Origin of the sequence: Microbacterium sp. CJ77, from assembly GCF_002911615.1 — a bacterium.
Lineage (GTDB): Bacteria > Actinomycetota > Actinomycetes > Actinomycetales > Microbacteriaceae > Microbacterium.
On record NZ_PQBR01000001.1, the window covers coordinates 1 to 54,743 of the forward strand.

At 67.2% G+C, this 54,743-nt stretch carries 49 protein-coding genes; 31 read left to right on the top strand and 18 right to left on the bottom strand.

The window, feature by feature from the left end; all coding sequences use genetic code 11:
• Nucleotides 1-389 precede the first annotated feature (389 nt).
• From C2868_RS00005 to leuC, 7 genes are all read left to right on the top strand, one after another.
• Entirely contained in the window at nucleotides 390-1,622 is a 1,233-nt protein-coding gene (locus C2868_RS00005) for an ABC transporter substrate-binding protein (RefSeq protein WP_181003300.1), read from the top strand.
• Between the two features lie 51 nt (nucleotides 1,623-1,673).
• Nucleotides 1,674-2,369 carry an ABC transporter ATP-binding protein gene (locus tag C2868_RS00010; protein ID WP_036298210.1) on the top strand — a complete coding sequence of 232 codons (696 nt, stop codon included), beginning with the start codon at nucleotides 1,674-1,676 and terminating at the stop codon, nucleotides 2,367-2,369.
• Nucleotides 2,356-3,081, top strand: a complete 726-nt coding sequence (locus tag C2868_RS00015) for an ABC transporter ATP-binding protein (protein WP_036298212.1) — start codon at nucleotides 2,356-2,358, stop codon at nucleotides 3,079-3,081. The genes C2868_RS00010 and C2868_RS00015 overlap by 14 nt, the downstream gene beginning before the upstream one ends.
• Nucleotides 3,078-3,962, top strand: coding sequence for a branched-chain amino acid ABC transporter permease (locus C2868_RS00020; protein WP_103662726.1), 885 nt, complete (start codon nucleotides 3,078-3,080; stop codon nucleotides 3,960-3,962). Before C2868_RS00015 ends, C2868_RS00020 begins: the two co-directional genes overlap by 4 nt.
• Complete coding sequence (locus C2868_RS00025) at nucleotides 3,959-5,086, top strand: branched-chain amino acid ABC transporter permease (RefSeq protein ID WP_081766287.1); 1,128 nt, start codon at nucleotides 3,959-3,961, stop codon at nucleotides 5,084-5,086. Before C2868_RS00020 ends, C2868_RS00025 begins: the two co-directional genes overlap by 4 nt.
• A gap of 81 nt (nucleotides 5,087-5,167) precedes the next feature.
• The gene (locus C2868_RS00030; protein WP_100810107.1) at nucleotides 5,168-6,199 is read left to right on the top strand and encodes a Gfo/Idh/MocA family oxidoreductase; all 1,032 of its coding nucleotides are present in this window, start codon (nucleotides 5,168-5,170) and stop codon (nucleotides 6,197-6,199) included.
• Nucleotides 6,200-6,237: 38 nt separating this feature from the next.
• Nucleotides 6,238-7,710, top strand: a complete 1,473-nt coding sequence (leuC, locus tag C2868_RS00035) for a 3-isopropylmalate dehydratase large subunit (RefSeq protein ID WP_103662727.1) — start codon at nucleotides 6,238-6,240, stop codon at nucleotides 7,708-7,710.
• Nucleotides 7,711-7,768: 58 nt separating this feature from the next.
• Here leuC and mftD read toward each other — a convergent pair whose 3' ends face one another.
• The 7 genes from mftD to C2868_RS00070 form a co-directional block, all read right to left on the bottom strand.
• Nucleotides 7,769-9,004: a pre-mycofactocin synthase MftD gene (gene mftD, locus C2868_RS00040; protein WP_219811442.1), complete on the bottom strand. Its 1,236-nt coding sequence runs from the start codon at nucleotides 9,002-9,004 to the stop codon at nucleotides 7,769-7,771.
• Nucleotides 9,005-9,102: 98 nt separating this feature from the next.
• Nucleotides 9,103-9,900 carry a cyclase family protein gene (locus C2868_RS00045; RefSeq protein ID WP_100810109.1) on the bottom strand — a complete coding sequence of 266 codons (798 nt, stop codon included), beginning with the start codon at nucleotides 9,898-9,900 and terminating at the stop codon, nucleotides 9,103-9,105.
• Nucleotides 9,897-10,988: a branched-chain amino acid ABC transporter permease gene (locus C2868_RS00050; protein WP_100810110.1), complete on the bottom strand. Its 1,092-nt coding sequence runs from the start codon at nucleotides 10,986-10,988 to the stop codon at nucleotides 9,897-9,899. Before C2868_RS00050 ends, C2868_RS00045 begins: the two co-directional genes overlap by 4 nt.
• The gene (locus C2868_RS00055; protein WP_157811297.1) at nucleotides 10,985-11,866 is read right to left on the bottom strand and encodes a branched-chain amino acid ABC transporter permease; all 882 of its coding nucleotides are present in this window, start codon (nucleotides 11,864-11,866) and stop codon (nucleotides 10,985-10,987) included. The genes C2868_RS00050 and C2868_RS00055 overlap by 4 nt, the downstream gene beginning before the upstream one ends.
• Entirely contained in the window at nucleotides 11,866-12,594 is a 729-nt protein-coding gene (locus C2868_RS00060) for an ABC transporter ATP-binding protein (protein WP_036298223.1), read from the bottom strand. Before C2868_RS00060 ends, C2868_RS00055 begins: the two co-directional genes overlap by 1 nt.
• The gene (locus C2868_RS00065; protein WP_181003301.1) at nucleotides 12,581-13,288 is read right to left on the bottom strand and encodes an ABC transporter ATP-binding protein; all 708 of its coding nucleotides are present in this window, start codon (nucleotides 13,286-13,288) and stop codon (nucleotides 12,581-12,583) included. The genes C2868_RS00060 and C2868_RS00065 overlap by 14 nt, the downstream gene beginning before the upstream one ends.
• 73 nt (nucleotides 13,289-13,361) lie before the next feature.
• Entirely contained in the window at nucleotides 13,362-14,618 is a 1,257-nt protein-coding gene (locus C2868_RS00070) for an ABC transporter substrate-binding protein (RefSeq protein ID WP_103662729.1), read from the bottom strand.
• A gap of 158 nt (nucleotides 14,619-14,776) precedes the next feature.
• Here C2868_RS00070 and C2868_RS00075 point away from each other — a divergent pair, with 158 nt between their 5' ends.
• From C2868_RS00075 to C2868_RS00085, 3 genes are all read left to right on the top strand, one after another.
• Complete coding sequence (locus C2868_RS00075) at nucleotides 14,777-15,442, top strand: GntR family transcriptional regulator (RefSeq protein ID WP_181003302.1); 666 nt, start codon at nucleotides 14,777-14,779, stop codon at nucleotides 15,440-15,442.
• A 103-nt stretch (nucleotides 15,443-15,545) separates the two neighbouring features.
• Nucleotides 15,546-17,318, top strand: coding sequence for a gamma-glutamyltransferase family protein (locus C2868_RS00080; protein ID WP_103662731.1), 1,773 nt, complete (start codon nucleotides 15,546-15,548; stop codon nucleotides 17,316-17,318).
• 39 nt (nucleotides 17,319-17,357) lie between these two features.
• Nucleotides 17,358-18,077: a YoaK family protein gene (locus C2868_RS00085; RefSeq protein WP_243419933.1), complete on the top strand. Its 720-nt coding sequence runs from the start codon at nucleotides 17,358-17,360 to the stop codon at nucleotides 18,075-18,077.
• A gap of 104 nt (nucleotides 18,078-18,181) precedes the next feature.
• Here the strand turns inward: C2868_RS00085 and C2868_RS00090 are convergent, their stop codons facing one another.
• From C2868_RS00090 to C2868_RS00105, 4 genes are all read right to left on the bottom strand, one after another.
• Nucleotides 18,182-19,204: an isopenicillin N synthase family oxygenase gene (locus C2868_RS00090; protein WP_036298230.1), complete on the bottom strand. Its 1,023-nt coding sequence runs from the start codon at nucleotides 19,202-19,204 to the stop codon at nucleotides 18,182-18,184.
• 50 nt (nucleotides 19,205-19,254) lie between these two features.
• Nucleotides 19,255-20,442, bottom strand: a complete 1,188-nt coding sequence (locus C2868_RS00095; protein WP_036298232.1) for a MalY/PatB family protein — start codon at nucleotides 20,440-20,442, stop codon at nucleotides 19,255-19,257.
• 74 nt (nucleotides 20,443-20,516) lie between these two features.
• Nucleotides 20,517-21,833, bottom strand: coding sequence for an LLM class flavin-dependent oxidoreductase (locus C2868_RS00100; protein ID WP_100814174.1), 1,317 nt, complete (start codon nucleotides 21,831-21,833; stop codon nucleotides 20,517-20,519).
• Between the two features lies 1 nt (nucleotide 21,834).
• Complete coding sequence (locus C2868_RS00105; RefSeq protein WP_100814173.1) at nucleotides 21,835-23,172, bottom strand: O-acetylhomoserine aminocarboxypropyltransferase/cysteine synthase family protein; 1,338 nt, start codon at nucleotides 23,170-23,172, stop codon at nucleotides 21,835-21,837.
• A 677-nt stretch (nucleotides 23,173-23,849) separates the two neighbouring features.
• On the opposite strand from C2868_RS00105, the gene C2868_RS00110 reads away from it, so the two are divergent.
• The 9 genes from C2868_RS00110 to C2868_RS00155 are packed head-to-tail and all read left to right on the top strand — an operon-like array spanning nucleotide 23,850 to nucleotide 34,555.
• On the top strand, nucleotides 23,850-24,725 hold the full coding sequence (locus tag C2868_RS00110) for a sulfurtransferase (protein ID WP_036298236.1): 876 nt from the start codon (nucleotides 23,850-23,852) through the stop codon (nucleotides 24,723-24,725).
• Complete coding sequence (locus tag C2868_RS00115; RefSeq protein ID WP_051513433.1) at nucleotides 24,722-25,867, top strand: LLM class flavin-dependent oxidoreductase; 1,146 nt, start codon at nucleotides 24,722-24,724, stop codon at nucleotides 25,865-25,867. Before C2868_RS00110 ends, C2868_RS00115 begins: the two co-directional genes overlap by 4 nt.
• The gene (locus C2868_RS00120) at nucleotides 25,864-27,027 is read left to right on the top strand and encodes an acyl-CoA dehydrogenase family protein (protein WP_051513435.1); all 1,164 of its coding nucleotides are present in this window, start codon (nucleotides 25,864-25,866) and stop codon (nucleotides 27,025-27,027) included. Before C2868_RS00115 ends, C2868_RS00120 begins: the two co-directional genes overlap by 4 nt.
• A gap of 25 nt (nucleotides 27,028-27,052) precedes the next feature.
• Entirely contained in the window at nucleotides 27,053-28,711 is a 1,659-nt protein-coding gene (locus C2868_RS00125) for an ABC transporter substrate-binding protein (protein WP_100814172.1), read from the top strand.
• 1 nt (nucleotide 28,712) lies between these two features.
• Nucleotides 28,713-29,669: an ABC transporter permease gene (locus C2868_RS00130; RefSeq protein ID WP_100814171.1), complete on the top strand. Its 957-nt coding sequence runs from the start codon at nucleotides 28,713-28,715 to the stop codon at nucleotides 29,667-29,669.
• The gene (locus tag C2868_RS00135) at nucleotides 29,666-30,577 is read left to right on the top strand and encodes an ABC transporter permease (RefSeq protein ID WP_100814170.1); all 912 of its coding nucleotides are present in this window, start codon (nucleotides 29,666-29,668) and stop codon (nucleotides 30,575-30,577) included. The genes C2868_RS00130 and C2868_RS00135 overlap by 4 nt, the downstream gene beginning before the upstream one ends.
• Nucleotides 30,574-32,211, top strand: a complete 1,638-nt coding sequence (locus C2868_RS00140) for an ABC transporter ATP-binding protein (protein ID WP_100814169.1) — start codon at nucleotides 30,574-30,576, stop codon at nucleotides 32,209-32,211. The genes C2868_RS00135 and C2868_RS00140 overlap by 4 nt, the downstream gene beginning before the upstream one ends.
• The gene (locus tag C2868_RS00150) at nucleotides 32,208-33,215 is read left to right on the top strand and encodes a ketopantoate reductase family protein (protein ID WP_051513699.1); all 1,008 of its coding nucleotides are present in this window, start codon (nucleotides 32,208-32,210) and stop codon (nucleotides 33,213-33,215) included. The genes C2868_RS00140 and C2868_RS00150 overlap by 4 nt, the downstream gene beginning before the upstream one ends.
• On the top strand, nucleotides 33,212-34,555 hold the full coding sequence (locus tag C2868_RS00155) for an FAD-binding oxidoreductase (protein ID WP_219811443.1): 1,344 nt from the start codon (nucleotides 33,212-33,214) through the stop codon (nucleotides 34,553-34,555). The genes C2868_RS00150 and C2868_RS00155 overlap by 4 nt, the downstream gene beginning before the upstream one ends.
• A gap of 11 nt (nucleotides 34,556-34,566) precedes the next feature.
• Here C2868_RS00155 and C2868_RS00160 read toward each other — a convergent pair whose 3' ends face one another.
• From C2868_RS00160 to C2868_RS00170, 3 genes are all read right to left on the bottom strand, one after another.
• Nucleotides 34,567-34,920 carry a carboxymuconolactone decarboxylase family protein gene (locus C2868_RS00160; protein ID WP_036299892.1) on the bottom strand — a complete coding sequence of 118 codons (354 nt, stop codon included), beginning with the start codon at nucleotides 34,918-34,920 and terminating at the stop codon, nucleotides 34,567-34,569.
• Between the two features lie 103 nt (nucleotides 34,921-35,023).
• Nucleotides 35,024-36,061 (bottom strand): methionine synthase, encoded by a 1,038-nt coding sequence (locus C2868_RS00165; protein ID WP_103662747.1) that lies wholly within the window; start codon nucleotides 36,059-36,061, stop codon nucleotides 35,024-35,026.
• A 20-nt stretch (nucleotides 36,062-36,081) separates the two neighbouring features.
• Nucleotides 36,082-37,074, bottom strand: coding sequence for a putative oxygenase MesX (locus C2868_RS00170; protein WP_103662732.1), 993 nt, complete (start codon nucleotides 37,072-37,074; stop codon nucleotides 36,082-36,084).
• 125 nt (nucleotides 37,075-37,199) lie between these two features.
• Between C2868_RS00170 and C2868_RS00175 the strand changes: the two genes are divergently transcribed.
• On the top strand, nucleotides 37,200-38,141 hold the full coding sequence (locus tag C2868_RS00175; RefSeq protein ID WP_103662733.1) for a LysR family transcriptional regulator: 942 nt from the start codon (nucleotides 37,200-37,202) through the stop codon (nucleotides 38,139-38,141).
• Nucleotides 38,142-38,398: 257 nt separating this feature from the next.
• On the opposite strand, the gene C2868_RS00180 is transcribed toward C2868_RS00175, so the two are convergent.
• The gene (locus C2868_RS00180) at nucleotides 38,399-38,602 is read right to left on the bottom strand and encodes a hypothetical protein (RefSeq protein WP_103662734.1); all 204 of its coding nucleotides are present in this window, start codon (nucleotides 38,600-38,602) and stop codon (nucleotides 38,399-38,401) included.
• Between the two features lie 183 nt (nucleotides 38,603-38,785).
• Here C2868_RS00180 and C2868_RS00185 point away from each other — a divergent pair, with 183 nt between their 5' ends.
• The 3 genes from C2868_RS00185 (at nucleotide 38,786) to C2868_RS00195 (ending at nucleotide 42,257) form a co-directional block, all read left to right on the top strand.
• Entirely contained in the window at nucleotides 38,786-39,847 is a 1,062-nt protein-coding gene (locus tag C2868_RS00185) for a zinc-dependent alcohol dehydrogenase (protein WP_103662735.1), read from the top strand.
• Nucleotides 39,848-39,859: 12 nt separating this feature from the next.
• Complete coding sequence (locus C2868_RS00190) at nucleotides 39,860-40,297, top strand: hypothetical protein (protein ID WP_103662736.1); 438 nt, start codon at nucleotides 39,860-39,862, stop codon at nucleotides 40,295-40,297.
• Between the two features lie 94 nt (nucleotides 40,298-40,391).
• Entirely contained in the window at nucleotides 40,392-42,257 is a 1,866-nt protein-coding gene (locus C2868_RS00195; RefSeq protein ID WP_181003303.1) for a heavy metal translocating P-type ATPase, read from the top strand.
• Here C2868_RS00195 and C2868_RS00200 read toward each other — a convergent pair.
• The gene (locus C2868_RS00200; protein WP_258034362.1) at nucleotides 42,230-42,676 is read right to left on the bottom strand and encodes a pyridoxamine 5'-phosphate oxidase family protein; all 447 of its coding nucleotides are present in this window, start codon (nucleotides 42,674-42,676) and stop codon (nucleotides 42,230-42,232) included. The two genes, C2868_RS00195 and C2868_RS00200, sit on opposite strands and share 28 nt — an antisense overlap.
• Before the next feature lie 194 nt (nucleotides 42,677-42,870).
• Here C2868_RS00200 and C2868_RS00205 point away from each other — a divergent pair, with 194 nt between their 5' ends.
• The 8 genes from C2868_RS00205 to C2868_RS00240 all read left to right on the top strand — a co-directional run bounded on the left by C2868_RS00205 (nucleotide 42,871) and on the right by C2868_RS00240 (nucleotide 52,087).
• A complete protein-coding gene (locus C2868_RS00205; RefSeq protein WP_103662738.1) occupies nucleotides 42,871-43,377 on the top strand; it encodes a flavodoxin domain-containing protein in 507 nt (168 codons plus the stop codon).
• The gene (locus tag C2868_RS00210; protein ID WP_258034363.1) at nucleotides 43,374-44,825 is read left to right on the top strand and encodes an MBL fold metallo-hydrolase RNA specificity domain-containing protein; all 1,452 of its coding nucleotides are present in this window, start codon (nucleotides 43,374-43,376) and stop codon (nucleotides 44,823-44,825) included. The genes C2868_RS00205 and C2868_RS00210 overlap by 4 nt, the downstream gene beginning before the upstream one ends.
• Complete coding sequence (locus tag C2868_RS00215; RefSeq protein ID WP_103662740.1) at nucleotides 44,815-45,474, top strand: phosphoribosyltransferase; 660 nt, start codon at nucleotides 44,815-44,817, stop codon at nucleotides 45,472-45,474. The genes C2868_RS00210 and C2868_RS00215 overlap by 11 nt, the downstream gene beginning before the upstream one ends.
• Nucleotides 45,475-45,494: 20 nt before the next feature.
• Nucleotides 45,495-46,769 carry an erythromycin esterase family protein gene (locus C2868_RS00220; RefSeq protein ID WP_103662749.1) on the top strand — a complete coding sequence of 425 codons (1,275 nt, stop codon included), beginning with the start codon at nucleotides 45,495-45,497 and terminating at the stop codon, nucleotides 46,767-46,769.
• A 48-nt stretch (nucleotides 46,770-46,817) separates the two neighbouring features.
• Nucleotides 46,818-47,822, top strand: a complete 1,005-nt coding sequence (locus C2868_RS00225; protein WP_103662741.1) for a zinc-dependent alcohol dehydrogenase family protein — start codon at nucleotides 46,818-46,820, stop codon at nucleotides 47,820-47,822.
• A gap of 148 nt (nucleotides 47,823-47,970) precedes the next feature.
• The gene (locus tag C2868_RS00230; RefSeq protein ID WP_103662742.1) at nucleotides 47,971-48,633 is read left to right on the top strand and encodes a pyridoxamine 5'-phosphate oxidase family protein; all 663 of its coding nucleotides are present in this window, start codon (nucleotides 47,971-47,973) and stop codon (nucleotides 48,631-48,633) included.
• Nucleotides 48,634-48,708: 75 nt separating this feature from the next.
• Entirely contained in the window at nucleotides 48,709-51,090 is a 2,382-nt protein-coding gene (ppsA, locus tag C2868_RS00235) for a phosphoenolpyruvate synthase (RefSeq protein ID WP_103662743.1), read from the top strand.
• Nucleotides 51,091-51,127: 37 nt separating this feature from the next.
• A complete protein-coding gene (locus C2868_RS00240) occupies nucleotides 51,128-52,087 on the top strand; it encodes a 1-phosphofructokinase family hexose kinase (protein ID WP_258034364.1) in 960 nt (319 codons plus the stop codon).
• A 91-nt stretch (nucleotides 52,088-52,178) separates the two neighbouring features.
• On the opposite strand, the gene C2868_RS00245 is transcribed toward C2868_RS00240, so the two are convergent.
• Together C2868_RS00245 and C2868_RS00250 are read right to left on the bottom strand one after the other, a co-directional pair.
• The gene (locus C2868_RS00245; protein WP_103662744.1) at nucleotides 52,179-53,219 is read right to left on the bottom strand and encodes a beta-propeller fold lactonase family protein; all 1,041 of its coding nucleotides are present in this window, start codon (nucleotides 53,217-53,219) and stop codon (nucleotides 52,179-52,181) included.
• A 40-nt stretch (nucleotides 53,220-53,259) separates the two neighbouring features.
• A complete protein-coding gene (locus C2868_RS00250; RefSeq protein WP_103662745.1) occupies nucleotides 53,260-54,681 on the bottom strand; it encodes a DUF2254 domain-containing protein in 1,422 nt (473 codons plus the stop codon).
• Between the last annotated feature and the right edge of the window lie 62 nt (nucleotides 54,682-54,743).

Consider the following 54,743-nt stretch of genomic DNA (forward strand, 5'->3'; position numbering starts at 1 on the left):
AAACTCCCCGATCGACTGCTCACGAGGCATCGAGCACGGAGGGCGGCCTCCGGGGCTATCGCTCCTCGATCGATCCGAGATCGGGTTGGTGGCAGAGCGCGGAGTCGTTGATGGCGCCGTGCCCGATAGTCCGAGCCTGCTTTCGCCAGACCGCACCACCCGGCTACACCCGGCGACACATCGCCGGTGACGTACACGCAGCAATCGACTGTCCCTCGCCCGAGGCGGCGTCGAGCCCGTCCATCCGTCGGTTCTCATCAGCCAGGCAGAACACAGCGTCGATCGTCGTCCGCACAGCGGGGGACGCGATCGCCGGCTCCTGCTCTTCGAGGCCGCCGGGATTTCACAATGCACACCACGACAGTGGCAAACAAGAACGAGGTCGACACATGAACACTCAACACTCACAGATCGCGTCCTGGAGCAAGAAGGCCACCCTCGCCGGCGTGGTTGGCTTCAGCCTCGTCCTCGCCGGCTGCAGCGGAGGTTCCGGCGGCAACAACGCCGCGCCCGACGCCTCGGGCGAACTGTGCGCAGACGGCACGATCACGCTCGGCTCTGCCAAGGCGCTCAGCGGGGGGTTCGCGTTCTACGACACGGCTGGCTCGAACGCCGAAGAGCTCGCCGTCGAACAGATCAACGCCGAGGGCGGAATCAACGGCTGCGAAATCGAGCTCGTCACACAGGACACCAAATCCGACCCCGCCGTCGGCAGGCAGGTCGCCAGCGAGTTGATCGCCGCAGGCGCCGAGGTGCTCCTTCCGCCCAACAGCGAGGGCCTCGGCACGCCGGCTGCGTTGGTCGCCCAGAAAGAGGGAATCTTCAGCATGGCGGGGTCGTCCGAAGATGACTACGCGCCGGGCGTCGGAGCGCTCTTCGCCACCGGCGGGAGCATGGCGAGCCTCAACGGCAAGACCGCGGCGGCATTCGCGAAGGAGCAGGGGTACGACTCGGTCTACTACGTCACCAACGACGCCTATTCGTACTTCACCATCGTCGAGCGTCTCTTCCGCGAAGATGCGGGGGACGATATGGACGACCTGGGCAGCTCGGTCCTCAAGCCGGGTCAGACCGACTTCTCGGCGGTCATCAGCGATATCAAGCGCTCGGTCGGCGAAGCCGACAACCCGATGATCCTGCTCGCCACCCAGTACCCCGACGCACCAACGATGATCGCCCAGCTTCGAAAGGCTGGAGTCGAGACCCCCGTGGTGGGTAACGCGACGTGGGCGACGCGCAACATCGTCGACGCGCTGGACGGTCACACGGACAATGTCTTCTACACCGCCGGCGCCTACACCGAAGGCGAGGACGTCAGCGAAGCTGCTCAGGCGTACGTCGAGAAGTACAAGGAGAAGACGGGCACCTACCCGGAGATCCACCAGGCCGTCGAGTCGTACTGGTCGATGTGGGCACTGTTCGACGCGATCAAGACCGCGAACTCCACGGACGGAGCGGCCATCGAGAAGGCCCTGTTCGCTCAGAAAGACGTCGAACTGCCGATGCGCACGGTCTACGAGTGGAAGGACGGCCACATCCTCGGCAGCAACGTCGTCGTGGGATTCACGCCGGAGGGTGCTTTCGAGCAGGTTGGCTCGTACAACCTCACTGACGGGGAGTGATCGACGTTGTCCGCTGACGCCCACGCGGTCGTCTCGGCGCGGGGAGTGGGGATGTCGTTCGGGCGGCTCAAGGCCCTGTCGGGCGTCTCGATCGATCTCGCGCAGGGCGTCTGCACCGGCCTGATCGGTCCCAACGGGTCCGGCAAGAGCACCTTCGTGAACTGCCTGTCCGGCTTGCTACACGCCACAGAAGGATCGATCGCCTTTGAGGGCAAGGACGTCACGAGGTTCTCGATGCGGGCGCGGGCGCAAGCGGGGCTGGCCCGGAACTTTCAGAACCTCCGGTTGTTCGAGGATCTGACCGTTCGCGAGAACATCGCCATGTCTGCCCGGCTGGCCGGTGGCTGGCGCCGAGGCTCGGAAGCGATCGTCCAGGACATCGCCCGCACTTTCGGCCTCGAGCACGACGTGGACGCCCGCGTCGGTGACCTCTCTTGGGGTCACCGACGTCGGGTCGAACTCGCCAGGGTCCTCAACGGCGAGCCTCGGTACGTCCTGCTGGATGAGCCCGGGGCCGGTCTTGACCTGTCCGAACGGCAGCGACTGCCCGGGATCATCGCGGATCTGACGTCGCGCGGGGTCGGAACTCTGGTGGTCGACCACGACATGGCCCTCATCGCGCGGGTCTGCTCGCGGGTGCTCGTTCTTCGCCAGGGCCAATTGATTTTCGACGGAACCCCGGCCGCAGCGTTCAAGGACGCGCAAGTGCTGGAGTGCTATCTGGGAGAGCGACATGCCAGTGCTTGAAGCAACGGATCTGATTGCCGGCTACGGATCGGGAGACACCGTTCTCCACGGCGTGAGCCTGACTCTCGGCGCCGGACAGGTCACCGCGCTGACGGGCGTGAACGGCGCGGGAAAAACGACACTCGCATCCGCTGTGGCGGGGAGAGTCATCCCGTCTTCGGGAAAAGTTACCTTCCAGGGGGCGGACATCACGAAGATGCCCGTCCAGGAACGCTGTCGGCTCGGAATCGTGCTCTGCCCGCAGGGACGCGAGGTGTTCCCGAGCCTTTCGGCCGCCGAGAACGTCCGCATGGGCGCGCTCACGCGTCCCGCTTCGGCTCGCAAGGCTGCCGTGGAGGACGTATTCGAGCTGATCCCTGCGCTCGCGGCGTTTCGTAACAGCCGGGCGGGTTCGCTTTCGGGCGGCCAACAGCAGATCGTCGCGATCGGGCGCGCTCTCGCGGCCGCGCCGCAGGTGTTGATTGTGGACGAGCCGTCGATGGGTCTTGCGCCAGCAATCGTGGATTCGGTGTACGAGATCCTCGGCGCGCTCACAGAGAACGGTGTGTCGCTCCTGGTCATCGAGGAGTCACCTCTGCGGCTCGTGGACTTGGCCGACCACGTCGTTGTCATGCGCGGCGGTGAGATCGTCATGTCTGGGGGAGCGGAGATGCTCCAGGACGAACGGGTTCTCACCGCCGCGCTCCTTGGCGAGGAGGCGATGGCAGAGTGATTCAGTTCTTACAGGCCGTGTTCGACGGTCTCTCCCAGGGCGGGGTGTATGCCGTCCTCGCGGTCGGTGTTGCCGTCGTGAGCGCGGTCATGTCCTTCCCGAACTTCGCGCATGGCTGGCTCGTCATGTGGGCCGCATCGATCACGGTAAGCCTCACGGCAGCCATACCCCTCCTGCCGGCGCTCCTGATCGCGACGGCCATCGTCGTCGTGATCGCGGTGGTTGGAGGGCGGCTGACGTTCCTCGTTGGCAGTCCGGCCGGAAGCGAGGTCCTCATGCTGAAGTCGCTCGCTTTCGGACTCGTGCTGCAGGCGGCCGCGGTCCTGTTCTTCGGTGACGCACCGCGGCTTTACCCTGCCCCGGATTGGTCCGGCGGAGTGATAGTCCTCGGCGATCTGAGAATCAGCGCCGCGAGCCTGACGAGCCTGAGCGTCGCGCTGGTTGCACTTGGCGGGGTTCTCATCCTCCTGCGCGCGACAGATCTGGGCCTGAAGATGCGCGCGACGGCACAGAGTATGTCGACCGCCGCCCTGGTCGGCGTGCGCACCCGACGTGTCGTCACCACGGCTCTCGTGATCGCGGGCGTACTGGCCTGCATCGCATCCTTCCTCTGGTACGCAAAGGCTGGCAGCGTCACCCCCCGGTCTGGCCTCGAGATCACGATGGTTGCATTCGTTGCGCTCGTCCTCGGGGGGCTGCGCAACATCGGCGGCGCCGTGCTGGGCGGGCTGCTGCTCGGACTCGTGGACTCGTTCATGGCCGCATATCTGCCCAGTGACGTTCAGGGCCTCACGCGCGCCCTCACGTACACCCTGCTGATCGCGGTTTTGCTGCTGCGACCGGACGGACTCCTTCAACGCAAGGTGGTGCCCACGAAATGAGCAGATCACGAATGTTCTTCCCCGACAGGGTGCAGACCTCGCGGGGATACGCCAGCGCGGTCGGCGGGCCGACGGCAATCTCACTCGTCGTGGTGGCAATCGCGTTTGCGATCGACGCCGCCACCGGCGGCACTTTCGAGGCCATCGTGGTCTCGGGTCTGGTCTTCGTCTGCCTGACGGTCTCGTTGCAGGTGATCATGGGCAACACGGGCCTGATCTTCTTCGGCCAGTTCGCTTTCGTCGCCGTCGGCGCCTATGTCTCCGGGGTTCTGACCGTCCCCGTGGCGTCGCGGACAAGTCTTCTGCCCGATCTGCCCGAGTGGCTCGCGGGTGTCGAGGTGAGCTTCGGGGTCAGCGTGCTCATGGGTGGACTCGCGGGCGCCGTGGTCGCGGCGATCGCGGGGCCGGTGCTCGTGCGGGTATCGGGACTTGCCGCCGCGGTCGTCAGCCTGGGGCTCATGTTCATCGTTTCCGATCTCTTGCGCGAGACGCCGGCGATCACGCGCGGGGCAATGGTCTTTCCGGGGGTGCCTTACGACACGACGATCCCGGTCGCCGGGCTCACCGTGGTCGCGATCACCCTCATCGGCACGGCATTCAAGTTCTCGCGGTGGGGCCTGGAGGCTCGCGGAGGGCGCGACGACGCCGTTGCCGCGGAGTCCTCCGGACTCTCGCCTACTCGGGTGCGTATGCCGGCTCTCCTGTTGGGAGGCCTCCTCTCCGGAGCCTCGGGGGCGGTGTGGGCGCACTACCTGACGGCATTCTCGCCGACGACTTTCAGCATCGACCCGGCGATCGTCGTCGTGATCATGGCCGTGATCGGCGGGGTGCGCAGCATCAGTGGAGCGATCGTCGGTGCGGCTATCGTCGCGATCTGGCAGGAGCTGGCGCGTCAGGTAGAGAGCGGGCTGTTCCTGTTCGGGTTGCAGCTGCCGCGCATGCCGGAGTTCGGGGCGCTGACGCTCGGAATCGGTCTGATCGTGGTCCTTGCGCTCCGACCGCAGGGGCTGTTCGGGTCGAACGAGTTCCAGGTATTGCGGCCGCGGGCGCGCGCGACGGGGGACGGTGACGGGCCGGAGGCGTCCAGCCCACCTGCGGCGGCGGCACCGCCGACCGTGGGCTGAGACACCCGGCGTCGAGTAGTTCGACAACAGCCGCCCGGAAGGGTGGTCCACATTGTGACAGGTCACGGAAACGAGGAACACATGAACAGACTCCGCATCGGTGTAATCGGCCTCGGTATGGTGGGGTCCGAACAGGTGGCGACGATCGCCCGTTCGGTCGCCCTGGGGGAGCTGGTAGCCGTCTCCGACTTTGACCTCGACCGGGCTCACGCGATCGCCGAAGGCCTACCCGGAGATGTACGGGTCGCGCGGAGCGCGGAAGAGCTGATCGCATCCGACGATGTGGATGCCGTCGCCATTGCCTCGAGCGCCGCGTCGCATCTGTCGTTGGTGCTGGCCTGTATCGAACATCGCAAACCGGTCTTCTGCGAGAAGCCGCTCGCGCTCACGGGTGCGGACTGCGAGCTGATCATCGATGCGGAGATCGCGGCGGGCCGGCGGTTCGTGCAGGTCGGGTTCATGCGCCGCTTCGATACGGCCTTCGTCGAGTTGAAAGCCGCTGTAGAGACAGGCGACCTCGGCGAAATCGTCGCGCTGCAGTACGTCCACCGCGCGGCGGACGTTCCGGAGTACTTCACCTCGGCGATGCACACGACCGAAGCCGTCGTGCACGAAGTAGATACGACCCGCTGGCTCGCTGACGACGAGATCGCCGAGGTCAGCGTCACGGGAACGGGAGGTCGTTCCGGTCTCGATGAGTGGCTGGACCCGCAGTTCTTCTCCTTCCGCACGGAGCGCGGCGCCATGGTGTACGCCGAGGTCTTCTTGCGCGCCGGTTACGGATACGAGATCGGCTGCGATGTCGTGGGACGTCAGGGCGTGGCGCGTTTGACCAACGCACCGGTGACCGCGGTCAGTCTGGACTTCCGGACGAGCGGGGTCCGTGAGAAGGACTTCACGGTGCGGTTCGGGGATGCGTATCGTCGCGAACTTACCGCCTGGGCAGAGGATGCACTGCACGGTGTCGTCACGGGACCGAACGCCTGGGATGGGTACGCCGCCGCCGCCGCGACGGATGCGTGCATCGAGGCTTTGCGGACCGGCTCGCCGACGGTGGTGAAGATGCGTGAGCGCCCGGCCTTGTACGGACAAGGCCCTTCGCGAGCCACATAACCGAGAGGATTCCTGTGTCCGAAGATCTCTCTGGAGCGATGTCGCGCGGACCGCGCACCCTGGCCGAGAAGGTCTGGGATGACCATGTCGTGGTCAAGGGTGATGACGGTGAGCCGGACCTGATCTACATCGACCTGCACCTGGTGCATGAGGTGACGAGCCCTCAGGCGTTCGATGGTCTGCGTGCTGAGGGGCGGCCGTTGCGGCGCTTGGATCTGACGATTGCGACGGAGGATCACAACACCCCGACGTTGGCGATCGACAAGCCGATCGCGGACCTGACGAGCCGGACCCAGATCGAGACCCTACGCCGCAACGCGGAGGAGTTCGGTGTGCGGCTGCACTCGCTCGGCGACAAAGAGCAGGGGATCGTGCACGTCGTGGGCCCGCAGCTGGGTCTGACGATGCCGGGTATCACCGTCGTCTGCGGTGACTCGCACACGAGCACCCACGGGGCGTTCGGTGCCATGGCATTCGGCATCGGCACCAGCGAGATCGAGCACGTCATGGCGACCCAGACACTGCCCCTCAAGCCCTTCAAGACCATGGCGATCACGGTCGAGGGCGAGTTGAAGCCCGGCGTGACGGCAAAAGACATCATCCTGGCGATCATCGCGAAGATCGGTGCGAACGGCGGGCAGGGCTACGCGCTCGAATACCGCGGCAGCGCCATCCGCTCCCTCTCGATGGAGGGCCGCATGACGATGTGCAACATGTCGATCGAGGCCGGGGCCCGCGCCGGCATGATCGCCCCGGACGAGACGACCTTCGCCTACGTCAAAGACAAGCCGCACGCCCCCCAGGGTCAGGATTGGGAGGATGCGGTGGCCTACTGGCGCACGCTCCCGTCCGACGAGGGCGCGGTGTACGACGCCGAGGTGTTCCTCGATGCGAACGAGCTCGAACCGTTCGTGACGTGGGGGACGAACCCGGGTCAGGGTGTGTCGCTCAGTGACGTCGTGCCGGACCCGGCCGATATTGCCGACTCCAATGAGCGTGTGGCGGCCGAGCGGGCGCTGGAGTACATGGACTTGAAGGCGGGGACGCCGATGAAGGATGTCGCGGTCGATGCCGTTTTCATGGGCTCCTGCACGAACAGTCGCATAGAAGACCTGCGCGCCTTCGCCTCGATCATCCGGGGGCGCAAGAAGGCCGACGGCGTCCGCGTCATGGTGGTGCCGGGCTCGGCGCGGGTGCGGCTCGAGGCCGAGGCCGAGGGGCTCGACAAGATCATCACGGACTTCGGCGCCGAGTGGCGGTTCGCGGGCTGCTCCATGTGCCTGGGCATGAACCCGGACCAGCTCGCTCCGGGGGAGCGGTGCGCCTCGACCAGCAACCGCAACTTCGAAGGACGTCAGGGCGCGGGCGGACGCACGCACCTGGTCTCGCCTCTCGTCGCCGCGGCCACCGCCATCCGCGGCACGCTCTCGAGCCCGAGCGACCTCGAGGGCGACAGGAATCGCCGACCCCGACCTCGGCCCAACGCTACGACGCGCGAACCAGATCGCTGATTGCGAAGTCGGACGCGAAGCTCGGCATCCGCGGACGACCGCGCTGCCGCGAGCGCCGCTACTTCTCCTGCGCGACAGCGCGGCTCGCGCGTGCGGACTCCGGTGCCGGGTCGAGGATGAACCCGTTTGGAATCACCAGATCGTCGACGGTGACATCGCGGATCGAGGACTTGCCCAACCCGACGAGCGCTCGCTCGATCGTGCCGCGGAACGTTTCGAGGACCTCATATACACCGCGTTCCCCGTCGGCGGCGAGGCCGTAGAACCACGGCCGTCCGATCATCACGCTTGATGCACCGAGCGCGAGCGCCTTCAGCACATCGGTGCCCCGACGGACGCCGCTGTCCAATGTGACCTCCACCTGATCGCCGACCGCGCGGACGACCGAGGGAAGGAACCGCAGAGGCGAAGGAGTCGTGTCGAGGTTGTTGCCGCCGTGGTTGGAGACCCCGACGGCCGTCGCGCCCGCATCGACCGCTCGTCGCGCATCGTCGGCCGCCACCAGACCCTTCACCATGAACGGGCCGCCCCACAGCTCACGGAGCCAGGCGACGTCCTCCCACGTGGGGATGGCCGTGTCCATCCATTCGTAGAGGCCGCCGACCAGGGTCGGAACCGGACCTCCGCGTCGGCTCATGTTCGGAGCATTCAATCCCGGGATGACGCGACGCTTCGCGTAGCGCAGGAACCAGGACGGGTTGCCGATCGCCATCGGCGCGTATCTGAGGAGAGCGGCGAAGTTCAGGCGGTCCGGGTAGACCGGCGAGCCCCAGTCGCGAGGCTGGTAGGCGACACGTCCGCCGGACAGATCGAGCGTGAAGATCAGGCCCTTGACCCCGGCCTGCCGGAAGCGTTCTATGCGGTCCGCGACGACGTCGCGACCGCCCGACCAGTACACGTGTGCGAACGACTTCGAATTCTCACGCGTCACGTCCTCTATCGCGACGGACGCGAAGTTGCTCAGACCGATCGCGGTGCCGGCGCGCTGCGCTGCCCGTGCGACGCCGATCTCGGCGTCGGGGTGCATCGCCTGCGCCGCGGCGGGCGCGATCACCACCGGCAGGTCGATCGGCTGCCCCATGAATGTCGCCGACAGGTCGAGGCGCGTCGGGATCGCGGCGCCGATGCGGGGGATCATGCCGATCTCTTCGAAAGCGCGCAGATTCTCTTTCATCGTCGCGCCGCCGTCACTGCCGGCCTCGAGCGCGGTGTAGACATCGTGGGGCAACAACTTCTTGGCCCTGCGCTGAGCTTCGTCGACCGTCTCGATCGCCCTATGTGCGAACATGCCCATGACTTCTCCTCAATATCGTTATCCGCGAGCTCGTAGGGATGCTGGAGTGTGCGAGCCGGCTGTGTGGTGGGCGGGGAGCTGAATCGGTCGGGAACCGACTACGCCGAGTCGGCCGGGGTGAGCGCGATCACGCGTGCGGGGCTGCCGCTGCCGCCTTCGATACGCAATGGTGCGACGATCAACAGTGCCCCGGTCTCGGGCAGCCTGCTCAGGTTCTGAAGCGAGGTGATCCCGTACTTGTCGTGGCCGAGCAGGTGGTTGTGCATGGGAAACGGCGGGTCGAACTCACCGGCGCGACCGGCGTCGATACCGAGAGTGTCGGCACCGAAACCCGAGATGGGGCGTTCTTCTGCGAGCCACAGCGCGCACTCGCCCGAGACGCCGGGGCTGTGCGGTCCGTTCTCGTCGGCGTTCACGAAAGCCTCCTGGTCGTCGGAGTATCGGTCCCATCCGGTACGCAACAGCAGCCAGCTGCCGGGTTGCAACTGCCCGTGCCGTGCCTCCCACTCTTCGACATGATGCCGCTGGAGCAGGAAGTCGGGATCGGCGTCGACCTGTTCTCGCACGTCGATCACACAGGCCGGACCGATCAGGCGATCGAGGGGGATGCTCGCGACATCCCGGCCCTCTTTGCCGCTGAGCCAGTGGATCGGAGCATCAAGATGTGTCCCGGAGTGCTCGCCGGTGTGGATGTTGTTGTGATACCAGCCGGGCCCGTGCTCGTCGTACCGGCTCAGCTGCTCAAGGACGAAGCCGCTCTGACTCGCAAACGGGTCGGGCAGCGTCATGATCGGCGTGGATCCGCGGAGGGTGCTCGTCAGGTCGACGAGTTCCAGCCGGCTCGAGGCGATGCTCCTGAGCAGTTCGGCGATCAGGATGGGCGGGTCGACAGTCATTTCACTCCTGGGAGAGACGATGCGAAGGGGTTTTGAGGCCGGAGCGGCCAGCGAGCTTCCCGGCCGCCGGTGATGCCGGACGGGCGCAGGATCAGCACGACGACCAGGACGGCGGCCACCACGATGAGGCGGCTGCCGGCGGGCAGCGACACGATGACGCCCCCCATGTGCAGACCGCCCTCGAGCAGGCCGAGAACGTGATCGAGGGTGGAGATCAGAAGTGTTCCGACCACGGCTCCCCAGAGTGAGAGCATGCCTCCGATCACCAGCATCGCCATCGTGGTGAACGTGAAATCCAATGAGAACTGGGATGCCTGAACGACCCGGTTCGTCTGTGCCCACACGGCTCCGCCGATGGCTGCCAGTGCGCCCGAGAGGGCAAACGCGACAACGCGATGCAGGGTGATGCGGATGCCGGACCCGGGTGCGGCCACCACGCTCTCGCGAGATGCGCGAAGCATCCGTGCGCTCCGTGATCTTCCGTACGTCCAGGCGATCGTGATGACGACGAGGGTGATCAACAGCGTCGTCTGCAGGTCGAAGCTCTGGGGGATGCCTGTCATGGACTGACCTGACTTCGGCCCCACACTGCTCCAGTACGTGAGCACCTGGACGACGAGGCCGAGGAGGGCGAACGTGGCGATGCCCGCCTCCAGCCCGTGCAGTCGCATGAGAGCGAGACCGCTCACGAGGGCCAGCAGTCCGCCGACCGCTGCCGCGATCACCAGGGCGATGAGCGGCGCTACCGCAGCACCCGAGAGCCAGGGGAAGAGCTCGGGCATGACGGACGCCTTGACCACGGGGCTGATCGTCAGGAGCGACATCGTCCAGGCGCCGACGGCGACGAAAGCGATGTGGCCGAAGGAGAGAACGCCGCTGTTGCCGATGAACGTCCACATTCCCACGACGATCATCAGGTTTGCCAGGGCGTAGCTCAGGTCGATCGCGGCCGACTGCGAGACGGAGCTCGCGAACGCGGAGAACAACCAGACGACGACGAGGGGCACGACGAGTGTCCACAGATCCACGGCGGGGGACGGCACGACCCAGCGGGGCATCCAGCTACGAGCAGGTTGGGCGATGGTCATGCGCGCTCCTTGAGAGTACGGCCGGCGAAGACGCCGTTCGGGACGATCACGAGCACGACGATGACGAGCAGATATACGAACGCCGTCCGGAAATCGTTGAGCCCGCCCGGGAGCCAGGCGGTGAAGAGTGAGAGAACGAAGCCCACGGCGAACCCACCGACGACCGCGCCACCGAGGCGGTTCAGGCCGCCGATGACGGCGCCGATGAGACCGAACAGCGTGGCCTGGACGCCGAAAGTCGGGTCGACGGCACCGGATCGCGCGGTCAGGACGAAGGCAACGGCGGCGGCGAGTACCCCGCTGATGACGAAGGTGAGGGAGATGACGACCCCGGATCGGATGCCGAGGATGCGCGCGATCCGGAAATCGGCTGCTGCGGCCTGCACCTGCAGCCCGACGCGCGTCTGCGACAGGAAGAGCCCCACCCCCACCAGCAGGCAGACGGCCAGAACGACGGCGACGACCGCCAGCAGGTTGATCCGCAGACCGCCGATCGTCACCGAGGTGGTCAGGGCTGGAGCGACGGATGCCGTTCGGACGTTCGTGCCGAAGATGCCGTCATATGTCCGCTGCAGCAGGATGCTCAGGCCGAAACTCGCGATGAGGAGAGTCGCCGGCGACTGTGAGCGCATCCACCGGAAAACAGCAGCATCCATCAGGAGAGATAGTGCGACGGCGACGACCACCGAGGCGACCAGCGCCAGCGGCCACGAGAAGGGCCAGATGAGGATCAGAGCGTAGGCCGACCCGGTGATGATCTCGCCGATGGCGAAGTTCGCCAGTCGCAGCACGCCGAAGACCAAACCGATGGCGAGGGCCGCGAGCGCGTAGACGGCTCCCGCGGAGACGGCGTCGAAAAGTGATTGCAGGAGGGGCATCATGATCCCAGGTAGGCCTTCATCAGGAGGGCGGAGTCGGCCGCGTCGGCGGGAGCCAGGTCCATCACGATCCGCCCGTCGTTCAACACATACGTGCGATCGGCGGCCGCGACCGTTTGCTGTGCTCGCTGTTCGACGAGGAGCACCGCCGTGCCGCGCTCGCGGATGCGCGCGATGGCTGCGAAGACTGTGTCGACGACGGTCGGTGACAGTCCGAGAGAGGGTTCGTCGAGTGCGAGGAGAATCGGGTTCGCCAACAGGGCACGGCCGATCGCGAGCTGCTGCTGTTGACCGCCGGAGAGGAGCCCCGCGGGGCGATTCGCGAACTCATCGAGGATGGGAAACAGCTCGATCACCCATTTCAGGTCTTCTTCCAGGCCGCGGGGATCGCGCCGGGCCGTGGAGCCGAGACGCAGATTGTCGCGCACCGAGAGTCGCCCGAAGATGTGGTGTCCCTCGGGCACGAGGGCCAGTCCTGTTCGCGCCACGCGCTCGGGTGGCATGCGACGTAGGTCGACGCCGCCGAGGCTGGTCTCGGAGGAATCCGAGCGCACGGCGTTGACGATGCCGAGCAGGGTCGAGGACTTTCCGGCGCCGTTGGGTCCGATGATCCCGACGAGCTCGCCGGCATCGATGTGGAAGCTCACGCCCGACACGGCGGGCACGCCGCGATACGAGACCCGAAGGTCTGAGACGGTAAGGATCCGCGGCGATTCAGTCGACACCATGCTCGGCTCCTTCGGCGATCTGCTGTGCGGCGTTGCCCAGGTACGACGCTGCGAGGCGGGGGTCGGTGCGCACCGAGTCGGGTGAACCGTCCATGACGTTCAGTCCGGCGCCGAGGACGAAGATGTGGTCACAGCTTCCGAAGATGAGTGGCATGTTGTGGTCGATCAGCAGCACGCCGAGTCCGCGAGTCGCGAGGGCGCGCATCGTGTCCCTGAAGTGCTCGGCCTCGCCATCGTTCAGTCCGGCCGCGGGTTCGTCGAAAAGCACCCAGTTCGGTCGTGTCGCCAGCGCCCTGGCCACGCCGAGACGTCGTTCCACCCCGTGCGGCAGGTGGTCGGCGTCATGCATCGCCCATTCTTCGAGCTGCAGTTCCGCGAGGAGTGCCAGCGCGAGTGAGCGTCCCTCTCGTCGCGAGAGTCCACAGGCCAGGGCGGCGACCGTCACGTTCTCGAGGACGGTCAGCCGCGGGTAGAGGTGACCGTGTTGGAACGTGCGCGCGATCCCTCGGCGAGTGCGCCGCTCGGCGCTCTCCCGGGGCAGCTCGCCGCCGTCGATGAAGACCCCGCCGCCGTTCGGACGGTCGTACCCGCTCAGGATGTTGACCAGAGTCGACTTGCCGGCACCGTTGGCCCCGATCAGGCCCGTGACTCGCCCGCGTGGGACATCGATCGTGACGTTCTGGAGCGCCTTCACCCCGCGGTATGAGCGTGTGATCCCATGCCCCTGGAGCAGGCCGCCTCCGCGGCCTGCTCCAGGGGCGAGACGATCAGTCACCGAGGATGACCTTCTCGGGTGCGCGTCGCTCGACGAACTTCAGGGCGCCGTCTTCGACCACCAGGACGCGCTGGGGGCGGTCGACGTTCACGTGGAGTTCCGGCGTGAAGGTCGTCGGGCCAGCCAGCAACTCGAGGCCGTCGAAAGTCAGGAACGCGTCCGCGAGCGCTTTTCCGTCCCAGCTCTGAGCGACCTCGTGCGCCGTGACGATGGCGTCGAGCGTGGAGGGACCGGTCACGAAGCTCCCCACGGTGGGGCGCGCGCCGTAGGTCTGCTCGTAGACCGTCGCGAGATCGTTGACCGCGGGGTCGGGGTCGTCTCCGGCGGTGGAAGCGAAGGTCACCACGTAGTAGTCCGTCAGGCCCGGGATGGAGTCGAGCCAGAACGTTCCGTCCATGCCGAAGCCCGAGACGATCGGGGCCGCGATGCCGCCGTCGCGCAGGTCTTTCGCGACCTGTGCGCCGCCCGGGCTATAGCCGCAGTTGAAGATCACGTCGGGGGCCGGGCCGGCGGCGATGCTCGAGACGGCCTCGCTGATGTTCTCGCCCTGTACGTAGTCGTAGCCCGCGATCTCGGTGCCGCCCAGCTCGAGGAACCGCTCGCGCGCGATGGCGCACTGGCTCTGGGTGTACTTCAGCGATGTGTCGGTCAGGAAGACGGCGTTCGTCCAGCTCTTGCTGTCAGCGAACTCCGCCATCACGCTGGCCTCTCCGGGTGTGGCGTTGCCCAACGAGAACCCGATGTCCAGTCCGCCCCGGGGGCCGTAGATCGTGTCGCCGACACAGGGGGAGACGTTCAGAACTCCGGCCTGCTCCGCCACGAGCGCCGCCGGGCTTGAGATGTCGTAGTCGCAGGTCACGATGATCGCCTTCGCGCCGGCATCGATGAGCGTCTGTGCAGACGGCGCGTACTTCTCGAGATCCGAACCCGTGTCGATCACCCGCAGCTCGACGGGGGTGCCGTCGATTCCGCCGGCTCCGTTGAGCTCATCGATCGCGATGCGGAGTGAGTTCAACGCCGGGGTGTCGAAGGGGGACATGAAGCCTGTCTCGGCCATCACGGCGCCGAGGAGGATGGTGTCCGAGGCCGCCGTGCTGTTGTCGGTGGATGGCGCAGCCGTACTGACGCAGCCGGTCAGCGCGATGGCGCTGACCGCTACGAGTGCGGCCGCTCTGAGTGACGTGCTCTTGGTGTCGTCCTTGCTGTTGGTGTGTGTGAAGGGCAGGCGGCGACGCGATGTGATTCTCACGAGCGACTCTGCAGGTGCAATATTCGGGTCACTTCGTATACGAAGTTGCGTCACTGTATCGCCGGCACCGACCGCCAGGCAAGATGTTTTTTCGGCGGTGCGTCGATGAATGGCTCGGGCTGGATACGATCGGGGTCGATCGATCGAGGAGGGGGCCGATGCCTGAAGAGACGATTCTGCGGGGCCCCGCCCTGGTGGATGCCGTTCGCGACATGATCATCAGGGGCGAGCTCGCCCCGGGATCGCGGGTGACAGAACCCGCGCTGGCATCGGCGTTCAACGTGTCTCGTGTGCCCATTCGCGAGGCTGTGCGAGCGCTGGCCGCGGAGGGATTCGTCGAGCTGCGCCATTTCGGTTCCCCGACCGTCATGAATCTGACCGAACGGGTCGTGCACGAGGTTCGAACCGCGCGGGCGGTGCTCGAGCCGCACACCACCCGGCTCGCCGCCACCCAGCGCTCCGATGCCGATCTTGCAGCGATCAGGGAGATCCTGGACGAGGGTGACCGCGCCATCGATCTCGGGCAGATGGACAGGCTTCACCGACTGAACTCGCGCTTCCACGATGCCGTCGCATCGGCGAGCGGCAACAGCGTGCTCGGTGGGTTCGTGCACCAGCTGTCTGCGCGTTCGGAATGGATCAACACGGCTTCCATCCCGGTCGACAACCGGTTCTTCTGGCGTGACCATCGCGACATCTACGACGCGATCGAGGCGCGTGATGCCGATCGCGCGGAGAGTCTCATGGCCGAGCACGTGCGGCGTGCCGCGACGCAGCCTGGTGCGCACGACACGGGTGGTGACGACGGCTTCACGACCCACTGATCGCCGAGGCGTGCACGGAGCACGTTTCGTATACGATACGGTCTCGGGATAGTTCCCGCTTTCAGCCGGTGGCCGCCTGTCGGCACTCCAGAAGGACCGTGTCATGCAATTCACCACTCGCCCCGAGATCGTGGGCTCGTTCGGCGCGGTCGCGTCCACGCACTGGCTCGCGTCCAATTCGGGGATGGCTGTCCTCGAAGAGGGCGGCAACGCGTTTGATGCCGCCGTCGCCGCGGGACTCGTGCTCCACGTCGTCGAACCGCACCTGAACGGCCTCGGCGGCGACACACCCATCATGGGTTTTGATGTCGCCGGCGGAGAGCCCTGGGTCTTGTGCGGGCAGGGACCGGCGCCCGCCGCCGCCACCGCAGCGGCCTATGCCGATCTGGGGCTGGGCGCCATTCCCGGAACGGGTCATCTCGCTGCCGTCGTGCCCGGATCGTTCGGCGCCTGGATGAGCATGCTCGAGCGCCACGGCACGCTGTCGCTGGAGAGGGTGACCCGCTTCGCGATCGAGTACGCGCGCCACGGGTACCCCCTGGTCCCCGACGCGACCGTCGCGATTGCTTCGGTGGCTTCGCTCTTGTCGGAGCACTGGACCACGTCGGCCGAGATCTATTTGCCGGGCGGCACGCAACCGGTGCCGCGGGCTCGTTTCCGCAATCCGCTCCTGGCCGACACCCTGGAGCGGATCGTGGTGAATGCGAACGCCGGCGGAGGCAGTCGAGAGGCCGTGATCGCGCGCGCACGGGACGAGTTCTACCGCGGCTTCGTCGCCGACGCGATCGACGCGTGGATGCGCCAACCCGTCCGCGATTCGACCGGCTCCGACCACGCGGGGTTGCTCACCGGCGCAGACATGGCGGAATGGGAGCCCACCTGGGAGCGCCCGACGACGATCGAGTTCGGCGGTGTGACCGTGGCGAAGACGGGGCCGTGGGGCCAGGGGCCCGTCCTGTTGCAGCAACTTGCGATGCTCGCCCATCAAGACATCGGCGCACCCGGTTCGGCGCAGATGATCCATGCCGTGACCGAGACCGCCAAGCTCGCGTTCGCCGATCGCGAGGCCTTCTACGGCGATCCGAACTTCGTCGACGTCCCGCTCGACGCGCTCCTCGCCGACGACTACGCCCGCAGCCGCGCACAGCTCGTGACCGAGGAGTCATCGGGCGAATTGCGCCCCGGGTCGCCGGGCGGGCACGAACCGCACCTGTCCAGATCCATCTTCGACGCGCCGATCGATGCGGCCGCGGGTACGGGTGAGCCGACGCTCGCGAGCATGGGGGTGGTCCGCGGCGACACCTGCCACCTCGACGTCGTCGATCGTTGGGGAAACATGGTGGCCGCGACTCCGAGCGGGGGGTGGCTGCAGAGCTCACCGGCCATTCCGGGGCTCGGCTTCTCGTTGCCGACCCGAGCGCAGATGTTCTGGCTCGAGCAGGGACTGCCGAACTCGATCGCGCCGCGCAAGCGACCGCGCACGACCCTGAGTCCCGGCATGTTGCTGCGTGACGGTGCCCCCTATCTGGCATTCGGGACGCCGGGCGGCGATCAGCAGGACCAGTGGACCGTAACCTTCCTCCTGAACCTGCTCTCGCACGGCATGAATCTGCAGGAATCGATCGACGCGGCTACATGGCACTCCACGCATATGCCCTCGTCCTTCTTCCCGCGCAGTTTCCAACCGCGGGGCGTCGTCGTCGAACAGACTGTGGGAGACGCGGCGCTCGACGAGCTGCGCGATCGCGGTCATGATGTCGTCGTGGCTCCCGCGTGGAGTCTCGGCAGACTGAGCGCCGCGGGATTCCGCGACGACGGGATGGTCATTGCGGCAGCCAACGCGCGCGGTATGCAGGGCTACGCCGTCGGGCGCTGAGCTGACCCCGCCCGCAGAGCAATCGACAGGATGTATCCCGTGCTCAACCAACTTCGATCCGCTCCCGAGCGCCTGCATCTGGCGCTCATGCTGGCTCTCACATTCTCGACCGGCATCGTCGACGCGGTCGGTTATCTCGGCCTCGACAAAGTCTTCGCGGGCAACATGACGGGGAACGTCGTCATCCTCGGCATGGCGCTCGCGGGCGCCGATGACCTGCCCTGGATCGGCCCCCTGCTCGCTCTGTTCGCCTTCATGTTCGGCGCCGTGGTCGGGGGACGGGTGCTCCGTCCGGTCGCGGCGGGTTGGACGACGCGCACCACGTGGCTCTTTGCGGTCGTCGGGCTGGTTCAGGCCGCGCTCGCGGTGAGCCTCTTCGTCACGGACGGAGCGCCACCCCAGCCGTGGGAGTACCTCATCACGTTCTTCCTGGCCGCGAGCATGGGCATCCAGGCGGCGACGGCTCGGCATATCGCCGTCAAGGACGTCACCACGGTCGTGGTGACGTCGACCATCACCGGTTTCGCGGCCGACTCGCGGCTCGCGGGGGGCACCGGTCAACCGTGGTTCCGTCGGCTCGCCGCGATCGTGCTGATCGCCGCCGGTGCCGCTATCGGTGCTCTGCTGCTTCAGGTGCACATCGGCTGGGGCGTTGGTGCCGCGGCGTTGGTGACTGTGTTGGCGGCCCTTCTCGGGCACGCCGCCGCCCACGCAAAACACGCGGCACGTCTCACGCGGTTGGGTGCGGACTCGCGGTAGGCAGCACGGCGCGCGGTGACTTTCGTCGCGGACGTCACCGTCCAGCCGTACGCGAAGCCTCGAGCCGTGACATCCGAGTCAGTTCGGCGAATCCTCGACCACGCCTAGCGGGCCGCTGCCGCCCGCTCCGCAACCAGATCCGCGTGCCAGCGCTCCGCGACATCCGGATGCGCGCGCAGGCGTGACTTGAGCGCATTCTCGCCGTACAGCGCGTGAATGGGATTTGCGGGATCCTGTGTGACTCCGGATGCCTCGGCGGCGAGCTCGTCCGGCAGCTCGATGAGCGGCAGCCGTCGATCCAGCGCCGGGTTGAAGAAGAACGGCACCGAGATGCGCTCGTCGGGGTACTTCGGCGAGATCACGCGGTGATTCGTCGCCTTGAGGTAGCCCTGCGTGGCGTACTCGAGCAGCTCGCCGATGTTGACGACAAAGGCACCCGGGACGGGCGGCGCGTCGACCCACGCACCGTCGCGCTCGACCTGAAGTCCGCCCTTGCCCGGCTCGATCCACAGGAGCGTCAAGACGCCGGAGTCCTTGTGCGCGCCGACTCCCTGTTGCGGTTCGGGGTCGTCCTTGCCGGGATAACGGACGATCTTGATCAGGGTCGACGGCTCACCGAAGTGCTCGTCGAAGTAGGTCTCGGGTGCGCCGAGCGCCACGGCCCAGGCGCGGAGCAGTTTGCGGGCGATTCCCGTGAGGTGCTCGTGCCATTCGTCGATGACCTCGCGCAGCTCGGGTTGTGCGGCGGGCCACAGGTTCGGTCCGATCAGGCGCGCGAAGTCGGGCGCCTCGGGGTCGGTGATCGCCTCGCGCTCGGGCCCGATGTCGATCTGCTCACGCCAGTCCACGTGTCCCTGGGTGCGCTCGCCGCCGACGCGCGTGTAACCACGGAAGTGGGGGCTCGTCACGTTCTCGATCGCGAGCTTGTCGGCCTCGGGCAGCGCGAAGAACCCGCGAGAGACTTCCAGCAGTCGCTGCTCGAGCTCGGGGCTCACGCCCGTACCGGTCAGGTAGAAGAACCCGACGTCGTGGGTTGCGGCACGCAATTCGTCGCGGAATCGCGCCGCGGCAGCGTCCCCCTGATCGAGGAGCGAGAGGTCGAGGATCGGCAGGCTGGCTTCTGACATTTCTCGAGGCTAAGTCCCTCCGGCGAGCCGTCGCGTTTTGTTGCCGAGCATTACCGGTGCAAGCCACGCCAGGCGTCGCCCATCGCGCCGACCGCTTCCGCGAGGATCGGGCGGGGCGTGGCGAAGACGAGGCGAACGTATCTCTCGTACCCGGCTCCCAGCAGCGCTCCGTCCGTCAGCACGACGTTGGCGTGGTCGCGGAAGAACGCGACTGGAGAATCGGGGATGTCCAGGGCGGCGGTGTCGATCCACGCGATGTACGTCGCCTCGGGCGGACGATAGCGCGCGCCGGGCAGGTGTGTCGCGAGCAGCTCGGCGAGCAGGAGGCGGCTGTCCGAGAGATATGCCCGCGTCTCGTCGAGCCAGGATTTGCCCTCCCGGTAGGCGGCGGTCGAAGCGACAACCCCCAGGGTCGACGCCCCGTGCTGCACGGCGAAGCCGAAGCGGCGGTAGGCCTGCTGGTCTGCGTCGTTGGAGGTGATCAGCTGAGCGGCCTTGAGTCCCGGGATGTTCCACGCTTTCGACGCGCTCGTGCCGGTAACCGTGTGTGCCGCGGTCTCGGGTGAGAGCGACGCGTACGGGATGTGCGGGCGTCCGTCGAAGCGGAGCGGTGCGTGGATCTCGTCGGCGAACACGCGGCCGCCGTGACGCTCGACGATCGCGGCAATCGCGAGGAGCTCATCGCGGGTGAGGACGGTCCCGGTCGGGTTGTGCGGATTGCAGAGCACCAGGGTGCGGGCGCCCGCCGCGAACGCGGCATCGATGCGCTCGAGATCGTGCTGCCATCGGCCGTCGATCAGGGCCCCCGGCACCTCGATCACCGGGTGCCCGATCGTCGGCAGGTAGGTCAGGAACGGCATGTACGCCGGCGTCGGAACGATGACCGCAGATCCGGCGGGGGAGTACTCGGTGATCGCCACGCCGAGCGCCGCCATGACGTCCGAGACCGAGTGCACGCGGGCGGGATCCACAGCCCAGCCGTACTCGGCAGACATCCATTCCGCCGTGGCGTCGGCCACGGCGGCAGCGAGCGGAGGGGACAGGTACCCCAATGTGCCGTCGGTGATCGCGCGCGCGAGGGCCTCCGCGATCGCGGGGGCGGTTCCGAAGTCCATCTCGGCCACCCAGGCACCGATCTTGCCCGCGTGCAGGCTCCACTTGCGACTCTCGGGACGATCGAGCCGCGCGCGCGTCAGCGCGTCGAACGGATGCGCGGGCGGATGCGCGGGGGAAGTCATGATCCCATTCTCACCAGTCCTCTCGCGGGCGCGAGCGCGCCCGAAACACGACGGCACATTCGTGCCGACGCGGGTCAGAAATCGAAGAGGTTGGCCCGTGCACCGCCGGTCGCATACTCGCGGCGCAGGATGCCGCGGCGCCGGAGCACCGGCACGAGTTCGTCGAGGTAGCGGTGGATCGTCGTGGGGTGGAAGTCGCCCGAGAAGATGAAGCCGTCGTTGCCCGCATCGTCCCCCAACTCCTCGATGAAGTCAGCGATCTCTTCGGCCGTACCGACATAGCCCCGCCGATCGGTGATGCGGCCCTTGCGGGCGTGCTGGGTGAGGATCTCTCGGAGCGGAACGTCGTCGAAGGACTCGAACCCGCCGCGCAGCCACGAGATCGAGCCGCGGGACACATGCTCACCGAAGATTGCAGGATCGAGGGGGCTGTCGAGGTCGAGCCGTGTCAGGTCGGTCTCGAGGTCGGACGAATGCCCGAGGGCGATCTGGCGCAACTCCGCCTCGGATGGGTGGAGCGACGCCGTGACGATCCGCTCTGCCTCCTCGACGCTGGACACCACCTGCGGTTTGAACACGAACAGCGTCCGGATGCGTCCCTCGCGGCCCTGTCGGGCGGCTGCCGCCCCGACCTTCTCGCGGTAGCTGCGCACCGGGTTGATGTCGAGACTCGCGAGCGCGAGCTGCACGTCGGAGTGTGTCGCCGCGAACTCGATTCCGCGCGGCGAGCCACCGGGCGAGACGATGATCGGGTCACCGCCCGCGAAGGGGATCGCGTTGAGGGGCCCGTCGAATGCGAAGTACTCGCCGCGGTGCTGGACGGTGTTGATGTGGGCGGCGTCGGCAAAGCGCCCGGTCGACGCGTCGGCGACGAGTGCCCCCTCGCCCCAACTGCGCCACAACTCGCGCAGGCCGGAGGTCCATTCATCCGCGCGGTCGTAGGCGGCGTCGTGCGCTATCGGGTGGAGGCCGAGATGACGGGCGCTCCCGACATCCGTCACGACATTGATGCCGACGCGGTGATCGCTCAGGTGGTGCAGCGAGGCGAACTGCCGTGCCGCAACGTATGGCAGGTAGGACGCGACGTTCACGGTCGGCACGATCCCGATGTGCTCTGTCGTGCTGAGCAGGTACGGGGTCAGCGCGACGGGGTCGTGCTTGGGTCCGCCGTAGGCTCCGCGAACGCGGAGATCAAGGGTGTCGGGCAGACCCGCCGAGATAGCATCCTCGATGATCACGAGGTCGAGGCCCGCCTGTTCGAGCTCGCGCACGGACTGCTGATACAGGGCGGGACGCTGCCACTCGTAGCCCCAGTCCCAGGCCGGGCTGCCCCATCCCTGCGGTCCGAAACCGCGCGAGAGGAACCATCCGAAGTGCTGCGGACGGGGCATGTCAGGCCACTCTCGAAACGGCGGGGACAGAAGCATCGGCGGAGACGTCCCGCGTGGCTGCGAAGGCCCCGGCGAGGTCTCGGATCAGATCGTCGACGTCCTCGATGCCGACAGAGAGGCGGATGAGGCACGGGGAGATGCCCGCGCGTCGCTGCTCCTCTTCGGTCCGCAGATTGTGGGTCGTTGTGCTCGGGTGGATGACGAGCGAACGGACGTCGCCCAGGTGGGTCATCTTGGTGAACAGGCGCAGCGAATCGTAGAAGCGCCGGGCCGTTGTCTCGCCGCCCCGGAGCGTGAAAGCGAAGACCGATCCGAATCCTCGGGACAGGTAGCGTGATGCGGTGGCGTGGTTGGGGTTGGATTCCAGTCCGGCGTAGTCGACGGACTCGACCTCGGGCTGCGCTTCGAGAAAACGCGCGATCTGCGCCGCGCTGCCCGACTGTCGGTCGACGCGCAGCGAGAGGGTTTCGATGCCCTGCTCGATCAGGAACGCGTTGATGGGCGACGGCGCCGCACCGAAGCGGGGAACCGCGAGATCGCGGAGGAATCCCGCGAAGGCACGCCTGCCGTAGCGCTCGACGTGAGTGAGGCCGTCGATCGCCCGCGTTTCGGATAGGTGCGGGTACGCGCCCGAACCCCAGTCGAACGTGCCGGCGTCGACGATGAACCCGCCCAGCACACTGCCGTGCCCGGCGAGAAACTTGCTCGCGGAGTGCACGACGATGTCGGCGCCGTGCTCGATCGGGCGCAAGAGGTACGGGGTGGCGAGGGTGTTGTCGATGATCAGCGGAGCGCCGACCGAATGGGCGATCTCGGCCACGGCGGCGATATCGAGGACATTGTTCTTGGGATTCGAGATGGACTCCGCAAAGAAGGCGCGTGTGGTTGGAGTGACAGCCGCGCGCCAGGCATCCAGGTCTGTGGGATCGTCCACGAAGTCGATCGTGATCCCGAACCGCGAGAGGTGCTCGAGGAACAGGCCGCGCGTGCCCTCGTAGATCGTGCCGGACGAGACGAGATGGTCACCCGCGTGCAGGATCGCCAGCAGCGCGTTCGCGGTCGCGGCCTGCCCGCTCGCAACGAGCATCGCCTCGCTCCCGCGCTCGAGCGCCGCCAGGCGACGTTCGACGGATTCGCCGGTCGGATTGCCGTGACGCGAGTAGATGAAGTCCGGCTCGTCGCCCGAAAAAGCTCCCTGCGCGTGGTCGAAGTCGTCGAAGGCGAAACCGGCGGTCAGGTAGATCGGGGTGGCGCGTGCCTGGTGGGGGTCTCCAGGTTCACGACCTGCGTGCAGCTGCTGGGTTGCGAAGCCCGCGGCGGGATCGAGGGATGTTGTCATGGCGGCGTTCCGTGTCGGGTATTTCGGGTGACACTACGCGGGCATCCCGCGCGCGACGAGAGCTGTGAAACGCGCCGTCATACAACACTGCGGTGTTCCCCAAGAAACCTGCATGCCAGATCTCTAACGGTGGGTTCATCGGGGGACACAGCCTTCCTTGTCGTCGCCGTTCCGTGAATGCGGGAGCGGGTGGGACCCGACAGTACTGTTTCGGCGTCGGTCAACGCGAGCACGGGCGCTCCGATCGCAGAATCGCTGTCATCTTTCGTCGCAATCGGTGACAGAGCGATATCCAGGAGTAGCGAGCAGCTCATTCCGAGCTCGAACTTTTATCCCAGGTGGAAAGGCGGAAATCGAACCGCGGCAGGTGCTGGAGAGTCCGGGATGGCTCGCGGCGTGAAACGTGCCGAAACAATCGGGACGTCGCGGCAACGCTCGGTCGACGGCGTCCCTAACCTGACCACACGACGTATCCAGCGCATCACCGCGAGAGGCATGACATGGAAAGCACGGGCATCTTCGCCGCCGCTTCGTCCGTGCGCTTCGTGCGTGTCGGGAGCTCGCTGGTCCGTCGAATGCGCATGATGCGCGGGTGTTGAGCACCTCCACCCGCTAGCCGTCCTGATCCGCCTCATCGGCGCTCGCCTGTCTGCTCTGCGCCCGTTCTTAGGAGAACCATGTCCGACATTCTCATCTCCGCTATTGAGCTCGCTGAGCTCCTCGCCTCCGGAGCCCCCCTGCGTGTGCTCGACGTCCGCTGGCGGCTCGATCGTCCGGACGGTCGCCCGGAATATCTCGCCGGGCACATCCCGGGCGCCGTGTATGTCGATCTCGACTCCGAGCTCGCGGAGCACGGCACGCCGCGCGATGGGCGGCACCCCCTCCCTGCGCTGGACCGGCTCGAGACCGCCGCCCGCGGTTGGGGACTGCGAACCGGCGACACGGTGGTGGTCTACGACGACCTGAAGTCGCTCTCAGCGGCCCGCGCCTGGTGGCTGCTCACCGACGCCGGTGTGTCCGACGTGCGAATCCTCGACGGGTCGCTGCGTGCCTGGACTGCGTCGGGCCGCACGCTCGAGCACGGCCTCGTCGACCCGCCGCGCGGCGACATCACCCTGACCCCCGGGCGACTGCCCCGGCTCACGATCGATCAGGCGGCGGCCCTCGGGCAGGACGGGGTTCTGCTCGATGTGCGCGCCGAGGAGCGGTACCGCGGAGATGCCGAACCCGTCGATCCGCGGGCGGGGCACATCCCGGGTGCCATCAACGTCCCCACGACCGTGAACGTGGGGCCGGATGGGCGGTTCCTCGACCCGGAAGAGCTTCGCGCGCGCTTCGCCCGGGCGGGTGCTCGACCGGACGCGCCGGTCGGCGTGTACTGCGGCTCGGGGGTCACGGCCTCCCACGCCTTCGTCGCTCTCACCCTGGCGGGATACGCCCCGCAGCTGTACCCCGGCTCGTGGAGCCAATGGTCCAACCACCCCGATCGCCCCGTCGCCGTCGGATCACACCCGGGCGCCGGTGCGCCCCTTGTCAAGGAGAACCAGTCATGACCGTCGAGTTCATCAGTGCCATCAACACCCGCCCGGGCGACGAGCTCAACCCGCTGAAGGGTGGCCGCCCGCTCGATCCCGCGTACGTGCGTCGCTATGCGCGTGTGCTCGAGGACGCGGGCTTCGACTACACCCTCGTTCCCTACGGCAGCTCGTCCGCGGACTCGTTCGTGGTGGCAACCGCTGTCGCGGCTGCTACCGAGAGGCTTGCCCCCATCGTTGCCGTGCGACCCAACACGGTCTACCCGACGGTTGCTGCGCAACAGCTGGCGACCCTGAGCCAGATCTCGGACGGTCGGGCCGTGGTGCACATCATCTCCGGGGGGAGCGATGCCGAGCAGGCGCGGCAGGGCGACTACCTCAGCAAGGACGAACGCTACGACCGTTCGGAAGAGTGGATCCGTATCGTCCGACGTGCGTGGACCGAGACCGGATCGTTCAGCCATGAGGGTCGCTACTACCGGTTCGACGATTTCGGCCCGGGGTTCGCCCCGTTTGCGCCCATCCCGATCTCGGTCGGAGGCTCATCGGATGCGGCCTACCGCGTCGGCGGTGCGGTGGGTGACATCTTCGGGCTGTGGGGGGAGCCCCTCGCCGACACGCGCGAGCAGATCGAGCGCGTCAACTCGGAGGCCGTCGCGGCGGGTCGCGCCGACAAGCCGCGCATCTGGGTGACGTTCCGCCCCATCGTCGCCGAGACGGACGAACTCGCGTGGGAGAAGGCGCATCGTCACGTTGCTCGTGTCGCCGAGACATATGCGAACGCCGGCCTCGTTCCCTTCCGCCACTACGACAGCGCGCGCCCGCAGAACGTCGGGTCACAGCGACTGCTCGACGCAGCGGCTCGCGGTGAGGTGCATGACCGGGCGCTCTGGACTAAGCCCGCCGAGGTGACGAACGCCGCCGGTGCCTCGACCGCGCTCGTCGGCAGCTACGAGACGGTCGCCGCGGCGATCCTCGACTATGTCGACCTCGGTGCCGACCTCATTTCGATCCGCGGGTACGACAACCTCAATGACGCGATCGACTACGGACGATACGTGCTGCCGCTCGTGCGCCAGGAGCTTGCGCACCGTGCCGCCACCGGAGTCCGCGGCGAGGTCGTCGCCCAGCCGCCCATCACGGAGGGGGTGCGCGCGTGAGCGCCGTGACGACAACCGGGCGCGCCCTCGGCGAGCCGCGCCTGACGCCGCTCGAGCTGAGCGCGCTGACCCGCACGCTCGCCGCACACGCGCCGAACCACGACCTCGACGGGTCATTCCCCTGGCCGGGGGTCGAGGCAGCGCACGACGCAGGCTTACTGACCGCGACGGTCGGGCGCCGATACGGGGGACGCGGGCTGTCGGCCCGCGAGGCCGTGGACGTCTACCTCGCGCTCGGCGAGGGTGACCCGTCCGTCGCGCTGCTCGTGGCGATGACGGCTGCACAGCACGCCGTGCAGGATGCGGCGCCGTTCTGGCCCGAGGACCTGTACGCGCGGGTGCTCGCCGAGTCCGCGGAGCGCCCGGTGCTGCTCAACGCCGTGCGGGCGGAACCCGAGCTCGGGGCTCCAGCCCGGGGCGGGCTGCCCGCAACGACGGCGCATCGAACATCCGGTGGCTGGTCCGTCTCGGGGCGGAAAGGGTTCGCGACGGGATCCGAGGGTCTGGCGTACCACTTGGTCTGGGTCGTCACCGACGAGGCCGAACCCCGCGTCGGGCATGTCATCGTCCCCGGCGATGACCCGCGGGTCACGGTCGTGCCGACCTGGGATCACCTCGGGATGCGGGCGAGCTCGACCCACGACGTCATCTACGACGGTGTCGAGGTTCCGTTCGAGAACTTCTCGGGTGCCCCCGTCGGCACGGTCCCGAACAACCCCACTCTGCCCGGCGCGTACTCGGTTGGCGTGCCCGCCCTCTACGTCGGGGTCGCGCGCGCCGCGCTCGCCGCGTTCGGCGAGTTCGCCCGCGAGCGGGTGCCGACCTCGCTCGGGCGTCCGATCGCGACACTGGAGCGCATCCAGTCCACGGCGGGTGAGGCATCCGCGCAGATCCGTACGGCCGAACTCGTCCTCGCCGCCGTCGCCGCTGATATCGACGCGGGACGCGCCAACCCGGCCGATCTCGGCCTGGTCAAGCTGATCACCTCGCGCGCCGCGATCAGCGCGGTCGAAACGCTCGTCGCCTCGATCGGCAACGCGGGGCTGACCCGGTCGCTGCCGTTCGAACGGCATCTGCGCGACGTTCTGTGCGCGCGCCCCCACCCACCCCAAGACGATGCGGCTCTCCTCGCGACGGGCCGCTCGATCCTTCAGTCCTGACGCAGCAGAAAGGCACGACCACACCATGAGTACTCATCGCCTCCGATGGCCGCTGATCGCCACCGCCACGGTATTCACCCTGGCCCTCACCGCCTGCGCGGGGGGACAGGCGGGCCCCGCCCCGACCACCGACGCAGAGCCTGTCGCCGGCGGCGAGCTGACGCTCGAGTTCTGGCCCGACAACGCAGCCTTCGCGTGCGTCGATCCGTTCCAGACCTACTGGATCGAGCACCGGCAGGTCATCCGCAATGTGGCCGACTCCCTGACCGACCAGGACCCCGAAACGGGTGAGCTCGTGCCGTGGCTCGCAACGGACTGGAGTGTCAGTGACGACGGCTTGACCTACACCTTCATCCTGCGCGACGGCGTGACGTTCTCGGATGGCACCCCGCTCAACGCTGCCGCCGTCGTGCGCACCTTCGAGAGCGCGCTCGAGACCATCCAGGCGGTACCGGGGGCCTATGGAGGTGTGTACGTCGCGGGTCTGGAGGCGGCGACCGCCGTCGACGACGACACCGTCGAGGTGTCTTTCTCGACCCCCAACTCGTCTTTCCTGCAGGGGACCTCCACAACCAACCTGGCCATCCTGGCCCCCTCGTCGTACGACGCGACGCCCGAGGAGCGGTGCCTCGGCAACGTGGTCGGCTCTGGCCCGTTCGTGCTCGACTCGTACCGACCGGGGGAGGGGATCGATCTGAGCAAGCGCGACGGGTACGACTGGGCCAGCGACCTGAACGACCACCAGGGCGAGGCGTATCTGGACGCGGTCCGCATCAATTACGTCGCTGAGGACAGCGTCCGCGTCGGCAATCTGGCGAGCGGGGCGAGCGACGTCGCGTGGCCACGCAACCCGTTCACCCCCGAGGATCGGACACTGCTTGGGTCCAGCGGCGCGACGGTCCAGTCGCGCCCTCTCCCCGGGGTGTCCCAGAGCCTGTTCGCGAACACCGCTGACGGGGCGATTCTCGCCGACCGCGCTGTGCGGCAGGCGTTGCAGAAGGCCATCGACCGCAAGACCTATGCGGCGACGATCTACGGCGCCGATTACCCCGTCGTCGAAGGTGCGTTCAATTCCACGACTCCGTTCTTCGAGCCGCAGACCGAGGCGCTCGCATACGACCCCGAGGGTGCCGCCGAGATCCTCGAGGATGCCGGCTGGGTGCTCGAGGACGGTGAGGACTATCGCGAGAAGGATGGTGAGACCCTCACGATCGTGCAGCCCATCACGGCCGAATCCCCGGGCGACGTGCTTCTCCAAGATCAGCTCAAGCAGGTCGGCATCAACTTCGAGCTGCGGGTCTACCAGGCCGCGGAGCGGGCATCGATCATCTCCAACGGCGACTACGACGTTCTCGTCACGTATTACACGCGGGCCGAGCCCTCTGTCATCCAGTGGATCATCGACGCCCGCTACGCGTCATCGAAGGCCTTCGCGAACGGCGTTGCGACCCCCGAAACCGCGGCCGAGATCCAATCGCTCTTCGACGAAGGGTTGACCGCGACGACTGCCGAGGGGCAGAAGGCGCCGTACGACGCGCTCCAGAAGGTCTTGGTCGATGAGGGAGTCACCTTCCCCATCTTCGAGCGCGTGCAGTACGCGGCGACGGCCCCAGGGGTGCACGGGTTCCGGTTCACCAGCGAGTCGTTCCTGTCGTACTACGACATCTGGAAGTCCGAGGAGTGACATGACGGGGTACGTGCTCCGACGGATCGGTCAGGCGGTCGTCGTTCTCTGGGCGGCGTATACCGTGACCTTCGTCATCCTTTACCTGCTCCCGAGCGACCCGGTTGCGCTGCAGTTGGCCGCCAACAACGTCGAGATCGATTCGCTCAGCCCGGAGCAGCGCGAGGCCGCCGCGGCGAGGCTTGGCCTCGATCGACCGGTGTGGGAGCAGTACCTCGGCATGCTCCTCGGAGCGCTTCGCGGCGACTTCGGGGTGTCGTTCGCCAAGCAGGTGCCGGTCGGCGAGTTGATCGCCGACCGGCTGCCGCCCACCGCGATCCTGAGCGCGTTCGCGGTACTCATCGCGCTCGTCTTCGGGGTCGCCCTCGCACTCTTCGCGACGTGGCTGCCGCGGGGACCTGTCGCCGCGATTCTTCGGCGCGTGCCGGCGGTGGGCGTCAGCGTCCCCGGGTTCTGGATCGGCCTCCTCCTCATCCAGGTCTTCGCGTTCACCCTCGGCTGGTTCCCTGCAATGGGAAACGAGGGGCCCGCCAGCTATGTTCTGCCGGCCATCACGATGGCCATTCCGACGTCGGCGGTGCTCGCCCAGGTGCTCATCCGCAGCTTCGACGACACCCTGAGCGAGCCTTACATCGCGACGGCTCGCGCCAAGGGACTCAGTCGCTGGTCGGTGCAGCTGCGACACGCGTTCCGCAACGCGGCGCTGCCGACGTTGACGATCTTGGGTTTGCTCGTCGGAGCGACGGTGACCGGGTCGATCGTCGTCGAAACAGTGTTCTCGCGTCACGGCCTGGGGCGGCTCGCGCAGGAGTCCGTGCTCGCGCAGGACGTGCCGGTCGTGCAAGCGATCGTCGTGCTTGCGGCAGGGGCGTTCGTCGTCGTCAACCTGATCGTGGACCTGCTTTACCCCTTGCTCGATCCCCGGATCAGCCATACCCCGAATGTGAGCCGCGCATGACAGTCACTGTGCTCGAGAGTCCGCCCACCACCGACTTTGACGCGGTCCCGAGCGGACCCGCGGCAGCCGCGCCCACCGCCTCGCTCGCTCGAACACGTCGACCTGTGGGTGCTCTGCCACGGCGATTCGGAGTGATCCTCGCCCTCGGAATCATCCTGTTCGCGGTTCTCTCGGCGGTCGTTCCGCAGCTTCTGGCAACCTACGACCCCACGGCCACCGCGCCGCTCGATCGGCTGCTGCCTCCCAGCCCAACGCACTGGTTCGGAACGGACGAACTCGGGCGAGATCTGTATTCGCGGGTCGTACACGGCTCTGCTCTGACGATCGCGGCCACAGCGCTGGCTGTCGGGCTGGCGCTCGTCGTCGGGCTGACTCTCGGTGTGCTTTCGGGATTCGTCGGCGGCCTCACTGATTCGATCGCGATGCGGATCGTGGATGTGTTCCTGGCGATCCCCGGGCTGCTCCTGGCGCTGGCGATCGTCACGGCCCTCGGGTTCGGAACCATCCCTGTCGCCATCGCGGTCGGGATCGGAATAGTGCCCGGCTTCGCGCGCACCACCCGTGCCGAAGTCCTTCGCGTGCGGACTCTCCCCTATATAGAGGCAGCGCGCGCGGGGGGTGCCTCCTGGACCCGCATCCTGATCACGCACATCCTCCCGAACTCGTGGGGGCCTGTGATGGTGCTTGCCGTGCTCGACATCGGTGTCGCCATCCTCGCGGTCGCGTCGCTCAGCTTTCTCGGGTTCGGCGCCGCGCCACCGGCCGCCGAGTGGGGAACTCTGATTGCGAACGGCCGAAACTATCTCGTTACCGCGCCGTGGGTCTCGCTGATCCCCGGTCTCTTTGTCGCCGTTGTGGTGCTTTCGCTCAATCACCTCTCCAAGACGCTCGAGGAGGTCCAGAGATGACGAGCTCGGTCGTCAAGATCCGTGATCTACGAGTCGAATATCGCCGCGACGGCCGTGTCACCCAGGCGGTGCGAGGTATCGACCTCGATATCGACAGGGGGGAGCGTGTCGCGATCGTCGGCGAATCCGGATCCGGAAAGAGCACCGTCGCGCTCGCGCTTCTCGGGCTGCTGCCTTCGTCGGGACACATTGTGGAAGGCTCCGCGCGTGTCGCCGACGTCGAACTCGCCGGGGCATCCGAACGGACCGCCCGCCGTATCCGGGGGCGTGTTGTGGGTCTTGTGCCGCAGGATCCGACGGTTTCGCTCAATCCGACGCAGCGGGTGGGTCACCAAGTGGGCGAAGCCGTCCGGCTACGTGGCGTCCCGCGGCCTCTCGTCGATGTCGCCGTCGTCGAAGCGCTCACGCAGGCGGGCATCGATGATCCGGTGACACGCGCCAGGCAGTACCCCCACCAGCTCTCCGGCGGCCTGCGGCAGCGCGTGCTGATCGCCATTGCCCTTGCGGGAGATCCCGATGTGCTCGTGGCGGACGAACCGACGAGCGCGCTCGACGTCACCGTGCAGAAGCAGATCCTGGATCATCTGGACGCCCTCGTCCGCGAGAGGGGGATCGCGCTCGCGATCATCACGCATGACCTCGGGGTCGCGGCAGACCGCGCGGACCGGGTGATCGTCATGCAACATGGCGAGGTCGTCGAGCAGGGCCCCGCCCTCGATGTACTGGCCGCGCCGCGGCACCCCTACACTCGGCGCCTCGTGGCCGCCGCTCCGGGCCTGTCCGCAGCGGTTGCGCCACAACGAGCGGTCGCCGAGACACCCGTCATCGTGCGCTGGGAGGGTGTCACGAAGGACTTCTCCCTTCCCCGTGGATCGATCGAGCCGACCGTGCGAGCGGTGGACAACGTGACGCTCGCGGCCCACGCCGGACAGACGCTCGCGATCGTGGGTGAGTCGGGGTCGGGCAAGACGACCCTCTTGCGGATCGCGCTCGGACTGGAGCTGCCCACGACGGGACGAGTGGTCTTTGCCGAACAAGATCTGACGGCGCTGGATTGGCGCGCCGCACGGCCACTTCGTCGGCGGTTCCAACTCGTGCAGCAGAATCCGTTTGCCGCGCTGGACCCCCGATTCAGCGTCGGACGCTCGATCGCCGAGCCGCTCACGTCCTTCCGAATCGGCAGTCGCGCCGAGCGCCGCGCGCGGGTGGCGGATCTCATCGATCTGGTGGGACTGCCGAGGGATGCAGCAACCCGGCGCCCTGCAGAACTGTCTGGCGGGCAACGCCAACGCGTCGCGATCGCCCGCGCGCTCGCGATCCAACCCGAACTGATCTATCTCGACGAGCCCGTCTCGGCTCTCGATGTTTCGGTCCAGGACCAGATCCTTCGCCTGCTCGCGCGACTCCAGGAGGACCTCGGTGTGGGCTACGTGCTCGTTTCCCACGACCTCGGGGTCGTAGCGCAGGTGGCGCACACGGTCGCGGTCGTTCAACGCGGACGCGTCGTGGAGACCGGAGCCGCCGCCGCCGTCCTCGGTGCGCCCCAGCACCAGTACACGAAGGCGCTCCTCAGCGCCGTGCCCGGCGCGCGTCTGAGATCGGATTTTGCGTCGAGAGAGGTCGTCATCCCGTGAGTCGTTACATCGTGGTGGGGGCGGGGGCCATCGGAGGCCTTCTCGCGGCCCAGTGGACTCTCGCCGGTGTGCACTCGATACTTCTCGCGCGAGGGGTGACATTCGACGCGATCAGCGAGCGCGGAATCCGGGTGCGTCGTCCTCACGGCGACGACCTCATCCGTGTGAACGTGGTCGAAGATATTCAGGCCGCCGCTCCGACCTCGTCCGACACGATCGTGCTGGCGGTGAAGGCGCAAGATGCCGAGGCTGCCGTGGCCGCAATCGCCTGGGTTCCGCTCGCCGACGAGCGCGGTGTTGTCGCCGATTTGCCGATCTTGACGCTGCAGAACGGACTCTGGGCCGAAGGCGTCGCGCTACGTCGCTTCGACACGGTTCTCGGCGTCTCGCTCGGCATACCGGCAAGCCACCTCGAACCGGGCGTCATCGTCTCACCCGCGTACCCGGTGATCGGGGCTGCCTGGATCGGCGGCTATCCCCGTTCGCTTCCCGGCGATGAAGAGCGACATCGAGCAGCCCTGGCTCAGGCGGGATTCGCGACCGCGGTCGAACCTAACATCGCCGCGGCCAAGCGACGCAAGCTGATCGCGAATCTGCGGAATGTCGTGGATGTCTTCGCCGCCTCTCGCGACGAAGCCGAACGCGCCGAGGCGGCGCTCGTCGAGGAGGCGCGATCGATCTTCGAGGCCGCGGGGCTCGCCGTCGCGCCGCCTCCCATCGATGACGTACGACTTTCCATCGGGGATGTCCCGGGCCACACGCCCGGTCGGCTCTCGACGTGGCAGAGCTTCGCTCGCCGCACCAGCAACGAGGTGGACTTTCTGAGCGGCGAGATCACCCGTATCGCTCGATCGATCGGCGCCGAGGCGCCCCTGAACGCCGCCGTCGCGCGAACTCTCGGCGCGCTCGGCGCCCGCGGTGGAGGCCCCGACGAGATCGCTTTGCCGATCGAGTTCGACTACGACCTTCTCGTCGGCGCGCGCGAGAGCCAGAGGGGGCGGTGAGCCGGGACGTGATCTTCGACATCTACGACGACCCGGGAGTGCTCCTCGCGGCATCGGTAGATCGATCCGGATGGCCCGAAGCGGTCGCGCCTCGCGGTGTCGTCCAGCCCCGCTCGGTCGAGGGCGTTCGCGCGGTGCTCGCGTGGGCCAACCAAACCCGTACAGCCATCGTCCCCCGGGGCGCGGGAAGTGGGCTCGCGGGCGGCGCGGTCGGAGTAGCCGATGCCGTCGTGCTCGACCTCTCCGGGCTCGACCGCATCATCTCGATCGACCCGAACGAACAACTCGCGCGTGTCGAGGCGGGAGTGATAACCGCCGATCTCGATGCGGCGGCCGGCGCCCACGGGCTCATGTATGCGCCCGATCCCGGAAGCGTCGGAATCTCCACGATCGGCGGCAATGTCGCCACGAACGCTGGCGGACTGCGTGGCGCGAAGTACGGAGTGACCCGCGATCACGTTCTGGCGCTCGACGTCGTGCTGGCCGATGGCACACTGATCCACACGGGCCGCGACACGATCAAGGGCGTCACGGGCTACGACCTCGTGGGATTGTTCACCGGGTCGGAAGGCACCCTGGGAGTCGTCGTCGGGGCTACGCTTCGGCTGCTTCCCCGTCCCGCGCGGACAGCGACAGCTTCGGCCTTTTTCGACAACATCGAGCTCGCGGCCCGGGGCATCACAGCGATTACTCGCTCCGGGGCACGTCCCGCGGTCCTCGAGATCATGGACGGGGCTACCCTGGCCGCTATCGACGCATTGGAAGGAACCGATCTGCGCTCACGGGGCGGGGCGCTCCTGATCGCACAGACCGACGGATTCGGTGCAGAGGAAGAACTCGACGTCGTCACCGCCGCACTCGATGGTGCCGCATCCCGGATCGAGATAGCTGTCGATCAGGCCGACGCCGATCGCTTGCTCTTCGCCCGTCGACGCGCACTCCCCGCGCTCGAAGCGATCGGGCGACCGCTGATCGAAGACATTGCGGTGCCGCGGTCGCGCCTTGCGGAAGCGGTGCGAAGGATCGGAATGATCGCGGCGGAGGAGGGGGTGCGCATCTTCGTCTTCGGGCACGCCGGCGACGGCAATCTGCATCCGATCATCGTCACCGAACACGCGCCGGCGGGGGCGCCTGTTCCCTCGCTCGCGCAGGCCGCCGCCGACCGAATCTTCGCGTTGGCGCTGGAGCTCGGCGGCACGATCACCGCCGAGCACGGCGTCGGTCGACTCAAGCGCGCGTGGGCGGCCCGAGAGCTCGGACCCGAAGTGCTTTCGCTCCAACGGAGCATCCGTGCGGTGCTCGACCCGCGCGGAATCCTGAACCCGGGATCCAGCCTCTAGCAAGGGCTCTGTCAGTGGCTGTGAGCGGCGGATGAGCCCTCCGCCAGCTTGAAGGCCAGGCGACCATGCGCAAACCCGCCACCGGCGCGGATCGCGGTTGCTACCCACGCCGCTTCGGCAAGCTCGCCCTGGGTTGCACCCGCATGAACGGCCTTTTGTGCATGAGCGTCGATGCAATACGCGCACTGCGTCGTGATGCCCACGGCGAGAGCGATCAGCTCGCGATACTTCAGCGGGATCTCGCGCCCTTCAGCCGCGAAAACGGCTCCGTCAAAGTCAACCCATGCCTTGAGGATGTCGGGGGTTTCGGCCTTGTACACGCGCGTGTAGGCGCGGTCGGCCTCACGATCAAAGAAGTCGGTCATGAGGCAAAGCTAGGCCGAGAGCTCACCGACAAGCCTGCCGATTACGCACCGTGACGCGCGTATGACGCGAGATGTCGGCGGACGCCTCCAGAAGTGCCGCGAGCTAGATCCCGCTTCCCGCGAGCTCCGCGCGAACGATGTCCGCACCCGCCGTCAGCGCGTTCAGCTTCCCCAGGGCCACGTCGCGAGATAGCGGCGCCATGCCGCAGTTCGTGCTCGGGATGAGCTTGTCCGCGTCGACGAACGTGAGAGCCTTCCGGAGGGTGTCGGCGACGTCATCCGCGGTCTCGATCGTCTCGCTCGCCACGTCGATGGCGCCGAGCATGACCTTCTTGCCACGGATCAGCTCCATGAGGTCCAGCGGGACGCGGGAATTCTGGGATTCCAGCGAGATGACGTCGATACTCGAGCGCCGCAAGAGCGGGAACGACCTCTCGTACTGTCGCCATTCCGACCCGAGGGTCGCCTTCCAATCGGTGTTGGCCTTGATGCCGTAGCCGTAGCAGATGTGCACGACGGTCTCGGCGCGCAGTCCTTCAGCGGCCCGCTCCAGCGCCGCGATTCCCCACTCCTCCATTTCGTCGAAGAAGACGTTGAACGACGGCTCATCGAACTGGATGATGTCGACGCCCGCGGCCTCGAGGTCTTTCGCTTCTTGGTTGAGGATTGTTGCGAACTCCCATGCCAGCTTTTCGCGGCTCGTGTAGTGGGCGTTGTAGAGGGTGTCGATCATCGTCATCGGGCCCGGGAGTGCCCACTTGATCGGCTGATCGGTCTGCTGACGCAAGAACTTTGCGTCGTCGACAAACACGGGCTTTTCGCGGCTCACGGCACCGACGACGGTCGGCACGCTCGCGTCGTATCGATTGCGGATGCGTACGGTCTCGCGCTTCTCGAAGTCAACCCCGTCGAGGTGCTCAATGAAGGTCGTGACGAAGTGCTGTCGGGTCTGTTCGCCATCACTGATGATGTCGATGCCGTTGCGGCGCTGTTCCTGCACCGCGATCCGCAGTGCGTCGTGCTTGCCCTCGACCAACGCTTCGCCCTGCAGCTGCCACGGAGACCAGAGGGTTTCGGGTTCTGCGAGCCAGGAAGGCTTCGGCAGGCTGCCGACGATGGAGGTGGGCAAGAGCGTGTGCATGATCGATGACTTTCCGGTGCTCATGAGACGGGCGCGGGCGAGAGGGCGACCCACTGTTCCAGCGCGTGCTTGTGCGGCTTCACGAAGTGCTCTTCCGCGTACTTCCCCTGCGTGATCGCGAGTTGGCTGCGTTCGACGCGGTCGTAGGCGATCGGTGTCCGCGAGTAGTCGTGGTGGTCGAGGGTCGGTCGGTAGACGCGCCCGGCGGCGGAGTTCGCGTTGTAGATCTCGGGTCGATAGATCTTCTGGAACGTCTCCATCGTGCTGATCGTGCCGGCCAGTTGCAGGTCGGAGTAGTCGCTGACCAGGTCGCCGCGGAAGTAGAACGCCAGCGGCGCCGCGGAGCCCAGGGGCATGAAGTATCGGACCTGCAGCCCCATCTTCGCGAAGTACTCATCGGTTAACGAGAACGCGTCTTGGCTGTACTCGACACCGAGAACCGGATGCTGGATGTCGGTGCGGCGATACGTCTTCGTCGTCGAAACGCTGATGCAGATCACGGGCGCCGCCCGGAACCGTTCCTGATAGGCGGGGGAGTCGAGGAACCGCTGGAACAGCTTGCCGTGCAGGTCGCCGAAGTCGTCCGGCACGATGAGCCCGGTCGCCCCTTCGTTCACCGCCGGGAGCAGCACGCTGAAGTCGTAGTCGCGCAGGTAGGACGAGAAGTTGTTGCCGATGATCCCGAGGTGGCGCTCACCCGTCCATCGGTCGACGATCTGGACGTCGAGGACCTCGAGCACCGGAAACTCCCGATCTTCGCTGTCGTCGGCGAACTGCAAGGCCACCGAGACGATCTCGAGTTCGAGGCTGTAGCGGTCGCCGTTCGGGTTGTCCTCGTGTGCGAGGTCGTTGAATCGCTGGTCGATCATCGCCAGGGCATTGCGGAGGTTCTGTCGCCGGTTCGCGCCCCGGGCCAGGTTGGCGAAGTTCGTGGTGATGCGGGATGTGTCGGAGGGCGCGTAGTTCTCGTCGAAGCGGGTGGTCGTGATGCTGAACGTGATGTCGTTCGCCATGAGTGGCCAATCGTGTGGCTGATCGGCCGGATATCGGCCGTGCGGACGTCGATGCATTAATCGTGCGGTCGGCGTGCGCATATCGAGAAACTCGCCGCAGCTATGCATCCCTATAGGCTTTGCCTATGGCGCGCGACTCGAGCGGAATCACACTGCAGCAGCTGACCTACTTCATCGAGGTCGCGGCAGAGGGGTCGATCAGCGCGGCCGCCGACCTGCTCTATGTCTCTCAGCCCACGATGTCGGCGGCGATGAAGGAGCTCGAGACGCGGGTGGGTCGTGGCCTGCTGCTCCGCTCCGCCCGCGGGGTGACGCTCACCGCCGATGGTGCGGAGTTTCTCGGGTATGCCCGGCAGGTCGTCGAGCAGGTCGGGCTGCTCGAGCAGCGCTACCTCGGCCGGCCGCCGTTGAGGCGCCTTCTCGGTGTGTCGGCGCAGCACTACTCGTTCGCCGTTGACGCGTTCGTGCGGATGGTCAAGGCCAGTGGAGCGGCGGAGTATGAGTTTTCGCTGCGCGAGACCCGCACCTGGGACATCATCGAGGACGTTCGAACGCTCCGCAGCGAGTTGGGCATCCTGTATCGCAACGACTTCAATCGGAACGTCATCGACAAGCTGCTGCGGGATTCGGGGCTGGCGTTCCATCCGCTGTTTCTTGCCGAGCCGCACATCTTCATCTCGCGGAGGAACTCCCTCGCTTCTCGGAAGAGCGTCACGCTTGCCGATCTCGCGGATCTGCCGCGGCTCACGTTCGATCAGGGCGCGAACAACTCGTTCTATTTCGCCGAAGAGATCCTCTCGACCCTGTCGAGCAAACAAGAGATTCGGGTCTCGGACCGAGCGACGATCTTCAACCTCATGATCGGGCTGGACGGCTACACGATCTCGACGGGCATCATCAGCGACGACCTCGACCCGGAGATCGTCGCCGTGCCGCTCGACGTCGACGAACGCATCGAGATCGGATGGATCGGCCACTCCGCGATCCCGCTCACTGAGCAGGCGCAGCGGTACCTCGCCGAAGTACGGACCGTCGTCGCTGGCTTCGGGGTTGCGCTGCTCGGCTAGGCCGTGCCGCCAAACCTGCTGGTGAGGCGGCGGGGGCGGTCGGGTAAGCGCTCGTGCCCACAGTGTGCCCACGAGCTATTCGGATCTGGCTTGAACAGAGTGATCGAACCCGATGGAGGAACCGCATGAATCCGCAGTTTCTGATCGAGCGTGTTTCTAAAGAGCCCGCGAACTAGGGTTCGATTCCCTTAGGTGGCTCCACATACTCCACCCCGAGATGCGCGGAGCGTCCGTAGTTCCGGCGAACCGGGCGGGTGTCACGCACCGAGCAGGGCCAGGACGTGATAGATCACGTACACGGGCCAGACCATGGCCTGCAGCAGGCCGAGCACGACGGCCCAGAAAGATCCGTCCGAGTGCGAGATGAAGTAGATCGCCGCGCCGATATAGGCGAGCAGGAAGAACACCCCCCACGCGCCGTTTCTCTCGACGACCTGGACGCTACGGCGGCTCTCGCCCATCACCCTCCCCTTTCGCTTTCGCTTTCGCGCTCCCGATGAGCTCGCGCTCTCAGATTCACCGATCGTCGGGCTCACCGACAGGCCGAACGTCCCGGGAACCCGCCGCACCGACACCGTGGGACCTTCGGCCCGGCCGTTCCGTGTCGTGCGCGAAAAGATCGAGCAAACGGCCCGGGAGGAATCATGCGAACTGCAGTGGTGACGGATTTCGGAGAGCCTGCGCGGTTGGAAGAGCGCGACATCCCCCAGCCTGGCGCGGGACAGGTCCTCGTCCGGCTCGAAGCCTGTGGTCTGTGCCATACCGACATTCACGCGATGCGCGGCGACTGGCCGGTGAAACCGGGTCTGCCGCTCGTGCCGGGGCACGAAGGCGTGGGGATCGTCGAAGGAATCGGTGAGGGAGTCACGAACCGCACGATCGGCCAACGCGTCGCGATGCCCTGGCTGGCCTACGCCTGCGGCGAATGCCGGTACTGCGTGGACGGCCGAGAGAACCTGTGTGAGAAGCAGTACAACAACGGCTACGCGGTCGACGGTGCCTATAGCGAGTACATGCTCGCCGACGCGCGCTTCGCGGTACCGGTACCGGCTGAGGTGACGGCGTTGGATGCCGCCCCGCTCACCTGCGCGGGAGTGACGACGTACGCGGCGATCAAGAACGCGCACGTCACCCCGGGCGAGACGGTCGTCGTGTTCGGGATCGGCGGGTTGGGGCACCTCGCCGTTCAGTACGCGCGTCTCGTCGGCGCGAAAGTGATCGCGGTGGACGTCACCGACGACAAGCTCGAGCTTGCGACGGACCTCGGCGCCGATCACGTCGTGAATGCCGGGTCGACGGATGCTGTGAAGGCCGTCCGCGATCTGGGCGGAGCGGATGTGGTGATCGCGCTGGCCGTCGCCCCGTCGGTCTTCGGTCAGGCGTTCGAATCGCTCAATCGCGGCGGTCGCCTGGTGCTGGTTTCTCTGCCGGCCGATGGCCAGCTGACGGTACCCATCTTCGATACGGTGCTCAAGGGGATCAGCATCATCGGTTCCATCGTCGGGACGCGTCAGGATCTCGCCGAAGTGTTCGCGTTGCACGCAGCGGGGCGTACACGGGTGATCAGCGAGGCCCGTGACCTCCAGCAGGTGAACGAATGCGTCGAGCAGGTGCTGAACGGTGAGGTTCCCGCGCGGCTCGTCTTCACCTACCACACCGCCGATGTCCTGCCGGCTTCGAACGTCGAGCAGCCCGCGTCTCACTGAAACTGTGGCCTCATGACAGCACGATGGCGAGCGGTCGCCCGCGCGACGGTCCTGGTGGGCGTCGTCATGATGGGCGTCCCGCTCGTGGCGCCCATGATCCTCGCCGCAGTGGGGTTGGTGACGACGGGGGGCTTCCACTTCGACTGGCTCATCCCGGGTGAATTGTCGGTCGTCACGATCGTCGGCGGACTCTGCGTATTCACCGCGAGTCTTCTGCTGCGGCGGATGGTCCTCATCGTCGGGCTCTTGCTCGGCGTCATAGCGCTCCTGCTGGCGGGCGTCACCTGGCTGCCGACGCTGACAGGTGTGGGGCAGGGCGCAGGTGGAGTACTCGGGATCGTCGTCGTCGCGTGCTACGTGCTCTACGTCGTCGCCACCATCGGTCTCTTGGCCGTCGCCATCGCACTTGCCCGCGCAAGCTTCACTGCAGGCGTGCAGACTACCGAGTAGGGGAGAGGAGAATCGTCGTGTTGTGGTGCCGCACGATGCAGTTCCCATGACTCGACCCGACCGGAGGTCGCCTGTGTCATCTCGATGGTCGTTCGTGAGACTCCCGGCGCGTTATCCCTATCTGCTCGTGGCCGCGGCCGTAGCCCTCGCAGCGGGTGTGCTCGCGCTGAGCGGCAATGCGTTCGTGGCGCCCTGGCTCGCGGCGGCCTATGCCGCCCTCATGGCCGCGCGAGCGGCGATGTCCGCCGTGCGGACGATCCGCTCGGGTTCGGCCGGGGTGGACGTGCTCGCCGTGATCGCGGTCGTCGCGGCGCTCGCCGTGGGGGAATGGTGGGCCGCCTTCGTCATCGGCATGATGCTTGCGACCGGCGAGGCCCTGGAAGACTATGCCGCACATCGCGCGCGTCGAGACCTGCGCGCGCTCATCGATCGTTCGCCGACGCAGGCGGCGCGGATGGGTCCGGATGGCACTGTCGAGATCGTATCCGTGGATGTCCTGTCGCCGGGTGAGACGATTCTGGTGCGGTCGGGGGAGGTCGTCCCGGCGGACGCTGAGTTGCTCGATGCTCAGGGGGTGTTCGACGAGTCTTCCCTCACGGGCGAGCCCCTTCCGAAGGAGCTCCGCGTCGGCGATGAGGTGCCCAGTGGTGCCGTGAATGGCGCCTCTCCGGCGAAGATGCGAGTCATCCGGCCCGCTTCGGCCAGCCAATATCAGCAGATCGTCGCGCTCGTGGAGGCTGCGTCCCGGAGCCGTGCACCGATGGTCCGCCTCGCCGACCGGATAGCGCTGCCCTTCACCCTCACCGCTGTGGCGATCGCCGGTGCCGCCTGGTGGATCTCGGGGGAGCCGAGCCGCTTCGCGGAGGTGCTCGTCGTTGCGACGCCGTGCCCGCTCATCATCGCCGCCCCTGTCGCGTTCATCGCGGGGATGAGCCGCGCGGCACACAGCGGAATCGTGGTGAAGACCGGCGGCGCCCTGGAACAGCTCGCGCGGACTCGCGCGGTCGCATTCGACAAGACCGGGACGATCACCTCGGGTTCCCCGCACGTGGTCGGCACGCGGCCGGTCCCGGGAGTCGACCCCCGTCAACTCTTGTTGTGGGCGGCCGCCGTGGAACAGACATCCCCCCATGTCTCGGCCCGCGCGATCGTCGCCGCCGCACACGATCTGGGGGAGCCGCTTCTTCCGATCGCCGACGCCCAGGACTTTCCCGGTGAGGGTGCGGTCGCCGTCGTCGGTGGGCGGACTGTGGTGGTGGGCAAGCGGTCATTCGTCGAGACGATGATTCGCGGTTCGCTCCCGGAGTTCGAGCCCGAGGCCGGGGAGCAGCCGGTATACGTTGCGACGGATGGGCACCTCGCCGGTCTTCTCGTCTTGAAGGACCGCGCCCGGCCGGAAGCGGCCGAGGTGATCACGAAGCTGCGTGCTGTCCGCCCTCCCCTGCGACTGCTGATGCTCAGCGGCGACGAACACGCCGCCGCGGAACGAGTCGCACGCGGCGTCGGGATCGCGGAAGTGCATGCGCCGTGCACGCCCCAAGAGAAGCTCAGTGTGATGTCGGAGGTGCCCCAACGCCCCCTGACGATGGTGGGTGACGGTGTCAACGACGCCCCCGTGCTCGCGGCCGCCGACGTCGGCATCGCGATGGGAGCTGCGGGCGCCACCGCGGCAAGCGATTCCGCCGACGTCGTGCTGCTCGTGGACGACCTGCGAGGGGTGTTGCGCGCGCGGTCGATCTCCCTCCGGACGGTCGCCGTGGCGATGCAGAGCATCGGAATCGGGGTCGCGCTCAGTCTGATCCTGATGGTGGTCGCGGCCTTCGGCGCGATCCCGGCACTGTTGGGCGCGTGGCTGCAGGAGGCCGTCGACCTCGCCTCCATCCTGTGGGCGCTGCGCGCGACCGTCGACGCCAGGGCGAGGGAGGTGTCGCCTCAGGCGTCCCTCACGGAGGTGACGTAGCGAGGCGGCTCCGGTCCGCGCTCGAAGCGGCGCCCGCTGATCGATGTCGGGACGACGCGAACCCACCGGTACTTGAGGGTGGGAAGCCACGACGCGAGCGGAAGCTCCTCGGCAGCGTCGATCTCGCGTTGCAGGTCGAGACGCTTGGCCGTCCCCTTCAGCACGACGCTCGCGGCGCTGTCATCGTCGAATTCGTCGACCTCGAAAGCGATGTCCGGGTTCTTGGTGAGCGCGGCGAGCTTCGTGCCGGGTGCTGTCCGGAACAACACGTACGGTCCGTCGGTGACGTAGTTGACGGGAAACATGTCGGGCTTTCCGCTCACGATCACGCCGAGACGGCCCAGCACATTCCGCGAGAGCAGATTCCAGCACTCGTCTTCGTTCAGCACCCAGGTGTGACCATCGATCGTACTTTTCACGGCGACCTCGCTTCCGTTCTGCTCGCTGATTGCAGTATTCCTGGCCACCCGATGTTCGGGTAGGTCGGAAGTCCTGCGTTCGGAATCGGGTCTGGCATCATCCGCGTGTCTGACGTGCTGGCGGGACCAATGACCCTAGGAGGTCGTTGCGCGGAGGACGAAGGTGGAGCGCATCGAGTGGTGGGAGGGTCGCTATGGAGGTTCTGGTCGTCTACGAGACCATGTTCGGCAACACGGGCCAGATAGCTCAGGCGATCGCGGCCGGTCTCGCCGCCCATGCGCACGTGACCGTCACCGATGTGGTCGATGCGCCGGCCGAGGTGCCGCCGCAGACGGACGTGCTCGTGGTGGGGGGTCCCACCCACGCCTTCTCGATGTCGCGCGCGTCGACACGCAAGGACGCCGTAGAGCGCGGCGCCGCGGACAGCGATCTCGGGAGGGGGATCCGCGATTGGCTGGAGGCTCTTCCCCAAGGCGGTCATCCGCAGTCGTTCGTCGGATTCGACACGCGCGTGGACATCCCATTTCTCCCCGGGGCAGCCTCACGCAGCGCCACGCGTCTCGCCCGGCGGCTGGGGTTCACCGTCACCGAGCCCGAGAGCTTCCTCGTCGAGGGGTATGAGGGGCCCATCGTTGTCGGCGAAGTAGAGCGCGCCCGCGCATGGGGGGAGCGGCTCGCGCTCGAGCTGGCGGACACGTGAACACGTCAGAAGCGACGGGACCGGCCACAGACGGGTCGCACGAGCCCACGCTGCAGTTCCTCGGCGCGGCCGACACCGTCACGGGGTCCCGCTTTCTCGTAACCAGCGGACGGTCCCGGGTGCTGGTCGACTCCGGGCTGTTCCAGGGGTACAAGGTGCTGCGCGACCGCAACCGGGCGCCGTTTCCGGTACCACCGTCGTCCATCGACGCCGTCGTTCTCACGCACGCGCACCTCGACCACTCCGGTTACCTGCCCGCACTGGTGCGCGACGGATTTCGCGGTCCGGTCTACGCGAGCGAAGGGACGACGGAACTGTGCCGCATCATGCTGCTGGACAGCGCCCACCTGCTGGAGGAGGAAGCGCGCCACGCCGCGAAGCACCATTGGTCGAAGCACGAACGCCCCCGCCCCCTCTACACGTCCGTCGACGCCACGCGCTCTCTCGAGTCGTTCCGCGTGCTGACCGACGACGAGTCGCATCGCATCACCGAGGATGTCGAGGTGCGCATGGTCCCTGCCGGACACATCCTGGGAGCGCGGAGCGTCCGGTTGACCCTGGGCGGGCGGACCGTCCACTTCACGGGTGATCTCGGCCGAACCCACGACCCCCTGATGCGGCCGCCGCATCCGCTGGAACCCGCCGACGTGCTGGTGACCGAATCGACGTACGGGGATCGCCGCCATTCCGCGGACGACCCGCAGGCCGCTCTGGGCGACGTCATCCGTCGCGTGGCCGGACGCGGCGGAGTCGTGCTGATTCCGGCTTTCGCCGTCGGACGAACCGAGACGGTCCTGCTGCATCTTTCCCGCTTGCGCGACCGTGGGCAGATTCCCGATGTTCCGATCTATCTCAACAGCCCGATGGCGATCGATGTGACAGACGTCTATCGCCGCCACCCGGCGGAACACCACATCGACTCGGCCGAGTTGGAGCGCGTGTACTCCATCGCAACACCGGTGCATTCGGTGGACGATTCGAAGCTCCTCAACCTGCGCGGCGGCCCGATGGTCGTGATCTCGGCCAGCGGGATGCTGACGGGAGGGCGCATTCTGCACCACCTCCAGGCATACGGACCCGATCGACGCAACGCGGTCGTGCTGACGGGGTTTCAGGCCGGCGGTACCCGCGGAGCGGCGCTGCTCGGCGGTGCGCGCACCCTTCGGATCTTCGGCGCCGACGTCCCGATCGAGGCGGAGGTCGTCAGCATCGACTCGATGTCCGCTCACGCGGATGCCGACGAACTTCTGGCGTGGATGGGAGCGGTGACGCGGCCGCCCCGCGAGACCTTCGTCGTCCACGGGGAAGCCACCGCCGCCGACATCCTGCGCGTCCGTATCAACCACGAGCTCGGCTGGCGCGCGCGCGTCCCCGAGCATCTGGAGCGCGTCGCTCTGGGCGCGCCCCGTGACAGGGTCGCAGGAGGGGAGGGTCACGATGACGAGTGAATTCGAGGACAGGAAGGATGCCGGACGGCGACTGGCCACTCGGCTGAAGGAGTTCCGGGGGGATGACGTCGTGGTGCTGGGGTTGCCGCGCGGCGGGGTTCCCGTCGCGGCCGAGGTTGCTGCTGCCCTGGGGGCGCCACTGGACGTGATCCTCGTTCGCAAGCTCGGCGTCCCGTTCGAACCCGAGGTTGCGATGGGGGCGATCGGAGAAGGCGGCGCGCGGGTATTGGACCACGAACTGATCACTGCGCTCGGCATCACCCCGGCGCAGATTGAGGCCGTCGCGCGGAAGGAGCAGCACACGCTCGCCGCCCGCGCTGCCGCGTTGCGTCCGTATTCCGACCGCGTGAAGCTAGCCGGTCGCACGGCGATCATCGTCGACGACGGGATCGCCACGGGCGCGACGGCGTCCGTGGCTTGCCGGGTCGCTCGAGCAAACGGTGCGGCTCGTGTGCTCGTCGCAGCACCTGTGGGCGGCGTGGATGCGGTCCGCCGGGTGCAGGGTGCGGATGACGTCATCTGTCTGCTCCAACCGCATGCCTTCCGTGCCGTGGGTGAGCACTACCGCCGATTCGGTCAGACGTCCGATGCCGAGGTGGTCGAGCTGCTCGTCGAAGCCCGTGAACGATTGGTCGGTGCGAACGAATGATGCACACGGATGAGCAATTGATGGTGGACATCCGCGCCCTCACCCGCCCACTGCGCGGCGCAGACGATTTCGACTCGATCGTGCGCACGAGCCGGGGGCGGCGATTCGTCGCGATCGGGGAGGCGTCCCACGGCACGCACGAGTACTACGACTGGCGTGCACGCCTCAGCAGACGCCTCATCGAAGAAGAGGGGTTCACCTGGATCGGCGTCGAGGGGGACTGGCCCGACTGTTGGCGCATCGACCGTTGGGTGCGCGGTCTCGCGGACCAGCACCTGGATGCGCGCGGTGTGCTCGGCGGTTTCGAGCGTTGGCCGACGTGGATGTGGGCCAATGTCGAGGTCGCCGATTTCCTCGACTGGCTGCACGGATGGAACGCCGATCGTCCTGCGGCGAGTCGCGTCGGATTCTACGGGCTCGACGTCTACTCCCTGTGGGATTCGTTGACCCGGATCATCTCGTGGCTGAGCGAGCACGCCCCCGAAGCCCTGCCGGACGCGATGCGCGCGTGGCAGTGCTTCACGCCGTACGGCGAAGATCCGCACCGCTACGCGTGGAGCACCCGGCTGGTGCCGACGAGCTGCGAGGACGATGTCGTCGACCTGCTCGTGGCCGTCCGTCGGCACACGAGCACGGATGGCGACGATGCTTTCGACGCCGAGCAGAACGCAGCGATCGCGGTGGGTGCCGAACGCTATTACCGGGCCATGGTGCGCACCGACCGCGGATCGTGGAACATCCGCGACATCCACATGATCGACACCATCGACCGTATCGCGCAGCACCTCGGTCCCTCGTCGCGAGGCATCATCTGGGAGCACAACACCCATGTCGGCGATGCGCGTGCGACCTCGATGGCCACCGAGGGAATGGTGAACGTCGGGCAGCTGCTGCGCCAGCGATACGGAGCAGGAGCGACTCTCCTGATCGGGATGGCGGGGTATCGGGGCGAGGTGCTGGCAGGGGCGCAATGGGGCACGCCCGAGCAGGTGATGCGCACCCCTCCCGCACGCGAGGGGAGCCATGAAGCGCTCCTGCACCGGGCGCTCGGTGCGCCTGCCGTCCTCGATTTCGGAACCGAGCGGGCGCGCCCCTGGCTGACCGAGCGGCGGGGTCATCGGGCGATCGGTGTCGTGTACGACCCGGACCGCGAGGGCAGCAACTACGTGCCGACCGTCATGGGCGATCGATATGACGCGCTGATCTGGCTCGAAGAGACGTCGGCGTTGCGGGTCCTGCACCGGGAGCGTGTGCCGGACGTCGCCGAGTACGAGACCGAGCCGACCGGGTTGTGAGTCGCCCGGATCCGCACTGACAGGACCGTGTCCGGAACGAGGCAACCCATGGCAACGACGACGATGACCGCATGGTGCACGGGCGCGGTGCCGGGCGTGCTCGAGCCGACCGTGCGGAGCATCCCGGATCCCGCAGCCGGAGAGGTGCTGATCGAGGTCGAGGCGTGCGGCGTCTGCCGCACGGACCTGCACGTCATCGACCAGGAACTCCCCGTGCATCGCCCGGGGGTGATCCCCGGTCATCAGGTCGTGGGGATCGTCCGCGGGGTCGGGCCGGTGGTCCGGCGGCTGACGGTGGGACAGCGCGTCGGGGTGGCGTGGCTGCGTGCCACGTGCGGCTCGTGTCGCTGGTGTCGCGAGGGACGCGAGAACCTCTGTCTTTCTTCCCAGTACACGGGATGGGACGCGGACGGTGGGTACGCGCCGTTCACCACGGCACCCGAATCGTTCGTCTACGCGTTGCCGTCGGATTGCGATCCCGTCGAGACCGCACCGCTTCTCTGCGCGGGAATCATCGGGTATCGCGCGCTGCGCCGAGCGAACCTGCCGCCCGGCGGACGGCTCGGACTGTACGGGTTCGGATCCAGCGCCCATATCACCGCCCAGCTGGCGATCGCCGGGGGCGCGGAGGTGTACGCGATCACCCGCGGCGCCGCCAATCGTGACCTCGCCAGTCGGCTGGGCGTCGCGTTCGTCGGTGCAGAGACGACGCGCCCTCCGGTCCCGTTGGACGCGGCGATCATCTTCGCGCCCGCCGGAGAGTTGGTCCCGGCCGCGCTCCAGGCGACCGACCGCGGTGGCACGGTGGTGCTCGCCGGCATCCACATGTCGGACATCCCCGCTATGCGGTACGAGCAGAACCTGTTCGGGGAAAGGGACCTGCGCACGGTGACGGCGAACACCCGGGCGGATGGGGACACCTTCCTGCGCGTGGCGCGGGCCCTTCGCCTGTCGGCGTCGGTCACGACCTACCCGATGGCCCGAGCGGGTGACGCCGTTCGCGATCTTCGCGCCGGTGCTTCCTCGGGCTCGCTGGTGCTCACCCTCGGCTGAGGCCGTACGCGCCGCGGGACCGACGACCCGACGTGTGCGTCCGCCGACGTTCGGGTCGCTCGATCTTCCCCGCACTCCGTGGGACCTTCGCCCCTGCTGTCGCCCCCGCTTCGGAGGTGTAGTGGAACTGCAGAGAGGGGAGCGCACCATGAACGGGACAGGACTTCGGTTCGCGACAGGAGCGGGCGCGGGGGACGCGGGCGCTCCGAGTTCCGAAATCAACCCGCACGCGCAGGACAACTCGCGTCGCGACATCGCGGATCCGGGAGAAGCGCTCGTCGAGAAGCTCACGACGGCCGAGTGCTGGCGGCTCCTTGAGCAGCGTGAACTCGGCAGGTTGGCGCTGGATGGAACCGACGGCATGCCAGACGTCTTTCCGGTGAACTATCTCGTGCACAACGGAAATGTGTTCATCCGGTCGGCGCCGGGCTCGAAGCTCATCGATATCGCGGCCAACCCTGCTGCGGCATTCGAGGTCGACGGCGAACTCGCGGCGTACCGCTGGAGTGTCATCGTCCGCGGCACCGCTCACCGCCTCGACGTCGATGCCGAAATTCACGAATCCGGCGTCCTCGAGCTGACGTCGTGGAGCCCGACCGGCAAGCACAATTTCATCCGCATCACGCCGACCGTGATCACGGGGCGCCGGTTCCGCAGGCGTCTTCCCGACGCTCCTCCACAGGCCACCGCACCGGTCCGACACGCGGGTGACCCGGTCACGCCCACGACCTCCCGGGCGCGAGGCGCGGATGCGCGCGGCAAGAAGCCCGTCCCCATCCCGCACTTCGCGCCCGAGCTCGAACGGGATTGAGGACCGGTCGGGCTGTGCGCGAAAGAAGGCGAATGGCCTCCGGATCCATGCTTTGCGAGTGCGAAAGGTGATGCGATGACCAGCATTCTGTGGTTCGACGAGATCGGGATGGGCGATGTTTCGCAGGTCGGCGGCAAGAACGCGTCGTTGGGCGAAATGGTCTCGCATCTGACGACCTCCGGTGTGCGAGTGCCGAAGGGGTTCGCGACCACCGCGGACGCCTATCGGGCCTTCCTCGGGCAGGGGGGTCTGAGCGCGCGCATCCAGACGGTGCTCGACGGGCTGGATGTGGCGCAGATGGCGGATTTGGCGCGAGTGGGGCATGACATTCGCCAGTGGATAGCCGATCAGCCTCTCCCCGCCGAACTCGAGGAAGCAATCCGCTCAGCGTTCGGCCTCCTGCTCGCGGCGGAACCCGACCCGGCCTCCGTGACATGGGCCGTGCGGTCCTCCGCGACCGCGGAAGACCTCCCCGATGCCTCGTTCGCCGGGCAGCAAGAGACCTTTCTGCACATCGGCGGGGTGGACGAGGTGATCGCCGCGATCAAACTCGTCTTCGCCTCTCTCTACAACGACCGTGCTATCGCATACCGCGTGCACAAGGGTTTCGCCCACGCGGATGTCGCCCTCTCCGCGGGCGTGCAGCGAATGGTCAGGACGGATCTCGGGGCGTCTGGGGTGATGTTCACCGTCGACACCGAGTCCGGGTTCGATGGCGCCGTCCTCGTCACGAGTTCGTACGGCCTGGGCGAGGCGATCGTGCAGGGTGCGGTGAACCCCGACGAGTTCTCCCTCTACAAGGCGGCGCTTCGGGCGGGACGCCCGGCCATCGTGAAGCGGCAGCTCGGAGCGAAAGCGGTCGCCATGCGGTACACCACCGCTACCGACGCGGGCGCGTCGATCACGACACGCGATGTCGAGCCGGCCGATCGTCGCCGATTCAGCATCGGCGACGCCGATGTGGAAGAGCTGGCACGGCAGGGTCTCGCCATCGAAGCCCACTACGGTCGGCCGATGGACATCGAGTGGGGGCGCGATGGCATCGACGGAAAGCTGTACATTCTGCAGGCCCGGCCGGAGACGGTCGTCTCCCGCGGGGATGCGAACGTCATCCGGCGTTATGTCCTGCGTGAGCGTTCCACGGTCCTCGCCGCCGGGCGAGCCATCGGCCAGAAGATCGGCAGCGGCCGGGTGCGTCGACTGTCCGATCCGACTCAGATGGGGCAGTTCCAGGCGGGCGAGGTCCTCGTCGCCGACATGACGGACCCCGACTGGGAGCCGATCATGAAGAAGGCAGCGGCCATCGTCACGGACCGTGGCGGACGCACGTGCCACGCGGCGATCATCGCGCGAGAGCTCGGAATCCCCGCGGTGGTGGGGACGACGGACGCGACGGACTCGCTCCCCGACGGCACCGAGGTGACCGTCGTCTGCGCCGACGGCGACCGGGGAACCGTCTACTCGGGACTGCTCGAGTTCGTGCAGAAAGAGGTCGTCATCGACCAGATGCCCGACATCCCCGTGAAGATCATGATGAACGTCGCAACGCCCGATCAGGCGTTCTCCCTGTCACAACTGCCCAATGACGGGGTGGGCCTCGCGCGTCTCGAGTTCATCATCCAGGAGCAGATCGGCATCCATCCGCGTGCCCTGCTCGAACACGACCGGCTGCGTTCCTCATTGCGAGCGGCGATCGATGACCGGACCGCCGCCTACCGGTCGCCCCGTGAATTCTACGTGTCGCGTCTCGCAGAGGGCATCGCGATGATCGCGGCCGCCTTCGCACCCAAGCCGGTCATCGTGCGGCTGAGCGACTTCAAATCGAACGAGTACGCCACGCTGCTGGGCGGCGCCGACTACGAGCCCGTCGAAGACAATCCGATGATCGGATGGCGCGGTGCATCGCGCTATGCATCGGCAGATTTCCGTGCCTGTTTCGATCTCGAATGCGAAGCACTGGCCTACGTGCGCAACAGAATGGGCCTGACAAATGTGAAGGTCATGGTCCCCTTCGTCAGGACGGTGTCCGAGGGGCGCGCCGTGCTGGATCTCCTTGCGGAGAACGGCCTGCGGCGGGGACAGGACGGGCTCGAGGTCGTCATGATGTGCGAGATCCCGTCGAACGCGCTCCTCGCCGACGACTTCCTCGACATCTTCGACGGCTTCTCGATCGGGTCGAACGACATGACCCAATTGGTCCTGGGATTGGACCGCGATTCGGAGCTGCTCGCGACCACCTTCGATGAACGCGATCCCGCCGTGCTCAAGATCATCTCGATGGCCATCGAAGCCTGCAAGCGCCGCGGAGCGTACATCGGCATCTGCGGTCAGGGACCGTCCGATCATCCGGATTTCGCGGAGTGGCTGCTGCGAGAGGGCGTCGATTCGATCTCCCTCAATCCCGACACGGTCGTCGAGACCTGGGTGAGCCTCTCTCGTCGACAGTCGCCGGTCTGATCGGTGATTCGTTTTCGTCGGATGAAGGAGTGGCATCGTGAGTGATGACAGGGGATCGCACGTGGTTGCGCCGATCGTCACGTTGACCATGAACCCGGCGCTCGACGTGACGAGTTCCGTCGACCGCGTCGTGGCCGAGCACAAGCTGCGATGCGGTCCGGCCCGCTTCGATCCGGGCGGGGGCGGGGTGAACGTGTCTCGCGCGATACGGAACCTCGGCGGGAGCTCAGAAGCGATATACCCCCTCGGGGGACCCAGCGGCGAGGCCTATCGCGTGTTCGCAAACGCCGCCGGGGTCATCGGTTCCGTGATCTCCATCACCGGAAATACGCGGGAGAGCTTCACGGTCGACGAGACGTCTACGGGCGATCAGTACCGCTTCGTGATGCCGGGGCCGACTCTCGGCGACGACGAGTGGGGCGCCTGCCTCGATGCCGTAGCGCATAACCTGCCGCATGGCGGGTATCTCGTGGCGAGCGGAAGCCTCCCGCCCGGTGTGCCCGAGGGCTTCTACGCGGCGCTGGCACGGATGGTCGTCGGCCGCGACATCCGTCTCGTGGTCGACGCCGCAGGGCGCCCCCTCGTGAAGGCGCTCGCCGAGGGCGTGTTCATGATCAAGCCCAGCCGCGACGAACTCGCCGAGCTCGCCGGAACGGGGCGCGAGCTGAAACCGGAGGAACAGATCGACGTCGCCCAGCGACTCGTCGATGGCGGCCGCGCGCAGGTCGTAGCCCTCACCCTGGGATCCGCCGGTGCCCTGTTGGTCCAGGCGGATGCGACATTGCGCCTGCCCGCGCCGAAGGTGAAAGTCGCCAGCGCTGTCGGAGCGGGCGATGCCTTTCTGGCGGGACTCATCCTTCGCCTCGCCGAGGGGCAGCCGATCGCCGACGCATTCCGGACCGCCGTGGCGGCGGGGTGTGCGACGGCGATGATGCCCGGGACGATCATGTGCCGGGCCGAGGACGTCGCGGCGATCGAGCGCGAGCTTCGGACGTGACGGTGTCGTTGAGGTGTGACGGTGTCGTTCACGTGTGACGGTGTCGTTCACGTGTGACGGTGCGGTTCCGCACCGGCGAGCGTGCCGCGCCTCACGCGAATCTGACCCAGTTCGCGCCGTTTCCGGTCTCGGCCCGCTGCAGGAGTTCGAGTCGGTCTTCGTCCACGGCGTAGAGAGAGATCGTCGTCGACAGCTCTCCCGCCGCGACCAGCAACGACCCGTCCGGACTGATCGCGAACCCGCGGGGCTGCGGCTCTGTCTCGTGGAAGATCCGGGGCACGGACACGACTCCCGCCGCGGTGACGGCAGAGGCCGCCAGGGTGCTCTCGGTGCGCTCGGACGTCCACAGCATCCGCTCACCTTTGCCCCACTGCAGGTCGGCTCCCCAGATGAAGTGGTTCTCGCGCGGGTCGGCGCCGAGGACACTGTGTCCGAGTCCCCTTGCGGGATCGACGACCGATGTCGCGCCACGCAGGGCGAGTTCCCCGGTCGTCGTGTCCCGAGCGAAGTACAGCACCTCGCCGGAGAACTCGGTGACGACGTACACGGCATCCTGCGCTTCGCTCAGAACCAGATGGCGGGGGCCGCTGCCTTCGGGCGCGGAGACCGTCTCGGTGTCGAGCGGGATGAGGTGCAGCTCGTCATCGAGGGCGTATTGGGCGACGAGGTCGGCGCCGAGTGAGACGAAGTAGGCGAATCGACCGTCGCCGTCGGCCAGCACGGAATGCAGGTTCGGGAACGCGATGCGCCCGACGGGTTCTCCGACGACTCCGTCCTCGACGTGGCAGCTGATCCCGTAGCCGCCCCCGTAGGACGCCCCGAGCAGAGCGGTGCCCCCGCGAGCGAGCGACAGGTAGTTCATGCCGCCGTCGGGCACGTCGATGCGGCTGCGCGGTGTCAGACGTCCCGTGGTCCGGTCGAGCTCGAGCGTCACGATGCCGGCGGGTTCGCCGTGCGTGCGGCCCTTGACACCGGCATAGACGAGGCTGCGGGCGGAATCGACCACGAACGTCGAGCAGTCCGGCAGACCGTCGTTGACGGCGAGCCGCTCGAGCGCGCGGCCAGCGAGGCGGAAGACGCTGATCGATCCGTCGCCCGCATTGGCGACGAGGACGAGGGGAGTGGTGTTCATCCCTCGATCGTAGGTGGCACCCGCCGGGGGCGCCCGGGGCTCAGCCCCGCGAACCCGGTGACGTCTGCAGCCGCACGCGCTCCTCGGCGATCAGGGTGAGCAGCTCGGAGTTGCCCGCGGGATCTGCCGCTGTCGCTCGGATCTGCTCGTCGAGAGCTTCGAGCTGTGCCACGAGTGCCGCGCGGGCGGCGGAGTCGGTGCAGGTGAGCGCGAGCTCGGCTACCGCCTGGACGAACCGCTTCACGACCGCAGGATGCTCGGCCCCATAGTGCCGTATCGGGGTCAATGACGCGTCCAGGGCATCCTTCGTGCTCCGGGACTTCGTCACGACGCAGAGTTCACCGTCCGGCCCGGCAAGACCCGCGGGCAGAGGGGACATCGTGACGATTCGCGCGGTCATCGCGCTCAGGTGACCGAGCGCGTGGACGGCGGTCGTGGGGTCGTTCACTCCCGGGGAGAGCGCGCGCAGCGCGATGTCGAGCGTCTGCTGAACGCCGAAGTCGACGTCCTGCGCCGACGTGCGTTCGTAGCCGATGGGGTACGCCTTTCGCACGGCGTGCGCGACATCCTCTTCGTCGATCCGCTTTCGGTCGGTTCCATCGCTGCCGGCGTCGGAGGCATCGGCATCCCACCAGAGCGCCAGGGGTGTGCCGGCAACCACGTTCGAGCCGACGCGATGCAGCTCCTCGATCACGATGCGGTGCTCGGCCGCGTATCGGACGAGCAGATCGTGATCGTGTCGTGTGATGAAGCCACTCGACGCCGACAGCACGGTCTGCCGGAGCGGCGTCATCGGGATTGCACCGTCGTAGGCCGCGGCGCGGGCATTGCGTCCGTCTATCAGATCGATCGTCCCGTCGGTCTCGGCGTGGATCTCTTTCAGCATCGTCTCGACCCGCAGTTGCGCGGCGAGATGCGCCAGGAAGAAGACGAGCATGATCACGCTGGCGAGCGTCAGGACGAAGCCGAGCGTGACCGAGAGTCGGGGGACGAACTCGGCGATGTCGTCGTCCTCCGAGCGAACCGAACGCAGCACGGTGAGCGAGTAGGCGAAGGTCCCGAGGAAGGCGGCAAGCGTCCAGTGCACCTGACGATCACGGGCGAAGAGCCGGAGCACGCGGGGCGAGGCCTGGCTGCTCGCCAACTGGAGCGCGACGACCGTGAGCGAGAACGTGAGCGATGTCGCGGTGATCAGCGACCCCGCGATCGACGAGAGGACGGTGCGGGCGGTCTCGGCACCTCCGTTGAAGACGACCGAGTCGACCGCGTCCGGGAGTCCCGGGTCGACGATGACATCGAGGCGTGGCAGCACGATGCCGAGGGCGACCGCAACGACGACTGCTGTGACGGGCACGGGCCAGAGCCGGGAATCGATCGCCTCCGACAGCGTCGCCCACCACCCGCGCCATCGGTTCGATCCGCTGTCGCTCGATCCGTTGATCTGCCGTGGCGCCTGGGGCATCCGCTCATCCTAAGAGGTCAGCGATCGGATGCTCCGGGGACACCGACCGTGAGTGCCGCGTC

Coding starts and splice junctions, on each gene's coding strand:
- C2868_RS00100 (WP_100814174.1), bottom strand. CDS start 21,833: ATGCCCCGTCCGCAGCACTTCGGATGGTTCCTCTCGCGCGGTTTCGGA.
- C2868_RS00245 (WP_103662744.1), bottom strand. CDS start 53,219: ATGAACACCACTCCCCTCGTCCTCGTCGCCAATGCGGGCGACGGATCG.
- C2868_RS00175 (WP_103662733.1), top strand. CDS start 37,200: ATGGCGCGCGACTCGAGCGGAATCACACTGCAGCAGCTGACCTACTTC.
- C2868_RS00225 (WP_103662741.1), top strand. CDS start 46,818: ATGGCAACGACGACGATGACCGCATGGTGCACGGGCGCGGTGCCGGGC.
- C2868_RS00075 (WP_181003302.1), top strand. CDS start 14,777: ATGCCTGAAGAGACGATTCTGCGGGGCCCCGCCCTGGTGGATGCCGTT.
- C2868_RS00160 (WP_036299892.1), bottom strand. CDS start 34,920: ATGACCGACTTCTTTGATCGTGAGGCCGACCGCGCCTACACGCGCGTG.
- C2868_RS00165 (WP_103662747.1), bottom strand. CDS start 36,061: ATGCACACGCTCTTGCCCACCTCCATCGTCGGCAGCCTGCCGAAGCCT.
- C2868_RS00050 (WP_100810110.1), bottom strand. CDS start 10,988: ATGACCATCGCCCAACCTGCTCGTAGCTGGATGCCCCGCTGGGTCGTG.
- C2868_RS00110 (WP_036298236.1), top strand. CDS start 23,850: ATGTCCGACATTCTCATCTCCGCTATTGAGCTCGCTGAGCTCCTCGCC.
- C2868_RS00140 (WP_100814169.1), top strand. CDS start 30,574: ATGACGAGCTCGGTCGTCAAGATCCGTGATCTACGAGTCGAATATCGC.
- C2868_RS00230 (WP_103662742.1), top strand. CDS start 47,971: ATGAACGGGACAGGACTTCGGTTCGCGACAGGAGCGGGCGCGGGGGAC.
- C2868_RS00250 (WP_103662745.1), bottom strand. CDS start 54,681: ATGCCCCAGGCGCCACGGCAGATCAACGGATCGAGCGACAGCGGATCG.
- C2868_RS00095 (WP_036298232.1), bottom strand. CDS start 20,442: ATGACTTCCCCCGCGCATCCGCCCGCGCATCCGTTCGACGCGCTGACG.
- C2868_RS00215 (WP_103662740.1), top strand. CDS start 44,815: ATGACGAGTGAATTCGAGGACAGGAAGGATGCCGGACGGCGACTGGCC.
- C2868_RS00010 (WP_036298210.1), top strand. CDS start 1,674: ATGTCGTTCGGGCGGCTCAAGGCCCTGTCGGGCGTCTCGATCGATCTC.
- C2868_RS00055 (WP_157811297.1), bottom strand. CDS start 11,866: ATGCCCCTCCTGCAATCACTTTTCGACGCCGTCTCCGCGGGAGCCGTC.
- C2868_RS00005 (WP_181003300.1), top strand. CDS start 390: ATGAACACTCAACACTCACAGATCGCGTCCTGGAGCAAGAAGGCCACC.
- C2868_RS00220 (WP_103662749.1), top strand. CDS start 45,495: ATGGTGGACATCCGCGCCCTCACCCGCCCACTGCGCGGCGCAGACGAT.
- ppsA (WP_103662743.1), top strand. CDS start 48,709: ATGACCAGCATTCTGTGGTTCGACGAGATCGGGATGGGCGATGTTTCG.
- C2868_RS00170 (WP_103662732.1), bottom strand. CDS start 37,074: ATGGCGAACGACATCACGTTCAGCATCACGACCACCCGCTTCGACGAG.
- C2868_RS00135 (WP_100814170.1), top strand. CDS start 29,666: ATGACAGTCACTGTGCTCGAGAGTCCGCCCACCACCGACTTTGACGCG.
- C2868_RS00045 (WP_100810109.1), bottom strand. CDS start 9,900: ATGACTGTCGACCCGCCCATCCTGATCGCCGAACTGCTCAGGAGCATC.
- C2868_RS00015 (WP_036298212.1), top strand. CDS start 2,356: ATGCCAGTGCTTGAAGCAACGGATCTGATTGCCGGCTACGGATCGGGA.
- C2868_RS00125 (WP_100814172.1), top strand. CDS start 27,053: ATGAGTACTCATCGCCTCCGATGGCCGCTGATCGCCACCGCCACGGTA.
- C2868_RS00190 (WP_103662736.1), top strand. CDS start 39,860: ATGACAGCACGATGGCGAGCGGTCGCCCGCGCGACGGTCCTGGTGGGC.
- C2868_RS00030 (WP_100810107.1), top strand. CDS start 5,168: ATGAACAGACTCCGCATCGGTGTAATCGGCCTCGGTATGGTGGGGTCC.
- C2868_RS00205 (WP_103662738.1), top strand. CDS start 42,871: ATGGAGGTTCTGGTCGTCTACGAGACCATGTTCGGCAACACGGGCCAG.
- C2868_RS00130 (WP_100814171.1), top strand. CDS start 28,713: ATGACGGGGTACGTGCTCCGACGGATCGGTCAGGCGGTCGTCGTTCTC.
- C2868_RS00080 (WP_103662731.1), top strand. CDS start 15,546: ATGCAATTCACCACTCGCCCCGAGATCGTGGGCTCGTTCGGCGCGGTC.
- C2868_RS00060 (WP_036298223.1), bottom strand. CDS start 12,594: ATGGTGTCGACTGAATCGCCGCGGATCCTTACCGTCTCAGACCTTCGG.
- C2868_RS00180 (WP_103662734.1), bottom strand. CDS start 38,602: ATGGGCGAGAGCCGCCGTAGCGTCCAGGTCGTCGAGAGAAACGGCGCG.
- C2868_RS00115 (WP_051513433.1), top strand. CDS start 24,722: ATGACCGTCGAGTTCATCAGTGCCATCAACACCCGCCCGGGCGACGAG.
- C2868_RS00025 (WP_081766287.1), top strand. CDS start 3,959: ATGAGCAGATCACGAATGTTCTTCCCCGACAGGGTGCAGACCTCGCGG.
- mftD (WP_219811442.1), bottom strand. CDS start 9,004: ATGGGCATGTTCGCACATAGGGCGATCGAGACGGTCGACGAAGCTCAG.
- leuC (WP_103662727.1), top strand. CDS start 6,238: ATGTCGCGCGGACCGCGCACCCTGGCCGAGAAGGTCTGGGATGACCAT.
- C2868_RS00105 (WP_100814173.1), bottom strand. CDS start 23,172: ATGACAACATCCCTCGATCCCGCCGCGGGCTTCGCAACCCAGCAGCTG.
- C2868_RS00185 (WP_103662735.1), top strand. CDS start 38,786: ATGCGAACTGCAGTGGTGACGGATTTCGGAGAGCCTGCGCGGTTGGAA.
- C2868_RS00090 (WP_036298230.1), bottom strand. CDS start 19,204: ATGTCAGAAGCCAGCCTGCCGATCCTCGACCTCTCGCTCCTCGATCAG.